Source organism: Companilactobacillus bobalius, from assembly GCF_009764355.1.
Map to the genome: position 1 here is coordinate 692,057 of NZ_LNUA01000032.1, position 57,671 is coordinate 749,727.

General features: G+C 34.8%; 51 protein-coding genes, 5 pseudogenes and 1 riboswitch (2 of these 57 running past the window's edge). Of the genes and pseudogenes, 10 read left to right on the forward strand and 46 right to left on the reverse strand.

All coding sequences use genetic code 11. The annotated features are described in order from the left end of the window. The 25 genes and pseudogenes from ATN92_RS10475 to ATN92_RS10585 form a co-directional block, all read right to left on the reverse strand. Positions 1-1,363, reverse strand: a pseudogene (locus tag ATN92_RS10475) (cation-translocating P-type ATPase); it reaches 1,328 nt to the left of the window's first position. Between the two features lie 246 nt (positions 1,364-1,609). Continuing rightward, positions 1,610-2,824, reverse strand: coding sequence for a GH25 family lysozyme (locus ATN92_RS10480; RefSeq protein WP_158106719.1), 1,215 nt, complete (start codon positions 2,822-2,824; stop codon positions 1,610-1,612). Between the two features lie 295 nt (positions 2,825-3,119). Further along, the gene (locus tag ATN92_RS10485) at positions 3,120-4,577 is read right to left on the reverse strand and encodes a glycoside hydrolase family 1 protein (protein WP_056952845.1); all 1,458 of its coding nucleotides are present in this window, start codon (positions 4,575-4,577) and stop codon (positions 3,120-3,122) included. 3 nt (positions 4,578-4,580) lie between these two features. Beyond that, complete coding sequence (locus tag ATN92_RS10490; protein ID WP_056952847.1) at positions 4,581-5,879, reverse strand: PTS sugar transporter subunit IIC; 1,299 nt, start codon at positions 5,877-5,879, stop codon at positions 4,581-4,583. Positions 5,880-6,024: 145 nt separating this feature from the next. Then, the gene (locus ATN92_RS10495) at positions 6,025-7,179 is read right to left on the reverse strand and encodes an ROK family transcriptional regulator (protein WP_056952849.1); all 1,155 of its coding nucleotides are present in this window, start codon (positions 7,177-7,179) and stop codon (positions 6,025-6,027) included. Positions 7,180-7,314: 135 nt separating this feature from the next. Beyond that, positions 7,315-9,606, reverse strand: coding sequence for an alpha-xylosidase (gene yicI, locus ATN92_RS10500; protein ID WP_158106720.1), 2,292 nt, complete (start codon positions 9,604-9,606; stop codon positions 7,315-7,317). A gap of 159 nt (positions 9,607-9,765) precedes the next feature. After that, positions 9,766-10,578 (reverse strand): annotated as a pseudogene (locus ATN92_RS10505) (HAD family hydrolase). An 81-nt stretch (positions 10,579-10,659) separates the two neighbouring features. Next, positions 10,660-11,265, reverse strand: coding sequence for a putative quinol monooxygenase (locus ATN92_RS10510; RefSeq protein ID WP_056952854.1), 606 nt, complete (start codon positions 11,263-11,265; stop codon positions 10,660-10,662). Between the two features lie 14 nt (positions 11,266-11,279). Beyond that, entirely contained in the window at positions 11,280-11,417 is a 138-nt protein-coding gene (locus ATN92_RS18880) for an LbetaH domain-containing protein (RefSeq protein WP_234032578.1), read from the reverse strand. After that, positions 11,418-11,867 (reverse strand): maltose acetyltransferase domain-containing protein, encoded by a 450-nt coding sequence (locus ATN92_RS18620; protein ID WP_234032579.1) that lies wholly within the window; start codon positions 11,865-11,867, stop codon positions 11,418-11,420. 3 nt (positions 11,868-11,870) lie between these two features. Next, the gene (locus tag ATN92_RS18625) at positions 11,871-12,431 is read right to left on the reverse strand and encodes an LbetaH domain-containing protein (protein ID WP_234032580.1); all 561 of its coding nucleotides are present in this window, start codon (positions 12,429-12,431) and stop codon (positions 11,871-11,873) included. 133 nt (positions 12,432-12,564) lie between these two features. Continuing rightward, on the reverse strand, positions 12,565-13,854 hold the full coding sequence (locus ATN92_RS10520; RefSeq protein WP_056952858.1) for a bifunctional folylpolyglutamate synthase/dihydrofolate synthase: 1,290 nt from the start codon (positions 13,852-13,854) through the stop codon (positions 12,565-12,567). Between the two features lie 2 nt (positions 13,855-13,856). Next, positions 13,857-14,396, reverse strand: a complete 540-nt coding sequence (locus ATN92_RS10525; protein ID WP_199250840.1) for a folate family ECF transporter S component — start codon at positions 14,394-14,396, stop codon at positions 13,857-13,859. A gap of 29 nt (positions 14,397-14,425) precedes the next feature. Continuing rightward, positions 14,426-14,520, reverse strand: a riboswitch (THF riboswitch). A gap of 268 nt (positions 14,521-14,788) precedes the next feature. Beyond that, the gene (locus tag ATN92_RS10530; protein WP_158106722.1) at positions 14,789-15,775 is read right to left on the reverse strand and encodes an aldose epimerase family protein; all 987 of its coding nucleotides are present in this window, start codon (positions 15,773-15,775) and stop codon (positions 14,789-14,791) included. A gap of 16 nt (positions 15,776-15,791) precedes the next feature. Beyond that, on the reverse strand, positions 15,792-16,463 hold the full coding sequence (pgmB, locus tag ATN92_RS10535) for a beta-phosphoglucomutase (RefSeq protein WP_056952864.1): 672 nt from the start codon (positions 16,461-16,463) through the stop codon (positions 15,792-15,794). A 66-nt stretch (positions 16,464-16,529) separates the two neighbouring features. Further along, a complete protein-coding gene (locus ATN92_RS10540; RefSeq protein ID WP_056952866.1) occupies positions 16,530-18,773 on the reverse strand; it encodes a glycoside hydrolase family 65 protein in 2,244 nt (747 codons plus the stop codon). Between the two features lie 30 nt (positions 18,774-18,803). Continuing rightward, positions 18,804-20,447: a glycoside hydrolase family 13 protein gene (locus ATN92_RS10545; protein WP_158106723.1), complete on the reverse strand. Its 1,644-nt coding sequence runs from the start codon at positions 20,445-20,447 to the stop codon at positions 18,804-18,806. 1 nt (position 20,448) lies between these two features. Beyond that, positions 20,449-22,074, reverse strand: coding sequence for a glycoside hydrolase family 13 protein (locus ATN92_RS10550; RefSeq protein WP_158106724.1), 1,626 nt, complete (start codon positions 22,072-22,074; stop codon positions 20,449-20,451). A gap of 13 nt (positions 22,075-22,087) precedes the next feature. After that, complete coding sequence (locus ATN92_RS10555; protein WP_056952872.1) at positions 22,088-23,842, reverse strand: glycoside hydrolase family 13 protein; 1,755 nt, start codon at positions 23,840-23,842, stop codon at positions 22,088-22,090. Positions 23,843-23,997: 155 nt separating this feature from the next. Next, positions 23,998-24,861 (reverse strand): sugar ABC transporter permease, encoded by an 864-nt coding sequence (locus ATN92_RS10560; protein WP_056952874.1) that lies wholly within the window; start codon positions 24,859-24,861, stop codon positions 23,998-24,000. 5 nt (positions 24,862-24,866) lie between these two features. Continuing rightward, entirely contained in the window at positions 24,867-26,216 is a 1,350-nt protein-coding gene (locus ATN92_RS10565) for a carbohydrate ABC transporter permease (RefSeq protein ID WP_056952876.1), read from the reverse strand. A 41-nt stretch (positions 26,217-26,257) separates the two neighbouring features. Further along, a complete protein-coding gene (locus ATN92_RS10570) occupies positions 26,258-27,493 on the reverse strand; it encodes an extracellular solute-binding protein (RefSeq protein WP_056952878.1) in 1,236 nt (411 codons plus the stop codon). 208 nt (positions 27,494-27,701) lie between these two features. Then, positions 27,702-28,994: an alpha-amylase family glycosyl hydrolase gene (locus ATN92_RS10575; RefSeq protein WP_056952880.1), complete on the reverse strand. Its 1,293-nt coding sequence runs from the start codon at positions 28,992-28,994 to the stop codon at positions 27,702-27,704. 17 nt (positions 28,995-29,011) lie between these two features. Beyond that, positions 29,012-30,667, reverse strand: a complete 1,656-nt coding sequence (locus tag ATN92_RS10580; RefSeq protein WP_234032581.1) for a glycoside hydrolase family 13 protein — start codon at positions 30,665-30,667, stop codon at positions 29,012-29,014. A gap of 94 nt (positions 30,668-30,761) precedes the next feature. Beyond that, entirely contained in the window at positions 30,762-31,709 is a 948-nt protein-coding gene (locus tag ATN92_RS10585) for a LacI family DNA-binding transcriptional regulator (protein ID WP_054641892.1), read from the reverse strand. A 205-nt stretch (positions 31,710-31,914) separates the two neighbouring features. On the opposite strand from ATN92_RS10585, the gene ATN92_RS10590 reads away from it, so the two are divergent. Next, on the forward strand, positions 31,915-33,204 hold the full coding sequence (locus ATN92_RS10590) for a glycosyltransferase (protein ID WP_056952884.1): 1,290 nt from the start codon (positions 31,915-31,917) through the stop codon (positions 33,202-33,204). Positions 33,205-33,243: 39 nt separating this feature from the next. On the opposite strand, the gene ATN92_RS10595 is transcribed toward ATN92_RS10590, so the two are convergent. Further along, positions 33,244-33,384, reverse strand: a complete 141-nt coding sequence (locus ATN92_RS10595; RefSeq protein ID WP_156638758.1) for a hypothetical protein — start codon at positions 33,382-33,384, stop codon at positions 33,244-33,246. Between the two features lie 286 nt (positions 33,385-33,670). Here ATN92_RS10595 and ATN92_RS10600 point away from each other — a divergent pair, with 286 nt between their 5' ends. Together ATN92_RS10600 and ATN92_RS10605 are read left to right on the forward strand one after the other, a co-directional pair. Then, positions 33,671-34,057: a DUF8453 domain-containing protein gene (locus tag ATN92_RS10600; protein ID WP_056952887.1), complete on the forward strand. Its 387-nt coding sequence runs from the start codon at positions 33,671-33,673 to the stop codon at positions 34,055-34,057. A gap of 133 nt (positions 34,058-34,190) precedes the next feature. Beyond that, a complete protein-coding gene (locus ATN92_RS10605; RefSeq protein ID WP_082604541.1) occupies positions 34,191-34,565 on the forward strand; it encodes a YxeA family protein in 375 nt (124 codons plus the stop codon). 77 nt (positions 34,566-34,642) lie between these two features. On the opposite strand, the gene ATN92_RS10610 is transcribed toward ATN92_RS10605, so the two are convergent. The 7 genes and pseudogenes from ATN92_RS10610 to ATN92_RS10645 form a co-directional block, all read right to left on the reverse strand. Next, positions 34,643-35,359: an ABC transporter permease gene (locus ATN92_RS10610; protein WP_056952891.1), complete on the reverse strand. Its 717-nt coding sequence runs from the start codon at positions 35,357-35,359 to the stop codon at positions 34,643-34,645. A 1-nt stretch (position 35,360) separates the two neighbouring features. After that, positions 35,361-36,095, reverse strand: coding sequence for a multidrug ABC transporter permease (locus tag ATN92_RS10615; RefSeq protein ID WP_158106725.1), 735 nt, complete (start codon positions 36,093-36,095; stop codon positions 35,361-35,363). Further along, positions 36,092-36,862, reverse strand: coding sequence for an ABC transporter ATP-binding protein (locus ATN92_RS10620; protein ID WP_056952895.1), 771 nt, complete (start codon positions 36,860-36,862; stop codon positions 36,092-36,094). The genes ATN92_RS10615 and ATN92_RS10620 overlap by 4 nt, the downstream gene beginning before the upstream one ends. Before the next feature lie 296 nt (positions 36,863-37,158). Then, positions 37,159-38,103, reverse strand: coding sequence for a beta-galactosidase (locus tag ATN92_RS10625; RefSeq protein WP_158106726.1), 945 nt, complete (start codon positions 38,101-38,103; stop codon positions 37,159-37,161). Between the two features lie 3 nt (positions 38,104-38,106). Then, positions 38,107-39,153 (reverse strand): annotated as a pseudogene (locus ATN92_RS10635) (beta-galactosidase). Next, positions 39,150-40,589: a glycoside hydrolase family 1 protein gene (locus ATN92_RS10640; RefSeq protein ID WP_234032582.1), complete on the reverse strand. Its 1,440-nt coding sequence runs from the start codon at positions 40,587-40,589 to the stop codon at positions 39,150-39,152. Before ATN92_RS10640 ends, ATN92_RS10635 begins: the two are co-directional and overlap by 4 nt. 95 nt (positions 40,590-40,684) lie before the next feature. Then, the gene (locus ATN92_RS10645; protein WP_234032583.1) at positions 40,685-41,458 is read right to left on the reverse strand and encodes an AraC family transcriptional regulator; all 774 of its coding nucleotides are present in this window, start codon (positions 41,456-41,458) and stop codon (positions 40,685-40,687) included. A gap of 143 nt (positions 41,459-41,601) precedes the next feature. Here ATN92_RS10645 and ATN92_RS10650 point away from each other — a divergent pair, with 143 nt between their 5' ends. Continuing rightward, a complete protein-coding gene (locus ATN92_RS10650) occupies positions 41,602-42,912 on the forward strand; it encodes a PTS sugar transporter subunit IIC (protein WP_056952904.1) in 1,311 nt (436 codons plus the stop codon). A 44-nt stretch (positions 42,913-42,956) separates the two neighbouring features. On the opposite strand, the gene ATN92_RS10655 is transcribed toward ATN92_RS10650, so the two are convergent. The 7 genes and pseudogenes from ATN92_RS10655 to ATN92_RS10685 form a co-directional block, all read right to left on the reverse strand. Next, a complete protein-coding gene (locus tag ATN92_RS10655) occupies positions 42,957-43,742 on the reverse strand; it encodes an ABC transporter permease (protein ID WP_056952906.1) in 786 nt (261 codons plus the stop codon). Between the two features lies 1 nt (position 43,743). Further along, complete coding sequence (locus tag ATN92_RS10660; protein ID WP_056952908.1) at positions 43,744-44,562, reverse strand: ABC transporter permease; 819 nt, start codon at positions 44,560-44,562, stop codon at positions 43,744-43,746. Beyond that, a complete protein-coding gene (locus ATN92_RS10665) occupies positions 44,555-45,562 on the reverse strand; it encodes an ABC transporter ATP-binding protein (protein WP_056952910.1) in 1,008 nt (335 codons plus the stop codon). Before ATN92_RS10665 ends, ATN92_RS10660 begins: the two co-directional genes overlap by 8 nt. Before the next feature lie 138 nt (positions 45,563-45,700). Continuing rightward, complete coding sequence (locus ATN92_RS10670) at positions 45,701-46,198, reverse strand: NUDIX domain-containing protein (protein WP_056952912.1); 498 nt, start codon at positions 46,196-46,198, stop codon at positions 45,701-45,703. 96 nt (positions 46,199-46,294) lie between these two features. Beyond that, positions 46,295-47,203: an alpha/beta hydrolase gene (locus ATN92_RS10675; RefSeq protein WP_056952914.1), complete on the reverse strand. Its 909-nt coding sequence runs from the start codon at positions 47,201-47,203 to the stop codon at positions 46,295-46,297. 77 nt (positions 47,204-47,280) lie between these two features. Continuing rightward, positions 47,281-48,024, reverse strand: a complete 744-nt coding sequence (gene pnuC, locus ATN92_RS10680) for a nicotinamide riboside transporter PnuC (RefSeq protein WP_056952915.1) — start codon at positions 48,022-48,024, stop codon at positions 47,281-47,283. 341 nt (positions 48,025-48,365) lie between these two features. Beyond that, a pseudogene (locus tag ATN92_RS10685) lies at positions 48,366-48,929 on the reverse strand (peroxiredoxin). A gap of 125 nt (positions 48,930-49,054) precedes the next feature. On the opposite strand from ATN92_RS10685, the pseudogene ATN92_RS10690 reads away from it, so the two are divergent. Together ATN92_RS10690 and ATN92_RS10695 are read left to right on the forward strand one after the other, a co-directional pair. Continuing rightward, positions 49,055-49,708 (forward strand): annotated as a pseudogene (locus ATN92_RS10690) (HD domain-containing protein). A 16-nt stretch (positions 49,709-49,724) separates the two neighbouring features. Continuing rightward, complete coding sequence (locus ATN92_RS10695) at positions 49,725-50,243, forward strand: phosphatidylglycerophosphatase A family protein (RefSeq protein ID WP_056952922.1); 519 nt, start codon at positions 49,725-49,727, stop codon at positions 50,241-50,243. A gap of 133 nt (positions 50,244-50,376) precedes the next feature. Here ATN92_RS10695 and ATN92_RS10700 read toward each other — a convergent pair whose 3' ends face one another. After that, the gene (locus ATN92_RS10700; RefSeq protein WP_056952924.1) at positions 50,377-50,802 is read right to left on the reverse strand and encodes a universal stress protein; all 426 of its coding nucleotides are present in this window, start codon (positions 50,800-50,802) and stop codon (positions 50,377-50,379) included. Positions 50,803-50,947: 145 nt separating this feature from the next. Here ATN92_RS10700 and ATN92_RS10705 point away from each other — a divergent pair, with 145 nt between their 5' ends. Then, positions 50,948-51,238, forward strand: a complete 291-nt coding sequence (locus tag ATN92_RS10705) for a hypothetical protein (RefSeq protein ID WP_056952926.1) — start codon at positions 50,948-50,950, stop codon at positions 51,236-51,238. A 556-nt stretch (positions 51,239-51,794) separates the two neighbouring features. Here the strand turns inward: ATN92_RS10705 and ATN92_RS10710 are convergent. Then, complete coding sequence (locus ATN92_RS10710; protein WP_158106730.1) at positions 51,795-52,841, reverse strand: ATP-binding cassette domain-containing protein; 1,047 nt, start codon at positions 52,839-52,841, stop codon at positions 51,795-51,797. Positions 52,842-52,898: 57 nt separating this feature from the next. Next, the gene (locus tag ATN92_RS10715) at positions 52,899-53,390 is read right to left on the reverse strand and encodes an ABC transporter transmembrane domain-containing protein (RefSeq protein WP_158106731.1); all 492 of its coding nucleotides are present in this window, start codon (positions 53,388-53,390) and stop codon (positions 52,899-52,901) included. A gap of 202 nt (positions 53,391-53,592) precedes the next feature. Between ATN92_RS10715 and ATN92_RS10720 the strand changes: the two genes are divergently transcribed. Together ATN92_RS10720 and ATN92_RS10725 are read left to right on the forward strand one after the other, a co-directional pair. Beyond that, positions 53,593-53,742 (forward strand): hypothetical protein, encoded by a 150-nt coding sequence (locus ATN92_RS10720; protein WP_156638759.1) that lies wholly within the window; start codon positions 53,593-53,595, stop codon positions 53,740-53,742. A gap of 37 nt (positions 53,743-53,779) precedes the next feature. After that, positions 53,780-54,115, forward strand: coding sequence for a hypothetical protein (locus tag ATN92_RS10725; RefSeq protein ID WP_143444150.1), 336 nt, complete (start codon positions 53,780-53,782; stop codon positions 54,113-54,115). On the opposite strand, the gene ATN92_RS10730 is transcribed toward ATN92_RS10725, so the two are convergent. Next, positions 54,112-54,711, reverse strand: coding sequence for a TraX family protein (locus ATN92_RS10730; RefSeq protein ID WP_158106781.1), 600 nt, complete (start codon positions 54,709-54,711; stop codon positions 54,112-54,114). The genes ATN92_RS10725 and ATN92_RS10730 overlap by 4 nt on opposite strands. Before the next feature lie 307 nt (positions 54,712-55,018). Here ATN92_RS10730 and ATN92_RS10735 point away from each other — a divergent pair, with 307 nt between their 5' ends. Continuing rightward, a complete protein-coding gene (locus ATN92_RS10735) occupies positions 55,019-55,567 on the forward strand; it encodes an ion transporter (protein WP_158106732.1) in 549 nt (182 codons plus the stop codon). A gap of 250 nt (positions 55,568-55,817) precedes the next feature. Here ATN92_RS10735 and ATN92_RS10740 read toward each other — a convergent pair whose 3' ends face one another. Both ATN92_RS10740 and ATN92_RS10745 read right to left on the reverse strand, forming a co-directional pair. Next, positions 55,818-56,567 (reverse strand): methyltransferase domain-containing protein, encoded by a 750-nt coding sequence (locus tag ATN92_RS10740; protein WP_056952937.1) that lies wholly within the window; start codon positions 56,565-56,567, stop codon positions 55,818-55,820. Between the two features lie 28 nt (positions 56,568-56,595). Then, on the reverse strand, positions 56,596-57,671 hold the 3' portion of the coding sequence (locus ATN92_RS10745; protein WP_158106733.1) for a glycoside hydrolase family 1 protein. 442 nt of this gene lie beyond the right edge of the window; only the last 1,076 of its 1,518 coding nucleotides appear in the window; its start codon lies beyond the right edge, outside the window; its stop codon occupies positions 56,596-56,598.

The window sequence follows — 57,671 nt, forward strand, 5'->3', positions numbered from 1 at the left end:
GTGCACCTTTTACGGCTACCAAATACTTATTATTTGGTAATCGATGAATCGTTGACATCAATTTACGTTCTGAATCAAATGGTACTTCTGCAACACGTGGTTCTTTAACCAACTCATCCTCTACTTGGTAATCGTGATCAAAACCAAATTGTATCAAAGCAGTTTCAGTTGGATCACCCACTAGAGTTCCGTCACTTTGAATCTTTGTATCATTACTAAAGGTCATAACTTGTAGAACTTTATCAGTACCTGAAATTGGTTCTGAAGCATCCTGTAATTTACCGTATTGATAAACTTTTTCCACGGTCATCTTATTCTGTGTTAATGTTCCCGTCTTATCTGAAGCAACAATTTCTGTACTACCCAATGTTTCTACAGCTGGTAACTTACGAACTAGAGCTTTTCTTTTGGCCATTCTTGTTGTTCCTAAGGCCAAAATAATTGTCACAATAGCGGGTAACCCTTCAGGAATAGCGGCAACAGCTAATGAAATTGCTACCAGTAACATATTAATAACCAGTTCATTCATTGGTAGACCATCGTGATTATTGAAGATACCCACTGCAAAAATAACTGCCGCAATAATCAAAATTAGCCATGTTAAAGTTTTCCCTAAAGAATTCAAATTATCCTGTAACGGTGTTCCAGTATCTTCAGCTTGATTGATCATTCCAGCAATCTGTCCAACTTGTGTGTCCATACCGATGCCAACAACAATTCCGACACCTCGTCCATATGTCACATTACTATTCATATAGGCCATGTTCTTACGATCACCCAAGGGAATATCCTCGTCTGTTAATACCTCAGCAGATTTCTCTACAGGAACTGATTCACCAGTTAAAGCTGACTCCACGGCCTTCTTGGAGGTCTTATGGAGTAAGTTTTGTATCCAAGTCGATTTCTCTCATAGTATTTCCTCCATAAATTAGATATCGACCAAGTTCTCACTACTAATGGTTTCCAATTTTCCATTTCGTTTTACGTGAGCTTCTGGGGTCGACATTTCTTTCAAAGCATCGATAGCTTCCTCAGCTTTTGATTCCTGAAAAACACCAAAAATGGCATTGATAATGACAACTGCTAAAATCAGAGCTGCATCTGCCCATTCTTTGGCTACTAATCCAGATATTAGAGCTGCTACCAATAAAACAATAATCATGAAGTCCTTAAACTGATCTAAGAAACGTTGAACAATATTCTTCCGTTTCCCTTGAGCTAGAGCATTAGGGCCGTTTTCTTTCAAAAGCTTTGCGGCCTGTTGGTCACTTAATCCATCCTCACTAGTTTTAAATTTACTTAGTAAGGATTCCTTACTTAAAGCATAGTATCGAGAAAATCTTTTATCTTCGACTTGTTTCATTAGTATCCCTTCCTTCTATAAAAAAAGAGACTTGCACGCTAAATATGCGCACAAGTCTCACTAATTAAGACAAAACCAGAGCTACGTCTTGTTGACGATTTTGTCACAGCAACCTGCAAGTTACTCCCTTGTTGTAATTTTATTATAAAGGAATCCAAAATTTAAAGCAAAGAACAAGTTAACTATTTTTTCTATAAAAAAAGACGTTGTGAAAACTCACAACATCTTGAATAAATTTAAATTTTATTAGGCAACTACATAAGCTGAACTAACCCATTCGTTAGTAGCAACTCGATAATATGTAACGCCATTAACAACTTTAGTTTGATCTGTCTTCCATGGTGTATTGTTACCTAGGACTTCGTTAGTAATGTCCTTCATTGTACCATCACTTTGTAAAGCTTGAAGCTTAACATATGATCCTGAAGGATTCTTTACCTTAATGACATTACTGCTAGATGAACTGTTTGAACTACTATTATTAGTAGTTGCAGATGATGAACTGTTTCCAGTTACATAACTTGCTGCAACCCATTCATTTGTAGCAACACGGTAATAAGTTACGCCATTAACTGATTTAGTTTGATCTGTCTTCCATGGTGTATTATTACCTAAAACTTCATTAGTGATTCTCTTCATCGTACCATCACTTTGAAGTGCCATTAGAGGAACGTAACTACTAGAAGAATTCTTTACAGTAATTACATCTGCACTTGCACCTGCACTATTTGAACCACTATCGGTTGAAGCTGAACTACTTGAGCTACTGTTATCTGTAGTCGTTGTTGTAGTTGTTGAGCTAGAACCAGTTGGTGATGTATAGCTGGCAAAGTAACTATCATATAATTCTGAAACATCAAAGTTTCCATAACTACCATTGAATGTGTATGAACTTGACCATTGCCATGCGTGTTGAGTTGTATACTCTTCTACACCTGTAGCATTATATGGATATGCGGCAATCCAACCTTGATTTACAGTCATAGTTGTACCAACCCATGAACCCATAGTGTAAATACATGAACGATATCCATATTTAGCAACTTCACTCATAAAGGCTGCATTATTAGCATCGTTTTGAGCTGTTGATAAATTCTGTTGTTCTGAACTTTCAACATCAGTTGCTAAAACGGCTCCACTTGGTAAACCATCAGCTTGAGCAATCTTGGCAGCATAGTCAGCTTCATCTTTGGCACCACTGACAGTACTGTATCTAGCATAATGATATCCATTAACATACAAGCCAGCAGACTTAGCGGCTGCAATATTACCGGCAGCTGTTGAGTCCTTAAATGATGTACCTTCACTAACCTTAGTGACAATCGCCTTGATACCATAATTATTATGCATATCAGTAAAATTAGAAACAGTCATCGCCCCATTGTTATTGGACACATCGACCATATCAGCACGTGCAGCTTGGACATTTGTTGCACCCACAAAAAACAAAACTATCGACATTACTGTAGTAAGAGCTCCAATTTACTCTCATCTAAACTGACACGTACGCTTCTCCCTTTCGTTGCCATCGCAACAAAACAAATTATAAAGCAGAAATCTTGACAATGACTGAAAGTTACAGTTTTGTTCACTGATAGTAATTAAACTGTAACAAAAAAGAGAAAAATAACTATTGAATTATTGACAATATTTTGTCGCATTAACTATTGGTTATGTTAAACATAACTTTTAATTAATACAAAAAATCAAATAACCAAAAAAATCTCTTAGATTTTTCAGTCTAGGAGATTTTCATTTAAGAATTTTTTTGTATAAAATCACGATACCAATAAAAACTCTTCTTTGGTATTCGCGTCAAATTTTTAGGACCATTATCATCACGATCAACGTATACAAATCCATAACGCTTTTTATACCCATTTAACCAACTCAATAAATCTGTGAAGGACCACGCACAATATCCTAATAAATCTACACCATCGGTCAAAGCACGTTGCATCTCAGTTATATGAGTTTGTAAATAATCAATCCGATATTGATCATTAACCTCATTATTACCTTCTAACTTATCGTGAGCTCCTAAACCATTTTCAGTAACCATTATTGGTAACTGATACTTTTCGTAAACTCGGCGTAAAGTTATCCTGAAACCAACTGAATCAATTTCCCATCCCCACTGTGTCTTATGCAAATAAGGATTTTCTACATTGTTAAACATTGCCATCTCTGGGGTTTGTGCTTGGGTATCTTTAGGTTGCATCAAATATGGATCAGTCTTAGAAAAATCTTTTTCATGTTGACTAGTTTTATCAGGATGTTCAATTTGATTTTGTTGGAACGTCCCCCCATGGTAGTAATTAATGCCTAAAAAGTCGGGCTTGGCAGATTTCAATAATTTCTTATCATCTAAAGTCACTTCTGGAGCAATTCCAAGATCTTTTAGATGGTTCATAACCAAAGCCGGATATGTTCCACGACAATAAACATCTAACCACCAGTTATTGTTAAAATCATCGGCATTATCCGCTGCTAAAACATCATTAGGATCCGCTGTAATTGGATAAGTCGGACCATAACCAAAACTAGGACCAATTTTACCTTGCGGAACCATTTGATGAAACAGATTAATTGCCTCAGCATTTGCGAGGTTAACGATATGATTGGCCGCATACATTCGTTTAACGTCACTAATATTAGGTGGATGTGAAGCCCATCGATATCCCATCGCTGTAAAAACATTCTGTTCATTAAAGGTTACCCAATATTTAACTCGATCCCCAAATGCTTTAAATACAGTTTGACAATATTTCTTAAATGCTTGAATGTTTTTTCTAGATTCCCATCCATTATATTTATCTTGCAAAGCTTGCGGAATGTCCCAATGATATAAAGTAACAATTGGTTCAATATGATATCTTATTAATTCATTTATTAAATTATCATAAAACTTTAAACCCTCTGAATTAATTTCACCATCACCATCGGGAATTATCCTTGACCATGCGATTGAAAAACGATAAGCCTTCAATCCCATCTCTGACATCAAACGGACATCTTCCTTATATCGATGATAATGATCAACTGCAATATCACCATTAGTTCCATTGAAAGTCTTACCGGGAATTTTGGAAAACGTATCCCAAATCGATGGCCCTTTACCGTCCTCATCAAATGCGCCCTCAATTTGATAAGCGGCTGAAGCTGCTCCCCACAAAAAATTCTTAGGAAATTTTTTTAATTTTTGATAATACATTAATTATGCTCCCTTTACAGAAGTATCAGTGTTCATTGAATCATCTGGAACCATATTTTCTTTTTCGGCTTCTTCAGCCTCTTCGACCTTTAATTCTTGACGATCTAAAACCTTAAAGAATGGATAGTAAGCAGCTACAGCAATAATCAATTCAATCAATTGCCAAACGGCAGCACGCCAATCTCCACCGGTCATAAGAAAACCACTAATAACAGTAGGTGTTGTCCAAGGAACTTGAGCAACAATCATTCCGATAACACCAAATTTCATAAGATAATATGTAATAAATTCTAGAACCATTGGTGTAACAATAAATGGAACCATCAACGTAGGATTTAAAACAACTGGTAAACCGAACATAATAGGTTCACTAATATTAAATACCGAAGGCATAAACCCTAAATTACGCATGGCCTTGTAACGTTTGCTCTTAGCAGTAAACATGCAAAGAACTAATCCTAAAATAGCACCTGTACCACCAATTGTTAGTCCAAAGTTCAAAAATCCATCAGCAGCAATATGTACTGGAGCATGACCTTTAGCTACAGCATTGATATTAGCTGTTAAGAAACTTAGAAACACTGGTGTATAGATACTTCCAATAACATTAGTACCATGAACACCGACAACCCATAATGCAACAACCAAGAAGATGGCCAATTCAATACCCCAAATGCTATCTAATCCAACAACAAGTGGTGAGAAAATCAATTGGATGACTGAATTAATATTGACATGTAATACAACTCTAACTAACCAAACAAGGAACAATGCAATTGAACCAGGAATCAATGATGAAAATGACTTGGCAACTGCAGGTGGAACTGAATCGGGTAATTCAATTGTCCAATTGCGGGCAACACAGAAACGAATAATTTCACTAGTAATAATACAAATAACAATAGCCGTAAAGATACCACCCGATCCAAGATCGGCTGGATCAATAGTCAACTTATTGTTCAACATTGCCAACAAGAATGCAACAGTAGGAATAACCGTCCCTGTCATTGTATCCAATTTATTGGCCTTAGCTGATTGATAACTAATTCCCATAGCCACGATTAAAGCTAAAATACCAAAAGTAACTGTAACGGCAGCATTCAAATAACCTGATATAGGCTTAATAAAGTCGGCCCACCAAGTAAATGGTAAGTTAGCGACAATCATAAAAATACTTCCAAAAATAGTGAATGGAATTGTAATAATCATTCCATCACGAAGAACAACCATATACTTCAGATTTCCAAATTTTGCTAAAGCTGGCAAAAATTTATTTTGGAATCCAGAAATAATACTTTTCATAAGTAACCCTCCTAGTTAGTTTTTTCATTAAAAGAACTAACTAGAATGTAACCGTTTTCTAAAGAAACGTCAAGTCCTTCTCAATAAATCTATTCGAAAAATTTGTAAATAAAAAAGACTAATATTTCAGTATCAGTCTTTTTCATCAATCACCAACCGTAGGTATAGTTCTATTTTTGAATTGTAAATTAGCATCTGGAAGTTCTAATATCTTTCTAGTTATCATCGAACATCCTCCTAATAAGCTATTACTGCCTACATTATCGGAGACCTCAATGTTAATTTCATGATCTATCACTTCTGACAATTTTTTTTCAACATACTTCATTGTTTCAGGAATGGCTTGTAATACTCGAGAGTTGATAACTACTTTTTCGGGATCAAATAACAAAAAGATATTTTGCAAAATTATAATTATACTAGTTTCAAAATTTTTCAGAACTTCTTGTACAATCTCATCACCCAAATCATACCAACGACGAATGTCAGCAATAACCACTGAAGTCTGTTTTAAATCCTGAATTTGCTTAAAAACAGCTTGATCGGAACCAACATCTTCTAATGGCAATGGACTTTTATTTCCCAAACCGTAATACTTGGCAAAACCGATTTCCCCAGCCCGACTGTTTCTTCCTGAATAAAGTTGACCATTAATAATTGAGCCAACTCCAATTTGATCAGACAAACTAAGCGCTACGGCATCCTGAATTGAAGTACCTGAAAAATCTTTTATTGCTAAAGCTGCTAGATTAGCTTCATTTTCTAGTAATACTGGTACGTTAAATCTACTTTGTAAAATTTGAACCAAATCATACTGGACCAAATCACGATTCATGGCTTTGACGATACGATTATCCTTAACTACTCCATATACCGCTACAGAAATCCCCATTAAATCAGCATTATCAATTGTAGATAATTTGATAGCTTGATACAACGCCAACAGTTGTTTAGAAGCATCTTTGCCATCAATAGGAAATTCTTGATAATTCACAATACTTCCGTCTAGCCAATTTGTCATACAACTAATCGTAGTCTGATTAATTTTTGTATTTATAGTATACCCAGCTTGAGCATTAAAATTGGTCAAAACCGGCTTGCGCCCACCACTACGAGTACTGTTTCCCTGACCAATATCATATACTAAATTATCATTGGCTAACTTAGTAAAAATGTTATAGACCGTAGATTTAGTCAGACCCAATTTCTTTGCTACATCAGCTCGAGAAGTTGGTGTCCGATTAAATACTTCACGCAATACATTCAGTTCATTTATCCTTCTAATAGTTAATCTATTCATAAATATTCCTTCTCAACGGCTTTAATATAAACAATTTAATAATCCTAGTTACATACTACATATGTATAGACCAGTCAGCAACTATTAGTAATAAAAAGACAGATTCATCCTTTAAACGAATCTGCCAATATAATTTTATTCCAAATTAAACAAAGCCTGATTATCAATTAAATCTTTTGGTATAATCTTTTCATTCTCATGTAAATATACCTTTACTTTGCCTTTAACGCCAATAGTTGACACTTTAATTTGTTGACCATCTCTTTGAACTCTAATGGAAGCTGTCTCTAATCCTTTAGAACTGACAATATTAGTTGAAACTGTTCCATTCTTAATTTGATATAAGTGAATATCGACGTCTTTTGCATAATCGTATTCAGCATGAATAGCTTTTTCATTACGCACCAAAATAGTATTTTCACGTACCAACACTGGCAAACTTAATTCATCAAATATTTCATTTAGCCATTCTCCTGATTTAGGCGATTGATAAACTTTATTATTCAACAAACTAGTCCATTTACCACCTGGTAAATAGAAATGTGCCTTTCCTTGGTCATTAAAAATGGGTGCAACTAAAATTTGGGAACCAAACATATATTGCGTAGCTAAGTCCGAAACGTTAGGATCATCCCCAAATTCCAAAAACATCGGTCTCATCAAGGGATTACCAAATTTGGCATCATAAGCAGCCTGTGTATAAAGATATGGCATCAACGATAATTTCAAGTTTACATAGCGTTTGGTGTTCTCAACAGCCTCTTGATCAAAGTTCCATGGCACACGATAAACATTACTGCCGTGGTATCGACTATGAGATGATAATAACCCAAATTGAGTCCAGCGTTTATATAGATCCGGTGTTGGTCTATCATCCCCGTCTTCAAACTCTCCAATATCATGGCTCCAGAATCCAAAACCAGATACTAAGAATGATAAGCCACCACGTAATGTATCTCGCATCGAATTGTAGTTAGATAGACAATCTCCACCCCAATGAACGGGATATGATTGTGAACCTGCTGTCGCTGAACGAGCAAAAACAACAGCCTCTTTCTTGCCCTTAACTTCAGCAATGATATCATAAACAGCCTGATTATACTGTAAAGTATAGTAATTATGTTCTTGTTGTGGATTGGATCCATCGTAAAATTTGACGTCATCAACAGGTATACGCTCACCAAAATCCGTTTTGAAACAATCTACGCCGATATCCAATAATTTTTTTAATTTATCTTGATACCATTTTTTAGCGGCTGGATTAGTGAAATCAACGAATCCATTACCAGCTTGCCACAAATCCCATTGCCAGACATCGCCATTTTGACGTTTGATCAAGTAGCCCTTTTCCTTAGCCTCTTTAAATAAAGGCGACTTCTGAGCAATATAAGGATTTAACCATACACATACTTTTATGCCACGCTCATGAATTTTTCTTAGCAAACCCTCAGGATCTGGGAATTGTTCCTTATCCCAAGCTAAAGTACACCACTCAAATCCTTTCTGCCAGAAACAATCAAAGTGAAAGACATCTAAAGGAATATTGTGCTTCTTCATTCCATCAATAAATTTAAGAACGGTTTTTTCACTATAATCCGTTGTAAATGAAGTACTCAACCAGAGACCAAACGCCCATGCTGGTGGCAGATTAATTTTTCCAGTTAATTGAGTATAACGATGCAATACTTCCTTAGGTGTTGGCCCATAAATCACATAATATTGTAGAGACTGACCTTCAGTACTAAATTGCACGCGATCAACATTTTCTGATGCTACTTCAAATGAAACTCTTTGAGGTTCATCCCCAAAAATACCATAGCCTTTACTGCTCAAGTAAAACGGAATATTTTTATAAGCTTGTTCACTACCAGTTCCACCATCTTGGTTCCAAGTATCTATCGACTGACCATTCTTAACGAAATTGCCAAATCTTTCTCCTAAACCATAAATTTTTTCTTCAATATCCATTGATAGCTGTTCACGCATGAAACTTTGTTTCTTATCACGATTGTATATGACCCCTTGAGCCTTTTGGACTGATTCAGTGATCAAATGACTATCGGCAGTAAATTTCATCAGAAAATCATCTTTTAACGGTAATGAGACCTTTAAATCACCGCTTTCTAGAGAGGCCATTTTATCCTTCACTTGAATGTCTACTTTGGGATTTAAATTATTGATTTTGAAACTAGGACCATGATCTTCAGAATCAAAATGTTCTAATTTTACGCCAATAACATTTTCTATAGGGGAATTCAGAGTTATAGTTGTTGCTCCTAAATTGAGTTGGTCACCCCTACTTAGAACTCTTTTAAAGGGTGCAAAAACTTTTAGATTATTCCTATTTATTTTTTCATCATAATTTTCCATTGGTGAATCAATCTGATACTCTTCACGATTCATCCAATAACCATTTGTAAATTTCACTATTTACAGCCTCCTATCAAGACAATTTTAGTTAGTTTTTTTAAACAAAAAACTAACGATAACGCTTACATTATACACATGTATAACTCATTAATTCAATTCCTTAATCAAAAAAACTCACAAAATACAATATTTGTGAGTTTTGATATTTAAAATTTTTTAGAATTCATCTTTAAAGAATTTTTCCAAGAATACAGCAATACCATCTTTAGCATTTGTTTCTGTCACATAATTGGCCTGTTCTTTGATTGTACTTACACCATTACCCATGGCAACCGAATACTTAGCTTGTTGCATCATTCCTAAATCATTCATTCCATCACCAAAGACAAAAGTATGATCTGCATCAATACGTTGTTCCCACTGAACTTGTTGAATAGCAGTGGCCTTATCGGTCTTTAAAGGAATCATTTCAATATTGTCAGGACCTGATGATGATAGACGCAACTTCTTGCTGTCAGCTAATTTAGCTTTAGCTTGATTCAATTCATCCATATCCCCACGACTTAATTTATCACTAATTCCATCTAAATCATCTTGATAGAATGACTTCTTAATATCTTTAATTATTTTATAACCAAAGGCCTCATCAAAGTTACCAGCATTCTGTGCAATGAAGTGCGGAATTTTTTCAGTGAAGTAAGCTGTCTCAGGTGTAAACAACATCATTGGCAACTTATTGACTTGCGTTATTTGATAAGCCAATTCAACCGTTTTACTGCCTAGCAAAGTCACTTCACGACCATTAATACCATCGAAAACAGCCCCATTGGAAGTAATCAAGCCAACTTCAGGATTCTAATTTATTAATTCCATGGATAATTTAAACAGCATTTAACCCGTAGCAATATAAAATTTAACATCATGCTTTTGCAAACGCTCAATTGTGGCTTTGGTACGAACTGAAATATGTTTATGGTCACTTGATAAGAGCGTTCCATCTAAATCCATAAATACTAAATATTTTGACATTTTAAAGTCCTCGTCTGCTTTATAAATAATTACATATTCTATTGTAGCAGACTATTGAAAACGTTTACCTGATTTTGCTGATTATTCTAATTTTAAATCGTCTTGACTAACCATTGTATCAATATTCAATTCATGAATTGAATATTCAGCCGAAATTTTTGATAACTGTTGACTAATATTTACCTTCTCCATAGTTGATTTATTCTGAAAAATATCAATTATCACCCAATGATCAGAATCAATATTACTTACAAAGCTGGCTATGGTATTTTGAGAGATGCTCTTTAAAACTTCTAACTTGCTATAATCTGTAGTTATCTCAAGTAACCGAGCAAAATACGGATTTTCATCTTTAATCTCTAACACTTGATCATTCGCATGAAGTGTCTCTAAGTTCAATTTGTGAATCTTCTTAGATTGAACCACCTTTTGAGCAAATTTGGCATAACGTTGAAATTGTGGTGAAGCGGCATGAATTTGATAACTTGCTTCATCTTGATACATTTCAAAAATATAATTAACACTACCAGCCTCATCTTCGTGTGTAGCACACATCATCAAAGTACCTGCTTCATTTCTGTGAGAAGTTATTAGATTATTCATCCCTTCTGCTAGAAAATCCTGTCTGTTCTTAGGATCAATGGTTAATTTGTACAAACTGAAAATTGGTTTCTTTAGTAATTTCACAATTATCTACCTCACTATTTTTTTAAGCTGGGTAATTTCTTGATTACTTTAGCAGGAACGCCACCCACAACACAATTATCAGGTATATCACTTACAACTACAGCTCCAGCACCAACAATCACGTTATTGCCAATATGAACGCCACCGATCAATCAATACCTAACGCCGATCCAAACATCATTACCAACTGAAATGGGTTCTGTGTGGGTAATCAAATAATGGCTACCATCCTCATGAACACCAAAACGATGATTGGCATCAATTGAATGTTCACCACAGTAAAATTTAGTATCCGGAGCCACAATGACACGATCACCCAAAGTAATTAAATTGGAATCTTGAAAGTAACAGTTACCATTGATAAAATTATCGTCGCCAAAAATGATATGTGAACCATAGATAGCACCGAATTGACCATTAATTGTTAAATTAGTTCCAACGTGTTTGAACAATGATTTCATTGTCTCATTTCTTTCTTTGACATCAGTTTGAGTATTGATCTCTTGAATCATTTTTTTACCACGTACAATCATCTGCTGTAATTCGGAATCTCGATAATCATACTCTTGTCCTGCTAATAATTTTTCATGTTCTGTCATCATAAGTTATCCCCTAACATCTCTTATTTTTTTAGCTGGTGACCCAACTACAACACTATTTGGAGCCACATCCTTAGTCACTACTGAAGCTGCTCCAACAATTGAGTTCTCTCCAATCGTCACTCCAGGAAGTACTGTGACACCAGTTCCCAACCAAACGTTCCTTTCAATATGAATTGACTTGGTAATCAAAGTTCTTCTTTCTGCAGGAGCCTCACCATGATTCACTGTAATTAGACTCACTCTCGGACCCAACTTAGCACCCTCATCAATCCAGATACCACCTAAATCCATGAAGAAACAATCTTTATTGATAAAGACATTCCCTTTAACAAAAGTATGACAGCCTAAATCAGCATTGAACGGTGCTTTAATATCACTAGTACTAGGAACTTGATAACCAAACAAGCGACTGAACAGTTCCTTACCGTCATCAATTGTCTGATTTTGATAATTAATCTCATTAATTATCTGTGTATTCTTCTCTACCGTTTGATCAACCAATTTAAAATCAGCCTCGTTATAATCCAGAACTCCACCCTTTAAAGCTTTATCTAACGCATCCATTTTCTTACCTCTTTATCCTTAGGATAAGGGTAGGACGGGTATTCGTCTAATACTTATCTTGTATTTAGACAAATTCATTTTTTGAATAACAAAAAAGATTGAGACATAATTTGAATAATTACATCTCAATCTCTTATTTGATTTGTGAACGTACTTCTGATGAAAAATATAGCGAACCTGCGATTAAAAGTAACTCATTAGATTTCAAATTATCTTTTAACTCTCGATAAGCTTTACGCCAATCTGCACTTAACTTTATCCGTGGTTGCCAAGCTTTGAAATCTTCTAATCTCAAGGCTCTTTTATCATCAAAAGTGGTCAAAGTAATTTCAACATTAGGTATCTGTAATAACTCTTCCAGCATTGTTCCAATATCCTTGGTAACAATGGCCGAAAATAGTATTCTTACATGATAATCCTGATAGTCACTCAAAAGATTCTCTTTTAACCGTTTAATAGCGTGAGGATTATGGGCCCCATCCATAATTACTAATGGTTTTGAACTAATAATCTCCATTCGAGCCGGCCATCTGGTTTGCAATAAACTGTGCATAATTTGTTCTTTATCAAATGATAAATCATGCTTCTGCATATAGAGATAATACATCTCTAATGCCACAGCTGCATTTTCAACTTGTTGATGACCTATAAGTGGCGTTTCTAAGTTTTTCAATTTTATATCATGATTACGAAAATCAAATTTTTCAAACTGCTGTTCAACAAATCCCCGATAATCCGTTTGATAATCCCGTTCCCAAACATACACCGTTGAATTCTTCTTAAGTGCTTGAGTCTTAATGACTTTCAGAGCAGCTTCAGAAACATTTCCAACGACCAATGGCGTATTTTCTTTGATGATACCGGCCTTCTGATAAGCAATTTTCTCAATTGTATCCCCTAAAAAAGCAGTATGATCTAATCCAATCGTCGTAATGGCGATCAATTCTGGTTCAATAACATTTGTACTATCTAGCAGGCCACCCATACCCACTTCAATAATCGCTAAATCCACTCGTCCTTTAAAATAGTAAAATGCTAACCCAGTAAGAATTTCAAATTCAGTTATACCATAAAATTTCTTTTGATTATCCATTTGTTCAACTAACGGTTTAATCTGATTACCCAGTTTAACTAAATCAGAATTGCCAATTTCTTGTCCGTTGATCTCCACTTGTTCAGCAAAATCCTTTATGAATGGCGAATTAAAAGTACCCACCCTTAGGCCATCAGCACGTAATAAATTAGCCAAATAGCGTGTTGTCGATCCTTTTCCATTAGTACCTGCAACATGAATCGTTGGATAGGTTCGTTCAGGATTACCGAGTAGACGTAATAATTCAGTAATACGTTCTAATCCTGGACAACTGCCAAAATAACCTCGTGAAATAATCCATTCAATAACTTCTGAACCTGTTGTAAACATTTTTACCCCTTTGCCATGTAACGACTAGCAAGCATTTTTAGTGGCAGTGCCTTGCCAAAGAACATGATTGAGCCTGTTTGAATAAAGAGCATAGCAACTGCTTTGATAATTCTAGGAATCCAAAGTCCCATATTAAAGAATGGTACATGATACATGATCGATAACCATAGTGGTGTTAAGAATAAACTAATAATAATAGTATTTAGTAAAACGCAGATGAAAGTATTTTTTAAAGTAATTTCTTTTTTGTAGAAGAAAAGTCCGTATAACACACCTGAAATAAGCGCATTTAATGTAAAACAAATGAAGAATCTGGCTTTACCAAAAAGCGTTGTTCCGACAACGTCAGCTACTACTGATGAAATTCCGGCCCAGAGTGGACCAAAAAACATTCCTAAAATGGCTTGTGGTATAAATTCAAATGAAATACGTAGAAATTGTGTTTGAATACTTAAAAAATTAGTTAAGACAATCATCATTGCCACTAAAAGACCCATTGTTGAAATTGCATAAATACTGTTTTTCTTGTTCATTTTGAGCATCTCCTCTTAGAGCTGCTACATATCTTTTATGCAGCGAATGCGAGAATAAAACCGCGAATTTACTTCTTCGTTCAAAAGCACATTCCGTCTTTTTGACACTTAACGCTTTATTCTCTACTCTGTTATCCTTTTATTTTTAAATCGTGGTATTACTATTATTTTCCTCCTTATTCATTTAACTTTTTTAATATAACGTCCAATAGCGAACACGGTCAATAGATTTTATGTATATAGTTCGTATAACACGTATCCATAAATATAAAAAAAATCGGTACAAAAATTCTAATTTCAGAATTTTCATATCGATTATTTTTCACTAAAATTTAAAATGTTAAATTCGTTAACATATTCATTTGAACTAAATGACACGGCAATATTAATGAATACAGTCTCTAATCTAATTTTCGGTATTTATACTTATTAGTATAGGCTACTTTTTTATCCTTACTTAAAACAATATCTCCAAAGCCTGGATGATGAATAGCATCTGGCAACGTCTGTAATTCCATTGCCAAACAACTATAATCATATTTTGCTGCCTTTTGAGCATCTTCAGGATTAGCGGTAAAAATAACCATACCATTACGATCCGTATACAAATCAACGAACCGTTTATCAGATTTGATTGTAGCAGCATGTCCATCAACGACAAAGGTATCGTCGTATTCATGCTTATCTAATAAGGACAATTGATCCAATCCTTTACCAATAGTCTTAAATTGCTTGAAATCATAAGGTCCTTCAGTTGGCAAATATTGTCCTGTAGGAATCTTACCATCATCAACTTCTAGGAATTTATCAGAATTTATTTGTAACTGTTGCTGACTGATATTTTCGTCATCAACATCGAAATAGACGTGACAAGTTGGATTGAACAAAGTATCGTGATCCGTATTTGCTCCATAAGTAACGTAAACTTCATCATCATCAGTCAACATATAAATAACATTGACCTCAAGTTTTCCGGGAAAGCCATCCTCGCCTCTTACAGTATGACTAAACATCACGGCCTTATTAGAAATTTGTCGGCTGGAGAAGTTTTGATACTGAAGTCCATGACTACCGCCATGTAAAAAGTTTTCACCTTCGTTTTGTTCCATTTGATAACTCGCATCATTAATCTTAAAGGTGGCATCTTTAATTCTTCCGGCTACACGTCCAATTGTTTTACCAACTTGATAAGGTGTTTTAATGTAGTCCTCCAAATTATCAAAATGCTCAATCAATGAATGTTTTTTACCATCCTCAACGACTTCAAAATTTTGCCAAGTCGCAGCATAGCTCATAATACTAATACTTGTTTGATTTTTATTAGTAATTTTATAGAGGTAAACCGGTTCAGAATCAATTTCCCCAAAAATTGTTTTTGAAACGCCCATTTTATTACCCCTCTTTTTAGTTCATTGCCTTCTTAATATTTGCTAATGTTACTTGTGACGTATCAGTGAAGTTAATATCGGCTTCATTTAAGATTCCCGGATCACCAATACCAACAGATGTTTCATGAGCACCATTAACCGATTTAATACCTGAAACAGCATCTTCAAGTCCGATACATTCTTCAGGCTTCAAGTTCAATACTTCGGCACCACGAACATAAATTTCTGGATCTGGCTTTCCATTCTTCAAAGTACTTGGATCAACTCTGGCATCAAAGTATTTTTCCAAATCCAAAGCTTGCAATACCTTAGGCGAATTCTTAGAAGACGAGGCTAATGAAATTAAGTAATTATTAGCACTTAAATCTTCAATAAATTCTTTCATACCAGGGAGAATATCCTTATCAGTCAATCCCTTTAAAAGATTCAAATAATTATCATTTTTTTCAGTAGCATACTTAACTTTTTCATCTTCAGTGTAATCGTTTTCTTTACCACCAGACTTTAAAATCAAGTTAAGTGAATCCATTCTACCAACACCCTTTAGTTGGTTAGCTAAATCCTCAGTCCATGTAACGCCCAATTTATCTGCTAATTGATGCCATGCTTTTGCATGATAGACTGATGTATTAGCGATTACACCATCTAAATCGAAGATGAAACCTTTAATTTGTTCAAATTTTACCATATCGCGTTATTAACTCCTTTGATAAAAAGATGTCTGAAATAACTTCCAGGCATCTTAAGTTTACAATTATTTTAGCATTAGTGGTTTATCGTTGACTTGAATTTGAAGTGGATCACCAGATACCAACTTGAATTCTGATCCATTTTCCTTGACGGCTACTTCGATGACACGACCTCTGAATACTTGTCTGAATGAGTAACTATTCCATTTCTTAGGTAAAAATGGCTTATAACTCAAAGTACCATCATCGTGAACACGCATGCCCGCAAATCCTTGAACCATGGCTAACCAGCCACCTGTCATTGAAGTAATATGCAAACCATCTGCAGTATCATTATTATAATTGTCTAAGTCTAGTCTAGCTGTTCTCTCATATAATGCAACCGCTTTCTGGTCATAATGTAAATCTGCGGCCAAAACAGAGTGAATTGCTGGTGAAAGACTTGATTCATGAACTGTTAATGGTTCATAGAAATCAAAGTTACGTTTCTTCTCGCGTTCTGAGAAATCATCAATAAAGTCCCAAATACCTTGAAGAACATCACCTTGCTTGATATATGGTGAACGTAGGATTTTGTCCCATGACCAATGTTGGTTGATTGGTAATTGATCACTTGGAATTGAGCTGACTGGTTCAATATCTTTGTCCAAGAAACCATCATGTTGAACAAAAATTCCAAGATCTTCATCATATGGCAAATACATTTTGTCTACAATATCTTGCCATTGATCCATTTCTTCTTTAGAAACATTCAACTTTTCAAATTGATCTTTACTTACTTCACCAAGGATTTGAAGTGTATACTTCAGAGTCCAGCGAGCCAAGAAATTTGTGTACCAGTTGTTGTCAACGTTATTTTCATATTCATCTGGTCCAGTAACACCATGAATCATATATTGTTCGTTACGTTTGCTGTAATGAACACGGTCAGCCCAGAAACGTGACATTTCAGTCAACATCTTGCTACCTTCATGAAGAACAAATGACTTATCACCTGTATAACGAGTGTAGTTATAAATAGCAAAAGCAATATCGCCGTTACGGTGGATTTCTTCAAAAGTGATTTCCCACTCGTTGTGACATTCAATACCGTTGAAAGTAACCATTGGATATAACGCACCTTTTAGTCCTTGTCTCTGGGCATTGATATAGGCACCCTTTAATTGGTTATAACGATACATTAATAGATTACGTGATACTTCTGGTTGAGAAACTCCTAGATAAACTGGAATACAGAATGCTTCGGTATCCCAATATGTAGCCCCACCATATTTTTCACCAGTGAAACCTTTTGGTCCAATGTTCAAACGTGAATCTTCACCAGAATATGTTGTGAATAGTCCAAAGAGATTGAAACGCATACCTTGTTGGGCATCAGTGTCCCCATCAATCTTAATATCAGATTGATTCCAACGATTATTCCAAACATTTTCATGTGCACTTAACAAGTCTTCATAGGAAACACCACTAACTTTAGCAGCAATACCCTCCATAGCATCTCTTAAGTCATCAATTGTTTCGTAATCACGTGATGTAACTACAGCAACACGTTTCTCAATTGTACCAACTTCATGAGCCTTCAAATCAGCTACGAAAGTCTTACTAGTTTCCAATTTATCGACTGTTTGATCGACTTCTTTAAGTCCAGTTACATAACCAACTTGCATACCTGATGTGAATCTTGGTGTACCAAAATCATTTGGCTTTGTTTTAGCAATGATACTGTTATCAGTAATTTCCAAAACTTCCCAGAAGTGTTCATCATAGTTAGCATCTTCATTCTTTACGTTAGCATCCAATGAAGAAATAACTTTAACTTCAACAGAATCATCTGACAAGTTTTCAAAGCTGACCTTTTGAACAGATAGTTCTTTTTGAGCAACACTTAAAAATCTTTCAAAATTGAATTTGACTTTAACGCCATCTTTTTCAACGATAAATGAACGCTTCAAAACGGCATTTTTCATATCAAGATCAAGTGTAAAGTCACTGATTTTATCAGTGTATAAATCCAATTTAGAACCGTTGATTAAAAAGTTCATCTTAATGAAATTAACGGCATTGATAACTTTACCAAAGTATTCTGGGTAGCCATTCTTCCACCAGCCAACACGAGTCTTATCAGGATACCATACACCAGCTAGATAGCTACCAGGAAGACTGTCGCCTGAGTAATCTTCTTCAAAATTACCACGCATTCCCATGTAACCATTACCTAAACTAGTTAAACTTTCTTGTAATCGTTTATTTTCCTTATCCAATTTGTGTGTGACTACATTCCAAGGAGCCACTTCAAATATTCTTTTCATAATCAAACCCACCATATATAAATTTATCTTTTAATTAATTTTTTCCATTACTACAACATCGTATGGCTGTAAGGTCATATTCTTGTTCAATTCAATTTCTTCATTATTAGTATTAGTTAACTTAACTTGCCATTTATTTTTGACGATCTTATTTGGCATCGTAACTTCATGTTCGTTTTGACTGAGATTACTGATGACAAGATATTCTTGTTTATCATCCTGTCTTATGTAGGAAAAGATGTCTGGATCATTATCAAGAATCAATTCAAATGTTCCATCGACAAACACTGGTTGACTCTTCCTTAAAGCAATCAATTGTTTGTAGAAGTTCAAAACTGAATCTGCATCGTTAGCTTCATCGGCCTGATTGATCGTATGATAGTTCTCATTGATTGCTAACCAAGGCTTGCTATCTGAGAAACCAGCATTGGCTTTATTAACCCATTGCATTGGTGTCCGAGCATTGTCACGTGACCAATGAGAAATGATCTTCATCGCTTCTTTTGGTGTATGTCCCTCGGCAATCTTTTGATCAACACGATCCTTTGTATCATCGTCATCCATTTGTTCAGGTTTGGTAAATGGGAAATTTGTCATCCCCAATTCCTGACCCTGATAAATAAATGGTGTTCCTCTCAACAACATGTAGGTTGCAGCGATGGCCTTAGCTGAATGTTTAGTTTCATTTCCCAAAACGGTATTGAATCTTGGATTATCGTGATTTTCAACATATAGAGCATTCCAACCACCATCAGCTAAGTCACGTTGCCATCTGGCTAGAACTTTCTTGAAGCCTAAAGGATTAATACGTTGTTCACCAGGTTTTCCTTCTTGAACATTCTGCTCAAGTTCAAAAATCATATTGATATAGCCTGAACGGTTAGGATCAGTCCAATTAATCGCTTTACGACTTGTAACCCCACTGGCTTCGCCACCCGTCATAACGTTGTATTCATTGAAAATGTCACGTAATTCGGTCATGTATTTATCAATGCCTTTGACATTCATAAATGGTGCCCATGGATTATCTTTGATCTTGAAATCCCATGGTTCTTTTTGTATATGACTAATGGCATCCATTCTAAAACCATCAATACCTAAGTCAAGCCACCAACGAATCATCTTATAAATATCTTCACGTACTTTCGGATTCTTCCAATTCAAATCTGGTTGTTGAGCTGCAAAAACATGGAAATATGCTTGTTCAGTCTTAGGATCATAGGTCCAAGCTGAATGACCAGAGAAACTCTTCCAATCATTTGGCATTTTACCCGGCGTTGCATCGGCCCACAAGTAATAGTCACGATATGGATTATCCTTGCTCTTTTGCGATTCAATAAACCATGGATGCTGATCCGAGGTGTGATTAACAACTAAGTCGAGAATAACCTTAATGCCCATTTCATGAGCCTTAGTTAATAATTCTTTAAAATCATCCATCGTTCCAAATTCAGGTTCGATACTTTCATAATCAGAAATATCATAACCATTATCGACATTAGGTGACTTATAAATTGGATTGACCCAAATAAAATTAACACCCAAGTCCTTTAAATAAGGAAGTTTTTCAATGATTCCGCGGATATCACCGATACCGTCATTGTTGGAATCCTTAAAACTACGAGGATAGACCTGGTAGCCTACGGCATTTTTCCACCATGTTTGATCTGCCATTTTAGACCACTACTTTCACTGCAAATGATTCCCAAGGCTTTAATTCTAAGTCAGAAACATCGGTAATCTTATGATCGTAATTTTGAATAATTGTTTCACCAACATTAACATCTGCTAACTGTAGCTTATGTCTGTTATTAGAGAAGTTGTTGACAATCAACCATGTTTCACCTTGATACTCTCTTTCAAAGGCAAAAATTTCATCTTGTGTATCGAGTAATTTGAAATCACCCCATATCATGATTGGATTGTCTTTTCTCAACTGAATCAATTTCTTGTAAGTATAGAAGAGTGAATTCTTATCAGCTAAAGCAGCTTTAACATTGATTGACTTGTAATTAGGATTTACTCCTAACCATGGAGTTCCTGTTGTAAAGCCGGCATGTTCTGTTTCATCCCATTGAATTGGAGTTCTAGCATTATCGCGTCCCTTAGTATTGATAGACTTGATAATGTCTTCTTTCTTATAACCTTCATCAATTCTTTGAAGATACATGTTGCGACTCTCAATATCAGAAATTTCAGAAAAGTCTTTGATTGGCTTATTCGTCATACCAATTTCTTCGCCTTGGTAGATGTAAGGAGTTCCTTTCAGCATGTGTAAGAGGATGGCGAACATCTTACCGCTCTCAACACGATATTCCTTATCATTACCCCAACGAGAAATAATTCTTGGTAAATCATGATTATTCCAGAATAAAGAATTCCAACCTTGATCATCCAATTCTGTTTGCCATCTAGCTAAAACTTGTTTTAGTTCACCGACTTGTAATGGACGAAGGTCCCATTTATCTTTGCCAGGTTGTTGATCCAATCCAACTTGTTCAAATTGGAAAACCATTGATAATTCATGACGTTTAGGATCAGAATAAAGTTTAGCAATCTCCGGAGTAGCACCCCATGTTTCACCAACTGTCAGCATATCTTTACCGCCGAAAGTTGCTTTATTCATTTCTTGTAAATAATCATGAAGCTTAGGACCATTACCAGTGATCATCTTATCTGGTTGCTTACCGATTAAATCGATAACATCGATTCTGACCGCGCCAATACCTTTATCAATCCAGAAGTTCATCATTTTATATACGGCTTGACGAACTTTTTCATTTTCCCAATTCAAATCAGGTTGTTTCTTACTGAAGAGATGAAGATAATATTGACCGGTTTTCTCATCGAATTGCCAAGCTGGACCACTGAAGGTTGATTGAAGATCATTTGGTACGTCCCCATCTTTAGGATCACGCCAAATGTAGTAATCACGATAAGGATTATCTTTACTCTTCTTTGATTCGATGAACCATTTATGCTCATCAGAAGAATGATTAACGACTAAGTCCATAACAATACGGATGTTTCTCTTTTTAGCCTGATTGATCAATTCATCCATATCTGCCATCGTACCGAATTCTTGCATGATATTTTGATAATCAGAAATATCGTAACCGTTATCATCATTAGGTGAACGGTAAACTGGTGAAAGCCAAATTGCACCGATGCCCAAATCTTTTAAATAATCTAATTTACTGATGATTCCCTTAAGATCACCAACTCCATCACCATTTGAATCCTTAAAACTGCGGGGATAAACTTGATATACTGTTGTCTCTTGCCACCAATGTTTTTGCAAATTAAGCACCTCTCTATTTAACTAATGCAAATCCTTTAGGATCAACCGTTAATTCATGATTATTTTCTGTAACTAAGTTACTCAAAACTACACTCTGACTAGTTGTTACTTGTTTAGGAGCATCGCCTGCATTCAAAATAACTTTAACTTCAGTACCATTTAATTTACGACTCAAGATCAATAATCCATCATCACAAATCTTCTCCCAAACCATTTCTCCTTCAGAAAGAACCTTTTGATTATCTTTTCTAAAAGCAATCAAATGTTTAAAGAAATCATATAGATTCAAGTCTTGTTGAGATTTATCCCAAACCATACACTTACGACATTCAGGATCATTGCCGCCATCCATACCAACTTCATCACCATAATAGATACATGGCACACCTGGTTGTAAATATGTGAAAGCTAGTACTTGTTTCATTAAATCTTTATCATCATTCGTTTCAGTCAATAATCGAGCTGTATCATGTGAATCTAAAACATTGAATTGAATCTGATCTGTTTGATCACGATAGAGCATCAATTGGTCATTGATATCTGAAACCATTTTTTCAATTGGAATTTGTTTCTTAATTAAGTATTTAGAAATCGAATCAGTATAAGCATAATTCATTACAGCACTGAATTGATCTCCCTGGAGCCAACCTTGTGAGGAGTGCCAAACTTCCCCTAAAATATAGAAGTCTTTCTTAACACTGTCGCAAGTTCTTCTAAAGTCACGCCAGAATTCATGGTCAACTTCATTTGCTACATCTAATCTCCAAGCATCAATATCGAACTCTTCAATCCAATACTTAGCAATCTTCAGCAAATGCTCTTTAACTTCTGGATTGGCAGTATTCAATTTTGGCATATGTGGTGTGAAGGCAAAGGTATCGTAAGAAATATTCTTGGCCTGTTCGAAACCAACGTCCTTATATGATACTGGGAATTTGTTGATATGGAACCAGTTAGCATATTTAGAATCTTTACCATTCTTAACAACATCCAACCATTGTGATGAATTGTCCCCCATATGATTGAAAACTGCATCCAACATAACTTTAATACCACGTTTATGGCATTCTTGAACTAATTTTTTAAAAGTAGCTTTGTCGCCAAAGGCTGGATCTATTTCCATATAATCAATTGTGTCATATTTGTGATTAGACTTAGCTTTGAAGATAGGACAGAAATAGATTCCATTGACGCCCAAATCGGTTAAATGATCTAGGTGGTCGATAACACCTTGTAGATCTCCACCAAAGAAATCTGTAGCACTTGGAGTTTTAGAACCCCATGGCAAAGTATTTTCAGGATCATTAGACTTATCGCCGTTAGCAAATCTTTCTGGGAAAATCTGATACCAGACGGTCTTTTTGACCCACTCTGGTGCCTTGAAACGATCCACTTCGTGGAAATATGGCAATCTAAAGTAATTATCAGGACTATCGTAGACGCTCTTTTCAAATGAGAACACACCATGATCGCCATAGAATATGGTTATACCATCGTTACCAGTAACCTTAAATGCATAGGAAATACGTTTGAATGGCTCTGTAACCTCAATAGTCCAAAAGTCATACAAGTCCGTCGTCAAATAGCGTTTCATTGGCGTTGGTTGATCTTGCCAATGATCTGTATCTAGCGTATACGGATCACCATGAAGTAACCCTACCTCTTTGACGTCTCCGCGAGCGGTCCTTAATCTAATATGCATTAAATTATCTTTGTATAGATATGCAAATTCGCTGTCTGGGCGATGATAAATTGCTGGTGTATTCATTGAAATAACCTCTCATTTTTAAAAAATTTGAATAAAAAAAGCTCTGCATTAAATAAATTCAAGACATTCACGTATTGAGTTAATTAAATGCAGAGCCAGATAAACTATACGAATTTAGTAATTCAAGTTTCCAGAATCAAAGTTCTAAAGCTAAATTACTTAACAGCACCTGATGTGACACCTTCGACATAGTACTTCTGCATATAGATGAAGAGTAATGTAATAGGAATCGCAATCAGAACACATCCTGCGGTGAATGTCATAAATAGTGAATTAGCAGTTGTCTGAGTCATCATTGAATATAACCCGATGGCAACAGTGTAATTCTTAACATCATCACCCATGATAATCTTAGCAAAGATGAAGTCCATCCATGGACCCATGAATGCTGTCAATGCTGTATAAACAATGATGGGCTTAGATAATGGTAATGTAATTTTAGTAAAGATTTGCCATTTGTTGGCACCATCGATCATAGCTGATTCATCCAAGGCCATTGGAATTGTATCGAAGAATCCCTTGGCAACATAGAATGCTAGAGCAGCTCCGGCTGAATAAACTAGGATCAAAGCTAGTAAACTACCAGCTAGGTTTAGAGCCTTAAGAATGTAGTAAATAGCAATCATACTCATGAAAGCTGGGAACATGTTTAGAACTAAAGCAACCTTTAGAAATGGTCTACGTAACTTGAATCTTAAACGAGACAAGGCGTATGACATTGAAATTGTGATGAAGGTTGACAAAACACATGTACATACGGAAACGATTAATGTATTAACAAACCAACGGACAAATGGATAGTTGCCTGAAGCATCAGTAATCAGCTTTGTATAATTTGATAATGTGAAATGCTTTGGAATAATATATGGAACGAAAGCTCCACCTTCTTGTCTGAAACTGTTCAATACAATCCACACGATTGGGAATAACCACACAACAGACATAATTGTCAGGATAGCATAGACTAGTATTTTAGTACGTTTCTTTTGAGCTTTATAATTAATTTCTCTTTTTGCCATTTCTATTATCCCTCCTTATATGAATTAGTATGTGTGTATGCCCATAAACTAAATACGGCAGATAGAATGAAGATCAAAATACCAATAACAGAAGCTAAATTATAATCCATTGTATTTACAGTCAAATTATATAGCCAAGTTACAAGCAAATCGGTTGATCCGGCACCATAGTAATTTGAGTTTGTAGGTCCACCACCAGTTAATAGGTAAATAACATTGAAGTTATTGATATTACCAATTAATTGTTGGATCAAAGATGGCATCATAACGAAAAGAATTTGTGGGAATGTAATAGATCTAAAGATTTGGAACTTATTAGCACCATCCATAACGGCAGCTTCAATCTGTTCTTGATCAAGGTTTTGAATAATACCAGTTGTAATTAACATAGTGGCTGGAATACCAATCCAGAGGTTAACTACGATGATAGAGAACTTAGCCATTGTTGGATCTGTTAGGAATGGAATAGATTTACTAATCCAACCCCAACTCTTCAAGATAGAATTAATAGGACCAGCATCGTTTAAAAGATTACGCATAATCAATAGTGAAATGAACTGTGGAACAGCCATTGTCAAAATAAAGATTGTACGCCACATTTTCTTGAGTTTAATTCCTTTTGTATTGATCAATAGAGCTAGAATAACTCCAAAGAAGAAACATGATACTGTGGCTATTACAGCCCAAACTAGAGTCCATCCCAATACTGGGAAGAATGTTGAGGCTATATCACCAGTAATAACATTAGAAAAGTTATGAAAGCCTACCCAAGTAAATAAATTCTTTGGTGGTAAATTATTATGATCGTAATTTGTAAAAGCAATTGAAATCATATATAACAGTGGCAAAACTGTGAAGAACAATACACCCATTAGAGGAATTGTCATAAGAGTCTGATGGAATCTTTCATTCAAAAGACTCTTTAAATCATCTTTAGTAGATGGAAGTGGTTTACCAGCTGCTTTAAGTTCATAAATATTTCTTGCACTCTTCAAGTTAACGATATAAAGAATTACTAGAACTATACAAATCAAAATTGCTGCAATACCAAACAAGAGGATAAGCATGGAGTTATCACCTTTTTGTAACACATCCATACCTAACTTGGAGTTATATACCAAGCCTTGTTTTTTTGTACCTAATGTCTGCAACATTGCTAAAGCATGAATACCATTGCGAATTAGCCAGAATAAAAATCCAACTTCAGCAACTAAAAATATTAACCCTTTAAGAATTTGTTTATTTGCAAAGTTTGAAAAGCCCATAATGATAAATGAAAGCTTTTCTGGCAATCCGCCCTTCATAAACAATTCTCTAAATGTTATATGTTGTTCCGTGGAATGTTTCTTAAACATATAATCGCACCCTTACTTTTTTTTTAGAGAAAATTGTTCTTTTAATTTGACTTCTTTGCGGAAACTGAAACAACTTTATCTAATTTCTTTTGATAATCTGATGACTTAATCTTGCCCTTGTATGTATCGTTGATGATTGAGTCCATTTGTGGCCAGAAGTTTGTGATTTCTGGAACCTTAGGCATAACAACTGAATGATCTGAAGCTGACATTGTCATAACTGACTTAGCTGTTTCATCATCTTTAACTGCTTGTGTTTGTTGAGCCTTAGTATTTGAAGGAACAACACCATTCTTGTTGAATTCAACCTTTTGTGTAGCTTCATTACTTAAGTAGTTAGCAAGTTTCATAGCAGCAACTGGTGATTTAGTTTGTTGGTTAACACCGTAAACTTTAACACCCAAGAATGCCTTCATTTGAACGTCGCCACTACCGAAGTTTACTGTTGGATATGGAGCAACGGCCATGTTCTTACCTAGAGCCTTCTTAACATCGTTCTTTGACCATGGGCCTGAAAGGAATGCATCTGTCTTACCTGATTGTAGATTTGATAGAGCAGCAGCGTTTGTTTGTACAACACCTGAGTTACTCTTTTGTTTTGCAATCCAGTCTAGAACTTGAATACCCTTTTCATTATTGAAGTTTGTTCCCTTAACTGTTTCACCATTCTTACCGTAAAGGTTATCGCCATTACTCATGAATAGTGGTGTGAAGATATAGTTAGCACCGGCTTCAGCGAAGTTTGTACCTAATTTACCTTTAGATGTTAATGTATCCCAACTCTTAACATCTTCTGCTGAAAGTTTTGACTTGTTGTAGTAAAGAACTTGTGATTCAACACCATATGGGAATCCATATACTTTGTTCTTCCATGTAACACCGTCAACAGCTGATTGAACGTTGTTAGCTTTAACAGTCTTTGTATACTTCTTTGATACTGGGTAAAGCAATCCGGCATCTGCCATTTGACCAATTTGATCATGAGGCATCATGAAGACATCAGCAGCTTTTTCAGGATCCTTTGAAACATCCTTTAGAGCATCAGCTGATGATCCAGCCTTAACGGTAACGTGAATCTTAGGGTTGGCCTTTTCGAACTTCTTAACTTGTCCCTTGATAGCGGAAACATGTTCGGTATCGATCCAAACCTTAATATTTTGAGTACTACTACTATCGCTAGATGAACTGCTGCTCTTGCTGCCGCAACCAGCTAAAACTAGCATTGACATACTTAGAACAACTCCACCTAAAAGAATCTTTTTCCAATTCTTCTTCATGCTTTTCTCCTCCTAAAAAATATCTAATCACTTAACAACTTCTATATTACCCATTTTTTCACAGGTTGCAATCGCTTTCACAATGTTACCGCTAACAGAAACAATTTCAGTTATAATGTTTACTAAAATAAAGACAATCATCTTAAAAAATGGCTAAAAAAAGAGCTACTCAACGTTTATGAGTAGCTCTTTTGCTAAAAATTGTTAATTATATAGCTTTTCCTTCAATGATAATTGGATCATAGTCAATCGTTAAAATACCATTTTGGACATTTACTAGTGAATTATCGATCAAATTAGTATATTGATCACTTCTTACATTAACCTTGGCACGTCCTGGTTGGCCTTTCAATGTGAACAAACCGACTCTAATCTTGTTGCCCTTAGTATAAGTTACTTTGACAACATCATTATCCAAAGCCTCGATTTCATAGTTACCAGCATATTGAATCTCATCTTGACTCAATTCATGCATTCTAACCATCAGAGCACTAAGATCCATCTTTTGATCTTTCCAATCAATCTTATCTTTATCGAATAGACTTGGAGTATGCTTCATACCAGCCTCTTGACCAGCATAGATCAAAGTTGAACCTTTTTGGAATTCGGAGAAAGCAGTCCAGTTGAACATATCATTTTCATTAATGAACATCTTATGAGCTCTAACTTGATCATGATTCTCCAAGCAACGCATCTTAATGTAATTCTTTGGATAAATATATTCTTGTTGATCCAAGGCTTCAATATAACATTCCAATGGAACCTTGTCATTGACATACTTACGCCAAATCTCATCAACATCATAATCATAAGTCATATCAAAGGCTTGATACATTTCACTATCTGATTCAGCGCAGAAGCCTCTATCTCTCAAGTATTTAATGTACCCACCACCAGAAGTTTCAGCTAACCAAACCATATCTGGATTGACCTTTGCAACTTCCTTACGAGCTTCTTTCCAGAAATCAAGTGGAACTTGTGGTGCTACATCACATCTGAAGCCATCAACTAAGTCAGCATACTTCTTCAAAGTTTCAATTTGATACTTCCATAGATCTTTATGAGAGTAATCTAATTCCGCAACATCAGTCCAATCAGGGTTCTTATTCATCAAATTGCCCATGCTATCACGTAAGAACCAGCCTGGATGTTCTTTCAAAAGTACAGAATCACGTGAAGTATGATTGTAAACAATATCAATCATTAACTTCATACCCATGTCATGAACTTTCTTAGAAAAATGAACAAAATCATCCCATGAACCAGTCTTAGGGTCAATTGAACGATAATCTTTGATTGAATAAGGTGAACCTAATTTACCCTTACGATCCTTCTTACCAATTGGATAGATTGGTAAAAGCCAAATGTAATCAGTTCCCAATTCTTTAATACGTTGTAAGTCATCCTCTAATGCTTTGAGGGTTCCTTTTTTAGTATGATTTCTTACGAAGACACTATAAATTTGAGCTCTTCTTAGTTTAACATCAGTATTATCTGCCATAATTTACACCCCTACTATTATTTTGATTCCAAAGCACAACTTCCCCACGGATCAAGTGTTAGTTCGTTATTAGTCAACTTAACTTCATTAGTTAACACTTTTTTCCATTTTGCCTCTGGTAAAGTAAATTTCTTCACTTTATTAGAAAAGTTGGTTACAACAATGCCCTTGTTATCTCTTGTTTGACGCAAGTATGCATAAATCTCTGGATCAGTGATCAATAATTGGTAATCACCGTTAGTAAAACAATTGTGCTTCTTAACACTTAATAAACTCTTGTAAAATGCCGCTAAACTCTTGGAATCTTCTAACTCAGCTGACACATTAGTTGCATCCGTCTGACCCCAATTCCATGGCTCTTTAGTTGAGAAACCACGATATTGGGAATCGTCCCATTGCATAGGACCACGAGCCGTCATTTCATCCTGATTATTTAACAGCTTTAGAATCTCTTCGTCTGCAAATGACTTCTCACGCAGCGTTTTAATTAAATCTACAGCTCTCTGATCGTCAAAATCAGATACTTGTTGATACTTCAATCCGTGCATTCCAATTTCTTCACCATAGTAAATAATTGGCATACCGCGTTGCAAGTACATCAAAGTTGCTAATAACTTGCTGACGTCTTCATTATCAACTGGTAAATTCAAGCGATCACGTAAACGACTAATATCATGATTACCCCAAGTTAACGTTGGCAGACTAATATCTGCTAACACACTTTCCCATGTCACATAAGTTTTTTTCAAACGGTCAAGCGACAAACGTCTTGTTTGGAAAAAACCTGGGACATCTGGATTACTGTCATCATAAACTTCACCATAATTGCCTGAATTGACCACTACATCACAACCATCTTCATCTGGTCTAGTATATTCGGCTGCATTTAAAGCATTAGCTGAAGATGCTTCGCCAAACAAGAAAGTATCCGATTTGAAGTCTTTGATCTCTCTGACAAATGTAGCTAAGTAATCTTTAACCTTTGGCAATTTAGCGTAGAAAGTGTCATCTGCTGGGAATTGTTCACCTTGGATTAAAGAATTTTGTTCCAAATTTGCTTTAGCTATATGGATAAAGGCGTCTAATCTGAAACCATCAACACCCTTTTCAATCCAAAACTTAGCAATATCCGCAATTGACTTACGTACTTCTGGATTCTTCCAATTTAAATCAGGCATTTTTTTATCAAATAAGTGGAAATAGTATTCATCTGGATCATTAGGATTCTTTTCCCAGACACTACCGCCAAAAAATGAGCCCCAGTTGTTAGGTTCATGTCTATCTACTTGTTTGTGCCAAATATAGTAATCCTTGAAAATACTATTAGGATTGTTAATGGCATCCTTAAACCACGGATGTTGATCCGAAGTATGGTTGATTGGTAAGTCTAGAATTATATGTAATCCTAGATGATGTGCCTTTTTCATCATTTCTGTAAAATCATCCATATCCCCGAGAATTGGATCAATTGCAAAATAATTTGAGACATCATAACCGTTATCAATTTGTGGTGACACAAAGATTGGATTTAGCCAAATAGTATTAAAGCCTAAATTCTTAATATAGTCTAAATGCGAAATTACTCCTTGAATATCTCCGATACCATCATCGTTGGTGTCCTGAAAACTTTTGGGGTAAATTTGATATACAATTGCTTTATCATACCAGTTCAAAATACATGGCCCCCCTTTTGTAAACCCTTACATACCAGTATAAAAAAGTAAGCCCCACAACCGCAAGGCTTTGTTTGATGTTATCGGTAACAGTTTAGTCTCTCAAAGTACCACCTAAACTGAGTTTGGGTTCAAAGACTAGAGAGCCTTGTGATTCGCCACTTTGAATTTTATCCAAAAGTGTCTCACCACAAGCACTACCCATTTGAATAATTGATTGCTTAATTGTTGTTATCTTTGGTGAAGCAACCTGATTCAAAAAGACGCCATCAAAACCGGTTACACCAAAATCATCAGGAACTTTCCCTCCACAACGAACAATAGCGCGCTCTACTCCAAGTGCTAGACGATCAGAAGCACAGATAAACGCTGTATTTTTAGGAATCTTATCCCAATTTTGTCTTATAAAATCTTCAGACAGATGACTGTGATTACCAAATCGATGTAATTCAGGAACCATTCTTTTTTCTTGAACTTGTTGTAAATAACCCGCTTCACGTGAATACTCGAAGGATTCTTTACTATCGATACCGACGTAAATCAGCTTTTCATATCCCTTTTTTAAGGCTAATTGTGATAACAAGTAAGTACCTGCTTTATTATTTGTATCAATAAAGTCAAATCCATAACGATTCTCGCCAAATAGAACCACTGGTTTTTTTAGATCTTTGATCCAGTCAACATCACTAATACGCATCCCCGTAATGATGTATCCATCACAATTACCAATATCAAAGTTCCGACGTGTAACTAATTGCAAGGAATATTGATGCAGGTCTAAAGTCTTAGCGATACCAATCATCAGATTCATATAATAAGGTTCCGTTGTATCAATATCTTCTAAAATACATAGCTTAATAATTCGTGTACTATTATTGGCCAAAGCTTTGGCAATTACATTAGGATGATAATCTAACTCCCGCATCGCTTCATAGACCAATTGCTTTAATTCATCAGTAACCTTATCTGGATGATTGATTACTCGTGAAACCGTCATTTTTGAAACATTGGCTTTCTTTGCTACATCTAATAAAGTGGTCATGAATTCCCCTCCATACATCACAAGTTAATTATATAACACTTTAAAAGCCCTTTCAGGAGCTTTTTTATAAAATTAAATAAATAGTATTTTTAACCATTAATATTTGACTAATTGTATTTAAAACTATTTAAATGAGCAACATGTTTGAACATCTTCTATAATTGAGCAAAAATCTAATCGAATATTAATTGAGAAGATGATAAAAATGATTATTTATTTAATAGCCATCACCGTTTTCATGATTCAGTGTTTCATTATGTTTTACATCTACATTACCCAACACAAAAGATTTAAAAAGGAAATGAAGAACCCTTACGGATCAGAACAAGATTTAAACCAATTTTTCTATTTTATGTTACTGCCCTGCTTAAATGAGGGAAAGGTCATCAAAAATTCTTTGACCTATCTAAATAATCTAAAAGGTCGTAAACAAATTATTGTTATTGATGATGCTTCAACTGACGACACTGTGGCCCAAGCCAAAGGTACAACCGGCCCCATTAGTATTGTACAAAGAAAATTACCTAACGCACAAACTGGTAAAGGCGATGCCTTAAACAGTGCTATTCCTACAGTACAAAAAATTATTAAAGACAAAAAACTTGATCCACAAAAATGTATTATTGGTGTCCTTGATGCCGACAGCGTACTTAGCGCCAACAGTATTTATAAATTGAATGAATCGTTTGAGGATTTACATACTGATGCTGTTCAAATAAGAATCAAAATGAAAAGTCCTAAAAAAATATTACAAACCTTTCAAGATATCGAATTTTTTGTTGTTAATCATCTGATCCAGTTAACTAGAACCCATCTTAAAGCCGTGGCTCTATGCGGCAATGGGCAATTCTTCAGAGTCTCAACAGTTCTTGACAGTCTAGGCGAAAAACCTTGGGGCAATGCTTTACTTGAGGATTATGAATTAACTCTACGAATGGAATTACACGGACTAGTGATTAAATATGTCGATGAAGCTTATGTCGAGCAAGAAGCTCTAACAAAAGTTAAAAAATTAGTTAGACAACGTGCTAGATGGGCTCAAGGTGGATTTAATTGTTGGAAATACGCAAAAAAAATTACTACCTCTAAAGTCATTTCAGTTGGACAGAAATTTGATACTTATTTCTTCTTTATTCAACCCATTTTAAATATTCTGGCCGATTTCAGTATCATTTATCTAACCATCAATTTTGTTACACGATATGTGCAGAATCCTGAATTCATCTTCATAGCTTTCATTATCATGACCTTCATTAGCTTGTTTTTTGGAACGGTCTTTACAATTATCTACCACAAGGAACTAAAGTTACATGACAAATCACATTTGGTTATTCAAAAAGAAGATATGATCAATGAAAAATTGCATTTCAGAAAAATAATTCTATCAATTGGTCTAATTTCTTATATCTACGTTATTCTTTTTTTCAGTTTGATTATTTCTTGTTATCACTTACTAGTTGGACATACTGGCTGGGATAAAACTCAACGCAATTAAAAATCAGCTAATTCAAAATCGAATTAGCTGATTTTTTATTTATTTTTTAATTTTATATGTAATTTCTATTACAATGAAAATAATCAAACTTACAACTATTGCTCCAATAAAAGGATTTATTAAAAAATTAGGAAAATATAAATCTTTAGGGATTTGATTTACAAATATATTAAATTTCATAATCCTCACCTCTTATTAGCTATAATTATCTCATCATCATTTTTATATAGCAAAAAAGTCGCCTTATAGACGACTTTCTGGTTACGGAGTAAACGTACTGGTGTATGTACCTTTTTGAATTATTTTTGATTGATAGATACGCAATGTATGTATCTATCGAAAGTAATTATCTAATCTATTTACCCAAATGTAAACTAACAAATAGCTCTATAACTAAACTGTTAGTTTGATGTGACGGAATTGTAAGATAAACATGATTATGAAATAATAAATTTGAGGTGAAATCATGAATTCAGCAACGCAAGTTTTATTAGTTATTGCCAGTTTCATTCTGGCCCTATCCGTTCTGGTTGGTTTAATTTTAATTTCAACCAGTCTCTTCCAAATCAAGGGATTGATCAGGACTAAAAACAAATTACTACTCCAAAGGAGTCGCCCTTACGTGATTTGTCGTCGTATCAGAAAACAAACTATTGAAATCCGTAATGTCGGTAACAGTCCTGCTAGAATCGACGAAATTGAAAGTGATACAGTCGACTTTTCATACCTTAATCAAAAAGATATTTTTTCCGGTCAATTCTTTAATTATCCAATTGCTGAAAATCAGGATGCAAGTATTTTTGTGAAGTATCACGACCAAATCAATCATTTTGAGGAAAAATTTACTGTCTGAATCTAACATTTTCAGTATGGACAAATCATTGTTATGAAAACTTTCCTATTATTCATCTTACAGACCTTACAAAACCGTTAGGACTATTGTTTTAGTATCTATGATATTATTCCTAGTGAATTCGGAGGGATAGATGATGAATAAAAAAGTTGGCATTAGTTTAGTAATTGCATTAATCGTTTTAATACCATTTATGGTTTATCAATTCTGGTACGTTCCTAACTTCACTGGAGATGATTATTATACTTACGTTGGTGATTCATACAAAGAAATTATCGAAAAAGATGATTCTGGTGCCGACTATAAGGAATATTACTATAAGCAAAAAGCTTACGACAAGGATGGCAACGAAAAGTTATTAAAGTTCAATAGCACCATCGGTCGTCCTATCAAAGCTGATAACTATTTAAAAGTCGTTTATAACCGTAAATACGACAAAGTTCTTTCTTGGGAAAAGGTACAGAAGAAAGAGGTCCCTCGTAAGACAGTTGAACAAATACTAAAGTAAATTTAAAAAGTGCATCTCAAAGCGTAGAACTAATTCGTCTACATTTCGAGATGCACTTTTTTGATATATTCTATTTTTTACCACAGTTGAATCGGATGTCGTAATATCTTTTTTATTTGAATTTTATAGCAAATAATTCCCAATACTAACCAAAGAAAATCTACTAAAATATCCAAATAAACGTCGCCTCTCCCTATAACAACATAACGAATTGTCTGTGAAAAAGGAAAAACATAACTGATTACCCGCAGCCATTGCGGATAACGATCAACTAAGACTAAAGTTCCTGCTACAATCGTCGCCAAAGAACTTACAATATTTACATAAAAATATGGATTCCCCTTTTGCCAAGCACCTATTGCTGCTACAAAACCAACTACCACTCCAGAAATAACTATTAGGGGCGTCATAAACATGGCTCTAACTAGTAATTCAAATGGTACTTTAAAGAAGAATAAAATTATTAGGTTAATTATGACCAATACTAATCCAGCCAAAACAGATGTTAATATCTTAGTGCCCCAATAATTAATAGAATACGGTCGATTAACTACCATTTCTTTATCAATTTTTAAATTTCGATCCATTACAAATAATTGTGCCATGCTTGACATTGATAAAGTTCCACCCGAGAGTACCACTGTAGCAACTGCTACAGACCAGCTAAAACTATTAGTATATTGTGCATCAATTAATACTAATAAACACAGATTAATTAAAGGTATCAAAATAAAATGGACAAATCTTGTTTTCCAATTTTGCAAATAAGAGAGTGACGAAAATTGAATTTTCATTTTACATCAACCTCACATTTCCGGTTCGCTTAGACAGTATTAACAAATATTTTGTTAAAATCCAGGTTACTACGCCCCATAACACACAGCTTAAAATAAATCCAAGAAAATTAAATTCTGATGTCGAATTAAGCAAGGCATGTATGGGCGAAGCAATTGGAATTATCCATTGAAATGGTATTAGAATTGGTTTCAATATTGGAGCTGAAGAAAATAATCCTGACAAAAGTAACAACGGAATTGTAATCAATTCTTCGTACACAATGGCATTAGTAGTTAGAAGAAAAAGTCCTGCAATCAAGAAATCCATTAACGAAGCGGCCAACCACAACGTACCTACTAATAGGACTAATCGCATAGACACATTCGAATGCGACACACCTAATAAGACTGCAAGGAGATACGAAACCGGAAAAGACAGCAGTCCAAAACTTGATGCCTTAAAAGGAAGGTATAAAAAAGATGGATGATGATATTGAATTATTTCTTGAAAAGCTTCAAGCAACCCCTGGAACCTTTGAAACCCTATACATCCGGCAGACGTCGTAGCAGATGACCACAATCCGAATATGCCACTTCTTATCCACAGACTAGTATCATTCAATTGCTTAGTCGCATAAGCTACTATGAACTGTAATAAGAAAAGCGATATCGTACTTGAAATTGTCAACCAAAGAAAATATTGATTTGATGCATAGATTTTCAAATGAAAACAAAATAATCTAAGAAATCTCATTGTTCAGACCTCCTAAGTTGCGGAGCAATTGCCAAATATGATTCCTCCAAAGTCGCAGGACGATCAATATGGTGCACATCAGATTGTTTAATAATCTCTGCCACAGTCCCCGAAGTAAATATTTTACCAGCACCAATTAATAATATTCTGTCAGCTAACGATTCAATTTCACTCATAGTATGACTAGTTAACAAAATTGCAGCACCCTGATCTGCCAATTGTTTGATTATCTTACGAATCTCAGTTGAAATTTCTACATCTAATCCACTAGTAGGTTCATCTAAAAGCAATAGTGGCGGATTTCCAAGTAAGGCTCTAGCTATATGCAACCTTTGCTTCATCCCTTTTGAAAAAAATTGTACCTTTTTATTTGCCACATCAGTTAATTCAACTAAATCTAATACTCTTAATGCTTCTTGTCGTTGTTGCCGACGTGGAACTCTAGCCAAATCAGCAAAGAATAATAAATTATCCAATGCCGTAGCTCTTCCGTAAAAACCTAATTCTCCGCCTAAGACGACACCTACTTTGGGCTTAATTTTATTTTTATATCTGTTTTTTCCATTAATTACAACTTCACCGCTAGTAGGTAATAGATAACCACCAATCATAGAAACAGTAGTCGTTTTACCAGCACCATTGGGGCCCAATAAAGAAACGATTTCACCAGCATGAACATCAAAACTAATATCATCTACCGCGTCAAATTCTTTTCCATTTGATTCAAAAACTTTACGTAATTTTTTTACTGAGAGAACTGAAGACACTTATATCACCCGTTTACTATTTTTTCAAATGTATGGGTGACTCTTATTATTCTTTATCACCAAATACATTCTTTGAATATAATTTACTCTTCACCGCAATCATTGACATACATATATCCTCCTAATTGACATAACGCCTTTGTATATCGTCACATCTCTACTTATGGTCTAATTATATGATTAAAATTCAGTAAAACAACATCTTAATTAAAATAAAACTAATTGTTTTAATCTTTTTCACATTATGGAAATATAAAAAATTCCACAGCTATTTTTCAAGTTGTGGAATTTTCATTTTATTTATTTTCCAAAATCAATACATCATAAGGCTTCAAATCAATTTCCTTAGTTGTCATCGTTTGTGTTAACAAATCTTTACTATTGGGATAAGGATTTCTAATTTGTTTAGCCTTACCATCAGTATTAATAACAAAAGTATAGCGGGCTGTCTTACCCGTTCTAGTGATAATCTCAACGCCAGTTTTTGTCTCATCTGCTTTGATCTGAGCCTGTTGCAAAATGTCCTTCATAAAAAAGTCCATAGCCTGATCATTCAATCTACTGCCCGCATAGTAAGCAAAACCTTTTCCAAAATGATTCTTCGTTAAAACAGAATTTTTTTGATAGAAGACTTCATCACTATAATGAGCTAGTGACTCTGCTGTTTGTGGTTGAACCAAATCACAAACTAAGCTACCTTTTCCAATAACTTTGCCGTCGAATACCAAATCATGCGTCTGATCAAATGGTAAAGCATCAGTTTCTTCATACTTTAATCCTAAAACATTCTTTAAAAGTCCAGGATAACCACCGAGATAAACATTATCGTCTTTATCAGCTAAACCAGACATGTAATCAGTGACAAAAATACCACCATCTTGAACAAACTTTTCAATCTTAGTAGTCATTTTTGGCGAATTGATATACATACTTGGCGCAACAACGACTTGATACTTTTCCAAATCTGTTTCTTTGGAAATTATATCAACGCCAATCTTACGATCGTAAAAGGCTCTATAGTAGTCATAAACTTCTTGAACATAATCTAAATTAGTCGTTGGCCCCATGCAATCTTCTAGCCCCCAGTAACTATTCCAATCAAAAATTATTCCAACCTTCGATTGATTACGTGAATTTTCCAAATCTTCAGGTAATTGACTCAATTCGTTACCTAGCTTCTTTAATTCACCAAAAACACGTGTATGGGTTGATTCAGCGTGTGAAATCATAGCACTATGCAATTTTTATGAACCATTACGAGCCTGTTTCAACCATAAAAATTGAACGGTTTTGGCTCCATGAGCCATTGCTTGATAACTGAGCATCCGCATCTGATTGGGTGCTTTCAGAGAATTAAATGGCTGCCAATTCTGTTGACTAGGTGTCTGTTCCATTAACATAAATGGTTGATCTTTGACCCCACGCATTAAGTTCTTAGTCATAGCAGTTTAACCATAGGACGTAGTTCTTATATTTCTAAAATTCAAAGAAGCAACCAAAATTTCTTTAGCCCATTTGAAGTAGTCCAAATCTTTTTGTGAACCCATTAAAATGGTTGTTACCGGACGTCGGTCATATTTTCTAATGATGTCTCGTTCCATCTTAAAATTATTCAAAAGACTGTCGGATTGAAATCTACGATAAGCCATATCTAATCCTGACATTACTGGTTTCCCATTATCGTATGTATCACCAATCCTCATTGGAGGTACAATTTCATCCCACTTATGATAAGTATGACTCCAGACATTCGTTCCCCAAGCTTGATTGATTTTATCCAAATCATTATCATACTCATATTTCAACCATTCTCTAAAAGCCTTCGTACAATTCTCACAGTAACAATAACCATTGTATTCATTCGAAATATGCCAGTGCGTAATATTCTTAACTGAAGCATAACGTTGCGCTACTTTTTCAACCAATTGACTGGCCAAACGTTGAAATTCAGGACTATTAGGACAAGCGTTCTCACGTTTTCCACCAACTTGACGTCTTCCATAATCATCTACACGATTGATTTCCGGATACTTTTTAGTCATCCAAAATGGTAATGCCGCTGTAGAAGTTGCCATAACAATTTTTATATTGTTCTTTTCTAATAGTGCAACAATTTTATCTAATTTATCAAAGTTAAAGACGTCTTCCTCTGGTTCTAACAAAGACCACGAGAAAACATTAATTGTCGCTGAATTAACACGTGCTTGTTTCAATTTGTCCCAGTCGTCTTGCCAAGTATTTTCAGGCCATTGCTCAGGATTATAGTCACCACCGTACAAAATTGACATCATCTTACCTCTAACTTTCCACCATTGGTTTCGATTATTCTTTGATACCAGTTAAAGCTCTTTTTCTTAATTCTCAACAATGATTTAGGAGAATAGTCATCTCGATCGATATAGACGAATCCATAACGCTTATCGTAACCATTTATCCAACTCAACAAATCAGTAAATGACCAAGCACAGAAACCAAACACTGGTACTCCGTCAGAAATAGCTTTTCCAACTTGTACCAAGTGATCATTTAAATAGTCAATTCGATATTGATCATCTACTTGACCACCTTCTAATTTATCGAAAGCCCCTAAACCGTTCTCAGTAATAATGAGTGGTAAACGGTATTTCTCATAAACCTGTCTCAAAGCAATTCTAAAACCAATTGGATCAATTTCCCAGCCCCAATTGGTTTTATCTAGATAGGGATTTTCAACCGATTGAAATAACTGTGATTCAGGAGTATTACTTTGTGCATCTCCGGCCATCAAATAAGGATCAATTTTATCAAAATTCTTTCCTGTAATAACCTTTTCAGTATCAGGTGCCTTGACCGTCCCTCCGTGATAATAATTAATTCCAAGAAAATCAGGTTTACCTGTTTGCAAAACTTTTTTATCCTCAATAGTCACGTCTGGTGCTATATGCATCTGCTTTAACAAGCGCATAATTCTTTCTAGATATTCGCCCCGACAATAAACATCTAACCACCAATCATTGTTAAATTGATTAGCATCAACGGCAGCCAAGACATCTGCAGGGGAACTGGTCAATGGATAAACTTCCCCATAGCCAAAACTAGGGCCAATCTTACCTTGAGGGACCACCTGATGGAATGTTTGAATAGCTTTAGCATTTGCTAAATTGACAATATGATTAGCCTGGAACATTCTTTTAGAGTCTGAAACATTGGGTGGATGAGAAGCCCAACGATAGCCTAATGACGTGAATACATTCTGTTCATTAAAAGTAATCCAATATTTAACTTTGGTTCCAAATTTATCAAAAAGTATTCGACAATATTCCACAAAAGCATCGATTGTATGACGGCTTTCCCAACCACCGTATTTAGTTTGGAGGACTTCTGGAAGATCCCAATGATACAACGTTAAGATAGGTTCAATCTGATGTTTTTGAAGTTCATCAATCACCTTTTCGTAAAAATCTAATCCTTCTTGATTAACTTCACCTTCACCATTGGGTAAAATACGACTCCAAGAAACACTAAAACGATAGGCCTTAAGTCCCATTTCTGCCATCAGAACAATATCTTCTTTATAATGATGATAAAAATCAACTGCAATTTGACCATTAGTATTATGCTTAGTTTTACCCGGAATTTTCGAGAATTCATCCCAAATTGATGGACCTTTGCCATCAGTATTATAGGCACCTTCGACTTGATAAGCTGCCGAAGCCGCACCCCACAAGAAATGTTCAGGAAATTTCATAGTCATTTCTCCTTTTGTTTAATTATGAATCAATTTACCACAGATATTGTGCTTAGTAATTAAGGAGAATAGTACAAAAGTATCAGATATTGAAACTACTTATATAATCCACGAAACTTTCCCGGAGTAACCTTCTCACCACGTTTAAACATTGAGATAAAATAGCTATTAGTATTAAAACCAACTTTCTGTCCAATCTCGTCAATTGAAAGTTCTGGTTCATTCAATAACAATTCTTTAGCCTTTTTGATACGATAATCAATTAAAATTTGATGTGGCGAACTGCCATAATTAGTTCTGAAAGCTTCCAAAATATATTGCAAGCTATAATTAGTTAGTTTAACAAAATCATCATTATTTAAATCCTGTTGATATGAATTACGAATCAATTGTAAAATCGGATCTATGATTTTCTTATTCAACTGATAGTTATGAGGATTAACAACACAATATTTTTTTATCAAAAGCATGAATTCATAGACCAATGTCGATGATTCATAAATATCCAAACGATTATTTTCTTTAAATTCTTTGTGATGGACTTCAATAAAATCTCTTAATTTATCTTCTGGAGATTCAATATAGAGATAGTCTTGGAATCCTAACACTTTGGTTATTTCTGAAATTAATAAACCACCAAATGAGAAATAATCTGTAATCCAGAGACCGCTTTTAGAATGATACGAATGAGGAATATCTTGATTTATCAAAATACCCTGATTTTCTTTCAATTCTATTGTTCTACCTTCAATATTTACTATTCCTGTACCCGAATATGTTTGTAACCAATGAACATAATTATATCCTTTCGGTCTAGACACATTCTCTTGTCGCCATTTATAACCAATACTATCTACATATAATGGCAATGATCTGTCCTTTGCTTTGAAACTGTATCTCACTTAGTCCATCTTCAATATGTTATATTTAGCTGGCATTATCTTTAATTACAATATCATTTCCATATGCTAGATTAAAGGTAATCAAACGGAAAGGAAATGAGATTTTACTTATGAAAGCGATTACAAATTGGTTTCGAAATAGTTTTAGTCCAGCATTAGCAAAATTCAGTAATATGAAATATATGTTGGCATTACGTGATGGGATGATTATCACTGTTCCATTTACGATTTTTGGTAGTATTTTTATGATTTTAGCAAATTTACCAATTCCAGGATGGACACAATTAGTTGCGCCCTATCAAGCAAAATTACAATCAGCCGTTAGCATTACTTTTGGTATCTTAGCCGTCATTGTGGCTATTGGTATGAGTCATGAGATGGCTAAGTTAAATAAAGTTGATACATTATCTGGTACAGCTATTGGTGTTTCAGCATTTCTACTTTGTATGTTGAATGATAAATTTCAAATTGATCCTTCAACCTTAGGATCAGATGGTATGTTTACTGCAATTATTGTTTCAATTATCTCTAGTGAAATTGTAGCTTTCTTCATTAGAAAACACATTGTCATTACTTTGCCAGATTCTGTTCCACCAGCAGTTGCCAGTTCATTTGTGGCTTTAATTCCGGCATGTGCTTCTTTAGGATTTTTCTGGATTATCAGAGTTCTCTTCAATATTAAAATCAATGCCGTTATTCAAGCAATCTTCTCCCCACTAGTTGGAGGTTTAAATAGTTTCTGGGGTGTTGAATTTGCGTTATTCTTAACCTTAATTCTTTGGACTGTCGGTATTCATGGAAACAACGTCTTAGGTGCTGTAGCCTCACCTATCTATACTTACTTCCTAATGGCAAATATTAAGGACGTTTCTAAAGGCATTGCTCCCACACACATTACTGCAGACGGATTCCTTGATTTTGGTATGAACATTGGTGGTACTGGTGCCATCCTTGCCTTAGTTATCTGTTGTTTATTGTTTGCTAAAAGTAAACGTTACAAACAACTTGCTAGACTAGGTGCTATCCCTTCAGTCTTTGAAATTAGTGAACCTATTATGTTTGGTTTTCCCGTTGTTTTAAACCCAACATTATCAATTCCATTTATTTTGATTCCAATGGTTTTGCAAGGTATCACATACTTCTTAATGAAAGCTCATATTATTGGTATGGTTATCGCCCAAGTTCCATGGACAACACCAATTTTTATCAACGGTTACTTAATTACTGGTGGTGACTGGCGTGCTCCAGTATGGCAATTAATTGAGTTAGTTATTGCTATTGCGGTTTACCTTCCATTCTTTAAAGTTCTTGATAGAGCAGCTTATAAACAAGAACATGTTGAAGCTATGGAAACTGAAGAAAAAGTCAGTGATGATACTTTGTCAGTTAAAAGTATCAGTGGTCAAACACAAAACGCATAAAGAAAAGAACTTCCAATCGTTTAATAGCGAAAGGAAGTTCTTTTTTATGATCCCGCACTTTCATAAGATGAAATTCCTTTGTCCCAAATCTTAATAGAGATGAACAAGAAGACAACTGAGATAACCACTAATCCACCTAAATTGAACAGCACATTCTTTCCAGTTAAGAAGTAACTAGCCGGATAAAAAGCTGTGAAAGCAAATGGAATAACAAATGAAATGATCCAACGAATCAAATGGTTGAAGATACTGACAGGATACTTAGCAAAATCATTAAACATGTAAAACAAGTAAGTGATAGTATTACTCTTCTTCATCCAAAAAGCCGCAGCCGATGTACCAATCTTTAGAGCTGTATAAATAGCCGTAGCAAATGGAATTGAAACGACAAATAGGATTACTTTTAACAAGGTCCAATGAACTGTGGCCGATGACATGACTAGTAAAATAACGCCAACTAATAATTCTCCAAAAGCATCAACTTGAAAAGTTTCAACCAAAACGTGAAATAACGGATTGATAGGACGTGTTAAATACTTATCAAATTCACCTTTTCTAACTAATTTTTGACCAACAATCCAGAGATTATCAAAGAAAAGATGATCTAATCCTTTAGGAATCAAGGCGAATCCGTAGATAAAAACAATCTGTTGTAAACTCCAACCAGCCAACTTTGGTACCTGACTGAAAATAACTTGTAAAAAGATCAAATTCAAAATTTGATTGAGTAAAACTCCTAATACACCAACGATGAAGTCAGCTTTATATTCCATCGTTTGCTTTAAATATTGTGAAATAAAGATTTTTTCTAAATGTAGGACTCTTCTCATATTAACCTCCCTGGATACTCAAGTGTTTGATAGCAAAATGCCAAACAATTTTTGCTAAAAAAATAAAGAATATCAACCAAAAGATTTGTAAGAGCAATACAGAAACAGTTTGCTGTGCACTATACTTTCCAAGATACAGCATTACTGGCGTGTACAACAGCGATGAAAATGGCAATAGCTTCAGAACATTTTGTAGTACTGGTGGGAAAAATGCCAAAGGTACCAGTGATCCTGACATAAAGATTACCAAGGCATTTTTCAAAACATTTGAACCCCACAGATTCCGAAAGAAGAACACGGTGAAACTGAAACAAATATTAAAATAAAAATTAATTAGATAAGCAATTGTTGCACTGAAAAAGTACAATAAAAGATTAACCAAATTAAGAACTGGTGTCCCTTCACCAACGATTTGATAAATTAAAATTCCACCAAACAGTGGCACTGCTAATACACCAACATCGATAAGTTTGCTACCAATTTCTTCATAAAAGTAATTAGCCGTAAAACTGATTGGCTTGAGGATACGCATTGCAATGGAACCGTCCTTAACCTCGTCTCCAACACTGCTAGAACCATCACTTGAGGTGAGAATTCCGGTAAAGAAGCTCAAAAAGATATATAAAACCATCTCTGGAAAAGTGAATCCATTTAAACTTGAATTCGTGCTCGATTGGAAGACAGCCTTCCATAGAAAGTAAGTTACAAATGCTCCTAAAGTATTACCTAATGCAAACAAAATAAAGTTAGCACGATAAACGATTGCCTCTTCGATACCTGCTGATACAAAGGGACGATATTTTCTCAAGAAGTTAGTCATGTTCGGCCGCCTCCTTTCGGAAAATCCTCCTAACGATGTCTTCTATATCTGCATCTTTAACACTGATATCTTGAACGTCAACTTGTGACAAGGTCAATCTGATAACATCAGGAACTGATACTTTACTACTATCAAATTTAACTCGAACATTCTTTTCATTCTGCGAATACTCAATAGCTGAACCAAATTGAGAAAAGTTTAGACGGTTCGCATCCTCCGCATTGACCAATTCAAACTCAATTTCTCTAATGTGTCCAAAACGATTCTTCAATTGCTTGATTGTTCCATCAAAAACTTCTTGTCCATGATCAATCATGAAGACACGATTGCATAATAATTCGATGTCGCCTAAATCATGTGTCGTCAAAATGATTGTGGTTTGTTCTTCTTGATTGATTTGTTCAATAGCATGTCTGATCTTATCCTTAACTGATACATCCAAACCAATTGTTGGTTCATCCAAGAACAAAACTTTAGGATTATGTAATAACGAGGCCGCAATATCAGCTCGCATACGTTGTCCTAATGATAAAGTTCTTACTGGACTAGTGATGAAGTCATTCAAATCCAAAACTTCATTCAAAAAATCCATTCGTTTATAAAAATCTTTATCAGGCACATTATAGATTTCCTTTAAAACTGAATATGTTTCACGTAATGGCAAGTCCCACCACAATTGAGTTCTTTGACCAAAGACAACTCCGATATCCTTAACGTAATTTTGACGATCTTCTTGAGGGATTTTGTCGTTGATCCGGCAATATCCACTAGTCGGCGTTAAGATTCCTGTTAACATCTTAATGGTTGTTGATTTACCTGCACCGTTAGCACCAATAAAGCCCAAAATTTCTCCCTTAGGTACCTCGAAGCTCAAATCTTTGACGGCTTCAAAAGTTTCGTATTTTGGCTTAATCAATGATTTAAAGGCTCCTACTAGTCCTGGTGACTTAATAGTTTTTCGAAAATCCTTTGTTAAATTAGATACTTCAATCATCGACATCTAAATCCCCCCTTTTAAATATAGTAAGCGTTTACTGTCTTTGAAAAATGGTACTACTATTAAAAACACCTTTCATAGTCAATTCAATTTTGCAAAAAAAAATCGTTACCGATAACAAGATCAATAACGAATCATTTTTTAGAAACCAAATTTCTGATGATTGATCAAATGCTGTATTTCAACCTTAGGATAACAAGTTTTGACAATCCCTTTTGGATGCAAAGTATCTTCTATTTGGTCAACTCTTGCCCATTGCAAATCAGAATTAGGTGGCAAATCAAAATTCCGGTAATTCAAATGTTGTAACTGATGATATATTTCATCGTTGACTTCTTGACGATAGATCAAATTCAATTGTTGATAATCGATTTTCTTCAATTTCCAGAAGTTTTCCAAGATTCCTGCAAATTCCAGTTTCAAATCAGTTAACCCCAGCTCTTCATACGCTTCACGCTCGGCAGCAGATTGACTTTCTTCATTGAATTTAACGGCTCCACCAGGTAGGATATACAAGTCCTGCTTCGTATTTTCTCGTCTAACAAAGACTTTACCTTTATGTAATAAGATTAATACCGCTCGAACATCAAATTTTTGTTTTTGATTCAAAAAATAACGTAAATCACCTTGTTCTTGCATTCAATCACCTACCCTCATTTAATAATGTCATCATATACCAAAAATGTGAATAAAAACACAAATAGCCAGTAACCCATTTCGAGTTACTGACTATTTTTAGTTGAAATATTTATTAGCAAAGTCCGTTGTTTTATCGATGTAAAGTTGTCCAGCCTTGCTTAATGAATTAGCATGACTCGCACCTTTAACAATCCAAAGTTTTTTGGGACCCTTAGTGTAATCATAATTTAAATAAGCATTTTTCGTCGGTACAAAGTCATCCTTTGAACCATGAATAACGAATAACGGCACCTTATTCTTCTTCAAGCTATTTTTGGTACTAGCTTGATAGAAGTTATACCCTGCTAAGAAATCTGCAAAGAGACTAGCTGTGGGCACAATTGGGAAGCTTGGTAAATGAAACATATCTTTTAATTGATAAGATAATTCACCAGAAATAGTAGAATAACCGCAATCAGCTATGGCAAATCGAACATTCTTGGGATGTTCTCCCAAAGTATACATGACTGTAGCAGCACCCATACTGATACCGTACAATCCAATCTGTGAATCAGAGCCAAACTTCTGATTAAGTCGTTTGATCCAATTCATCACATCGGTTCGATCCTTCCAACCATATCCTGCATAGTTACCCTGACTCATACCAAAGGAACGATTATCCGGTGCCAAAACGTTATATCCAGCGTTGTGAAACATTCTGACATACGATCCCATATATTTACTAGCACTACCAAATCCATGGACAACAACCACTGTTTTGGCGGTTTCCTTCTCAGCTGGTAAATAACGAGCCTTCAATTTTAGATGGTCCTTGGTTGTCTGTTCCCAAATCTGTGGTTTCTGTCTCAAAAACCATTGGCTATTCTTACTCAAGTGACCTTTTATCTGACTACTATAACCACTCTTACTGAATGCATAATTAAACATATATCCACCAGCCGCTACATCAGTAAGTAATGTAACGCCTATAACGACTGATAAAGTAATTTTAACAAATTTTTTCACAGTTTCATTTACCCTTCTAGATTACTATGTTCAACAATAATAATCTAATTGGTAATTTGAATGCAACAAAAAACAGATTAATTGTTAGCTACTTCTTCACTCTTAGCTCTGTTTTCAGTAGCATCTTTATGGAACCAATGAATATGTGAGTCAAAGAAAGCAATCATATCATTCATGAAGTACATGATGTATGTCAAGAATAGAACGGGACTAGCGTCACCTTGTGTAGCAGTAACACCCCAAAGTACGATTGACATAATACCTTGAACTGTCCAGAAGTAATATTGTTCACGGAATCGTAATGTACATAGAAGTGCACCTGTGAATCCAATGGCAGCAGCTACAGAATCAATTACAGGACGTGGACTAATGAATAGATGTGTATCCATCAAATAAAGTAATCCCCATGAAGCAAAGAAGAATAGTGCTGTCCAAAGCCACTTGATAGCGGTTAGACCATGGATATGCTTTTCAGCATCTTTAGCCCATTGTGGACTAACTAGAACAGGAATATCTAGCAAAATAATGTAACTTAATTGAAGAACAACATCAGAGAAGTTCTTAGCATTAATAGCTACAAAGATATAAATAAGTGCTGAAACTAATCCTAAAACACCATTTAAAGGTTTTGCATTAGTAATGGCAACTGTACATGTGAAACCTAAAACGGCCGCAAACCATGTCCAAACAGCAATTGCATTAATAGAATGTGAAAGTGTTGATGCAGTGATGGCCCCCAAGCCAAACATTAATAGCATGTAACTCTTGAAACTCCAGTGTTTCATTTGTTCAACATACCATTTTGGATTAAATATACTCATTTATCCTTCTCCTCTTGGACCATTGCCAAAATATATGATTGTGGCATTTATATTTTGAAATGATCAATTTTTATTTATCCCTTAAACCGTATTTCTAAAAAATATCAATTTAACCGACAGCTAAAATCATACCACCAATTGGACTAAATTTGGCAAATGGTTTCTTGAGCATATTGACGACATATCGGTGTAAAGCGCTTAACTCACTTGCTAAATTAGGAATTTATCATTTGATACAAGATATAGATTTTTCTAATTTCATATCACTATATATAGTTATAACGGAGTAATAAAATAAAAAAGACATCCAAAATATTGAATGTCTTCCTAAAATAACAAATTTAAATTTTACCAACTAAATCTCCACTTGGTTTAATTGTACCTTCCCCAGGATGCCAATTTGCCGGACAAACATCATCACCATGTTCTTCAACAAATTGTGCCGCCTGTAGAGTTCGTAAAATTTCTTTAGGATTTCTACCTACACCCATAGCGTTAACAGTGTACGACTTGATAATTCCTTTTGGATCAGCGATAAAGACACCACGATAATCTTGACCACTGGTCTCATCGATCATATTGAAGAAATCTGTTAATTCGTGCTTTTGATCTGACAACATTGGATATCGAATCTTACCAATAGTCTTTGTCGTTTCAGCCCAAGACATATGCGAGTACTGACTATCAACAGAAACTGAATAGATTTCTGCTCCTGCAGCTTTAAACTCTTCATATAAATCCTGTAACTCACTTAACTCTGTGGGACAAACAAATATCAAATCCTAAGGATAGAAAAGGAAGATTGACCATTTTCCTAACAAATCGTTTTTAGTAACAGTTTTTAATTCTCCAGCCTGATATGCATTAACATTGAATTCAGGTAATTCCTTATTAATATAATTCACGATAAAATCCTCCTAGCCAAAGAACATGTTTAAACATGTATATAATAACAAATATTGACTATTATTTTAAATACAAACCCTTTTGTGTGACAATATAGTTATTCATTTGAAGAAGGATTGATTTAATGACAGACGAAGAAAAACTAAACGCCATTCGTGAGTATTCATTTAATAAGATGAAACAGGACACGACTGGGCATAATTTTGATCATATTCAAAGAGTTATCAAGACTGCTAAACGAATTCTAAAGGAAGAACCGGCTGATCATTTGATTACATTGGCTGCGGCCTACCTGCATGACGTAGCTGACGATAAACTGGTCTCTGATCCAGTTAAATTGGCTTTCAAGAATCGGTCCGAATCGAAGCCACCGCTTGCATTATGTTCATTATCATCCGTAGAAGCATTATCATTTTCTAGATTAGCAGCATAATGAACACTGGACAATCCGCCTAAGCTCTCATTAGCAGGGCAAATTGTGCAGGATTCGGACCGACTAGATGCTATCGGTGCCATTGGTATCGTGAGAGCTGTCTATTATGGAGGAAATAATTCCGAAACCATCTATGATCCGGCTATCAAACCACGTGAAAAAATGACAAAAGCCGAATATCGTAATTTAAACGATGAAACTATTATCAATCACTTTTATGAGAAACTGTTGAAATTAACTGCTATGATGAACACACCTACTGCTAAAAAAATTGCCCAGGGACGTCATCAATATATGCTCGATTTTCTAGACGAATTCAAAGCCGAGTGGGACGCAAATAAATAATAAGGAGATTCTAATTTTGGTATCATTTGAAGAACAAGACAAAGAATATTTTGATCATATCATCAGAAACTTAAGCGACCGTGGTGTCCAATTGGATGATATTGCGGAAATCGTTATTTTCTTGGAAAAGGATTATATTCCTGGTTTAAACACTGAAATAGCTATTCATGCTATTAAAAAAGTTCTACATAAACGTGAAGCACAAAACGCTATCATGACTGGAATCGAATTAGATGTACTAGCTGAAAAGGGTCTTCTATCCGGACCTATGCAACGTATCATGCGTACCGACGAATCAACTTACGGTATCGATGAAAATATGGCTATCACTTTGGCTAGTTTGTATGGCTCTGTTTCCGTTACTAATTATGGTTACGTTGATAAATTAAAACACGGAATTTTAGCTAAGTTGAACGACAAATCTACTGGAAAAATTAATGTCTTTTTGGATGATTTAGTCGGTGCTATCGCTGCTGGTGCCTGTGGCTGGTTAGCACACAATGAATCGGCTGTTCAAGAGATGTTAAATCAGTAAACGATTCTCATTTAATACAAAAATACAGCACTTATTTAGGAATATAACGCGCATGATTTTGAATCTCAATGCAACAAATATTTCCCGAATGAGTGCTGTTTTAATTACCTATAACATCATCAGTCTTAGTACCCTAATCAACCATTAAGACATTGGTTTTAGAATGTTCTGAAACATAACGTGTTACTGATCCGACAAAAGCACGCTCCAATGCATTCAAGCCAGTTTTACCCATAACGATTAAGTCAATTGTTTTATCCTTAGGAAAATGAGCTAGTTCCGAACGAGGTTCGCCATTTAAAAGTTCTACCTGACAGACTAAACCTGCTTTCTTCACAAGATCTTCAGCCTTTTGTAGATCGAACTTAGCGCCTTCTTCTAGATCATGAGTTAATCCAGGAGCGTATGAAACACCTACATTCACTGGCAAATTAGCTGTGTTAACGACCGAAACTAAAAATAATTTCGAATTAAATTGTTTAGTTAAGGCAATTGCAGCACTCAAGGCATCGTACGAATTTTTACTTCCATCAATAGCTACAAGAATTCGATTAAACATGATTTTAGCACCTCCTAGCAAGATATCTTGATATCTTTAGCTAGATTTTACCAAGTTCAGGAATAATTGACATTTTTGACCTATTTACATATTGGATATTTGTTATAATCAAAACAAATAATGGTAAATTTAGGGGATTATTGTTATGAAAACTAACCAACGACTGGAGATTATCAAACAAGAATGTAGACTGCGACAAGATTTGAAAAGTATTCAATTCACTCATTACTTTTCTAATCAGTTCATGGAAAAGTACACACAGTTCTTTTGTATTGAAGATTTCTTTAAGGAATTAGGCATAACCAACCGTATTTCTCTATATACAGTATCCCAAGAATCTTGGGAACAACAAGTTCAAATGACAACAACCTTCTCCTCATGGCAAGAAATGCTAAATAAGGCTGGCGAAGAGTATTCATCGCAAAAATTTTACTGATTATAAGTATAATATCTATTATTTTATTTATTTTTTATATAAACGTACTTTTATCTATAAGTTGTAATATAATAAGTTTGTTGGAAGAAACCCAAAATATGCAATAATATTATATTCTCAATAGTACAATCCTTCTATAGAATAATTCTTCTAACTTAACGGCACTGCTCCTCGGCGGTGCCTTTTTTTGAGCTCTAAAATAGCTTGTCTTTCTTTTTTTGGATACACTATAAAAAAAGATTAGGAGTAATAATTGAAAAAACATCTAAAAAAGATAATTAGGTTAAACATCTTTTTCACTTCAGCAATGATTATCTGTGATTTTTTTATCGTTAACCAGCATACGAATGATAGTAGCTTTGCTGTGCATCAAGTGTCCGCATCCAATCAGATGAAAATTAAACATAAGCATAATAATGTTCATTCGGATGAAGAACAAGAATTTAGTAATACATAATCTTGTAAAATAATTTTTTCTAGTAAGGCAAAAACAGCCTCTATTAAGAGATTCAAGTAAAGGATGACATATCTTGAATACTTAATAGAGGCTGTTCTTTTAATTTTGTAGTACCAAACCAGTGCTACTTAATTCATAAACTTTATCATAGAGCTTTTTAACTTCAGCCGGAATATGATGATCTACCTCAATTACGGTTAAAGATTTATTATTCAGAATTGACTCATGAATTGAAGTTGCTGTTTCAGGATCTAGTGATGCCGTTCCTTCATCAATCAACAATAATTGACGATTAAAGTACAGTGCGCGAGCAATTTCGATTCTCTTTAGTTGCCCTCCCGAAAAATTATGTCCATTTTCATTAATCTTCATTTGTAACGACTTTTCATTGGCAAATTCTTCCAATCCCGATTGCTTTAAAGCAGCAATAACCTTTTGATCATCCGCAGTACTATCTCCCAAAGTAATATTATCCTTGAGACTATCTTCAAATATAATTGGCGTCTGCCCTACAATTCCGAAATTATTGTAAGAATCGATTTGCGAGTAAGAATGATTATTGAATAAAAATTTTCCAGTGGTTGGTTGCAGTTCTTGAAGAATCATTCGAATTAAAGTTGACTTACCAATACCTGATTTACCACCTATCAAAATTTTTTCATCATGGGTTACTGAAAATGATACATCATGAAAAATTTGTTTTTGATCATAATTAAAGCTGACGTCGTTTACTGACAATTCATTCATTGCGATTGTTTTATCAGTTGGTGTAATAACTTTAGCCAACTTCAACTGTTCAATTTTTGTACGGATATTCTTTGTACTACTGATAGTATTCCAACTAGTGATAATCTGGTTAAATCCATTTAGAATCCACGATGATGAATATTGAATTGCCACGAATTGAGCTAAGGTTATTTTCCCAGTAATAGTAAAGTAAATTCCCAAGCCAATAGGCAAATATGAAAAGGTGGAGAAAAGCATCCCAATAACATTATTAGATAAAGCAATCTGATTTTTCAAACTGGCATTAGAAGATTCCATTTCAGAAATAGAACGATTCATTCGTTTTGAAAAACCACTAGTTGCATTATAACGGCGTAATAGTAAAGCTCCATGTAGCAAACGGGATGTTGAAAGTATCATAAAAAAAATATTAAAAACCCAAGTATCAGTTCTTATTTGAAAATTTTTATTAAAGGATTATTTACAATTAACAAGGGAGAACACAAAAATGGTTAAGATAATGGTGATATAAACATTACTGTAGAGTGCATATACCAGGGTTCCTATGGTCATCGCAATTGAACCCAGTAAGGCAAAAATCTGTCGCCAATAATTATCTTCTAACAGCTTTAAATCATTTAAAAAGAAAGATAAGTTCCCCGATTCAAAATCTTCCTGTTCCTCTGTGACATTAGCCATCTTACTTGTCAGGAAATTTTTCTTCAGTTTACGATTTATCAAATAAATATTTTTATTCACAACTACGCTCTTGGTATATCCCAAGATTGCAAAAACAGCATAACCAAAAATAATCAAGGCCACTGATGGTATGATCAGACTCACCGATTTTTTGCTAATCAAGTAGAAAATATAAGAATAAGTGATTGTATTGAATGGTATTTCTAACCCCGCTAACAAACTAAATATAATGGCTAAACAAAAATATGAACGATTAACATACTTTTTCATTAGATTTTTCCCCTTCAAATAAAAATATTTCTAATAATTGTATCACTAACGAAACTAACATTAAATTATGATTCAATTTATAAATTGCATCCTTTTAAGTTAAAAATAATTAAAATCAATTTAATATTCAAGTATTATTATCTTTGAATAGCATGATGTATACGAATCGGTTATAATTTAGCAAAATATTTCGGGAGATTATATGAAAAAACGATTATTACTCATTTTAATAGCTCTATCAATCTCAACGTTCACAAATCTAGCTACACCAGTAATGGCAGCTTCAAATGGTACTGACCACTATGACGAACTTCGCGCAGAAAAATTTTTCAATAAAATCAAAAAAATTTAATGAAAAACTCAATAAATGTCTAACTGATAAAACCAAATTGGCGATTCACAAATTCAAAGCTGATTCCAAATCCACTATTAAAAAATCTGGAAATCTAAAAATCTATTGGTCAACTTTCATTAAACGTATTAATTACTTAAAAAATGATCAAATCGAAGTCTATGTTACTGATGAATTCAAAACTCTTTCACATAAAAAAAGAGCCCAAATCATTGAATCAGTTCAACAATTGGCACTCTCATATTTGGATGATTTTAAAGCCGTAACTCCTTCTAAGTATTCAGAAGGTCTCGCAGTTACTGTTTTCTGTGGTGGAAATCAGTTCGGACGATCACTCTTTTTAGATAATAAGGATTTTAAATGGAACGATTAACGACACAACAGACTAGCTAATAAGTGTATAAACCACAGATGCAATGGATAGAACAAATAAAATACATATTTTAGTTGTTTATCGTACTTACCTAATTTTCCACTGTAAAAACTTAATAGTGGCACAATCAGAATAAAGAAGGTATCGCTAGCATTCATGGCAACACTGTCAAACAACATCAATGGATAAGACGTTCCTATCGACAGTGCCATTTTTATTACAATAACTGCCATAACCAACATCAAAGCTAAATAACTTAAATTTCTTTGTTTAATATTCTGATGTGTTATTTGCGTTATCAGCATAAATGGGAAAATAATAAAGCTACCTTCCAAAATAGGAATAATCCCTATCACAACCAAAATAACAGAAACGACTCTCAATAGTCGCTTCCTTTTTTGTTCCTGATGGTTATCCCAAAGACAAACAATAATTGCACCGACTAAGAGTGTTAGAAAAATGTTGTCTCCCGTAATGGACATTGCATAATCTTTTCGTAAAACAAATAGATTCATAAGGTAGTTTCCTAAGACCATCAGAATACCCCAAATACCTAAGCGAAACAGATAATCTCTGCGGCAATGCCTTTTTGCAATTGAATTTCTTGTCTACGTATCTTTTGCATCCGCCACTACTCTAGTGATAATATGAAAAATATCTGCTAAGTAGGGTGAAATAAAATAACTAATATGGTCTAAAACCATTAACCCCATTAGTAAAAACTTGAATGTATCTCGATTCAGCGCCTTGTGTGTAATACTGGGTGTGAATTGTCGCATATATAATCTCCTTGAATTGATAATTTTCATTATCCAAAAATTTATTTTCCCTGTAAATACACCTAACACAACCGTTAGTGCTATATTACAAATTAGTAAGACTAAACGGAGATGAACCGAGATCATGAAAAAGTTTCATAAATTTTTACATTCAAATGGATATTATTTTGTCATTGTTCTAGCAGGACTATTTTCACTTGTTATTTTAGTATTGAGCTATATCCCTCATTTTAATATCTCACGCTCACCCTATATTGAAATCGACATCGCAACACTTTTGATCTTCTGTTTCGATTACTTTGGACGTCTCTATTTAGCTAAAGACAAAGGAGATTTCTTTCGACATAATATTCTCGACCTCTTAGCAATTCTGCCTTTCAATACTATATTCAACGCCTTTCGAGTCTTCCGTGTAGTCAATGTACTTCGTTTTGCTAAAGTGTTTACATTGATTCGCTTTATCGGAACGGCCGGTAAGATGCAAAAGAACGCAAAAAAATTCTTACGGATCAATGGTTTTATTTACCTGATTATCATCTGTGGAATCGTCTTAGTCACAGCAGCTATTTCCTATTCTTTAGCTGAAATTGTATTAAAGAGTGGATATTTTCGAAGGGCCATTGTAACTGCTTCTACAGTCGAAACATTAGCCATCAATGTCAAAACATTATAAGGTGCTTTAGCATTCTTCCCCTTCATATCAACGATTAAGATAAGGACGATAACAACAGCTAGTACAATCACTAATTACTTTACTCAGGAGACTTCCGAAAAAAGTGATGATAAACTGGATCAAATTTTAGTTAAATTAGACAAGATAGAAAAGGAAAATCATGAATTACATCATGAAATTGATGAACTAAAGAAACAAAAAAAATAGAGGAATGAATTTTCTTATCAAAAATTCATTCCTCTTCTTTATATTATTGTTTCTTCGCAACAATCAGAAACCGATCTTCATAAGTGTCAATCTGTCCAGTTTGCTCAATGATATTTTGTAATTCATAGAGTTTCGACAAGTTATCCTTTACATCAAAATTAGGAAACTCCCATGGAACAACTGTCGCATAGTAAACGACGGCCCCAACATCAAAAAACGACATTTTAGAAAAACTAACATCTGATTTCAATACTTTTAAACCTGCCTTTTGACAGGCGATCGCATTATTAACCAAGGTATTGTCAGGATAAGCCGGCTGATAATCATCCCTAAAGAAACGAGATAAAGAAAAATTATTGGTGGCTCCAATTTGTTCAGTTATAAACATCCCTGACTTTTTCAAAATACGACTGATCTCTGGTACTGGCATGGCACCATGACAATTAGTCACAATATCAAACCTTTCATCTGGGACCAAATTAAGATTCTCAGCAGGATCTTCATAAAGTGTCACACCACTGGGAACAACCTTTTGCTTGAGAAATTCAATATTCGAATCCCAACCTTCAGTTACATATGTCCTTTGAGCATCATGTTGAAAACTGGTCATCAGTTCACCGCCACCAGTATCCATGTCTAACCAAATGTCGGTCGGTTGCAAGTATTTCTGGACAATTTTGGAATAATCCCAAGGCAGTGATTCATTTTGCCATCGACCATCCAAATGCTCAAAGTTCCAACCTTGCATTGCCCGATTACCTTCTTCAAGCCAAGTCTCTTCTACTGTTTTCATGATCAACACCACCTTTTTATCAGTTTATTTAACTAACAGCTGACTCATTCACATGCGTTAACGGTTCATCAAAAAATGACATTGGAATCTTATTTCCAAAGGACAATAATTTCTTATACCAATAATAGCTATCTTTTCTATAACGCTTGTAAGTTCCATTACCTTCATCGTCTAGATCCACGTAAATTAAACCGTAACGCTTAGAAATCTGATTGGATGATGCTGAGATCATATCGGTAGTGCCCCAAACACAGTAACCAATTAGGTCAATTCCATCTTCAACCAAAGAAATCAACATTTGTTGAATATGGTCCCGCAAGTAGCAAATACGATAGTCGTCGTGAATTTTTTTGTCATTTGGCAAAACATCATCATCTTTGCTTCCATTTTCAACGATAAATAATGGTTTCTGATACCTGTCATAAAGCTTGATCAACGAGAGCCTCAAACCAATTGGATCAATTTGCCAACCCCATTCACTTTCGGGTAGGTACTTATTATAGACCCCATTAATTCGATTAGCCTTAGTTACTTGTAAACCGGTTGTGTCATAGGCTGTGCAGACCGATGAGTAGTAACTGAATGCAATAAAATCAGCTGTATTCTCTTTAATAAGATCTGTATCGTCCGCTTCTTCTTCAATTTTAATATCTTCTTCCTTTAATTTCTTCAGAAGATACTTAGGATATTTACCTCTAATTTGAATATCACTGAAAGCATAAACGTTTCTCATGATTTCAGTGGCTCTTAAAACATTTCTTGGATCACTATTATATGGATAAACCATTGTACTAGTGATCATGCAACCAATCTTTAAATCAGGATACGTCTCGTGGCAATACTTAATGATTCTGGCTGAAGCCACAAATTGATTGTGCATCGCTTGATAAATAACATTTTTGAAATTCTTATTAGGAAACCGATCTTCAATTAATCCCGCTGATGAAAATGGATGACGAATGATGCTGTCAATTTCATTAATAGGAATCCAATATTTCACATAATCATGTAAATAATCAATGACCGTCTTGGCAAATTTATCAAAGAAATCAATCACCCGACGATCGTACCAGGCATCGTAATTCAAAACTAAATTCAAAGGAA

Coding starts and splice junctions, on each gene's coding strand:
- ATN92_RS10615 (WP_158106725.1), bottom strand. CDS start 36,095: ATGAGATTTCTTAGATTATTTTGTTTTCATTTGAAAATCTATGCATCA.
- ATN92_RS18620 (WP_234032579.1), bottom strand. CDS start 11,867: ATGATGACAGAACATGAAAAATTATTAGCAGGACAAGAGTATGATTAT.
- ATN92_RS10485 (WP_056952845.1), bottom strand. CDS start 4,577: ATGTATTATCAAAAATTAAAAAAATTTCCTAAGAATTTTTTGTGGGGA.
- pnuC (WP_056952915.1), bottom strand. CDS start 48,024: ATGAGTATATTTAATCCAAAATGGTATGTTGAACAAATGAAACACTGG.
- ATN92_RS10595 (WP_156638758.1), bottom strand. CDS start 33,384: ATGAAATTTAATATATTTGTAAATCAAATCCCTAAAGATTTATATTTT.
- ATN92_RS10570 (WP_056952878.1), bottom strand. CDS start 27,493: ATGAAGAAGAATTGGAAAAAGATTCTTTTAGGTGGAGTTGTTCTAAGT.
- ATN92_RS10495 (WP_056952849.1), bottom strand. CDS start 7,179: ATGAATAGATTAACTATTAGAAGGATAAATGAACTGAATGTATTGCGT.
- ATN92_RS10650 (WP_056952904.1), top strand. CDS start 41,602: ATGAAAGCGATTACAAATTGGTTTCGAAATAGTTTTAGTCCAGCATTA.
- ATN92_RS10520 (WP_056952858.1), bottom strand. CDS start 13,854: ATGTTTACAACAGGTTCAGAAGTTATTGAATGGATTATTTCACGAGGT.
- ATN92_RS10600 (WP_056952887.1), top strand. CDS start 33,671: ATGAATTCAGCAACGCAAGTTTTATTAGTTATTGCCAGTTTCATTCTG.
- ATN92_RS10585 (WP_054641892.1), bottom strand. CDS start 31,709: ATGACCACTTTATTAGATGTAGCAAAGAAAGCCAATGTTTCAAAAATG.
- ATN92_RS10490 (WP_056952847.1), bottom strand. CDS start 5,879: ATGAAAAGTATTATTTCTGGATTCCAAAATAAATTTTTGCCAGCTTTA.
- ATN92_RS10480 (WP_158106719.1), bottom strand. CDS start 2,824: ATGTCGATAGTTTTGTTTTTTGTGGGTGCAACAAATGTCCAAGCTGCA.
- ATN92_RS10525 (WP_199250840.1), bottom strand. CDS start 14,396: ATGCTCAAAATGAACAAGAAAAACAGTATTTATGCAATTTCAACAATG.
- ATN92_RS10705 (WP_056952926.1), top strand. CDS start 50,948: ATGAAAACTAACCAACGACTGGAGATTATCAAACAAGAATGTAGACTG.
- ATN92_RS10710 (WP_158106730.1), bottom strand. CDS start 52,841: ATGATACTTTCAACATCCCGTTTGCTACATGGAGCTTTACTATTACGC.
- ATN92_RS10720 (WP_156638759.1), top strand. CDS start 53,593: ATGAAAAAACGATTATTACTCATTTTAATAGCTCTATCAATCTCAACG.
- ATN92_RS10545 (WP_158106723.1), bottom strand. CDS start 20,447: ATGGCAGATCAAACATGGTGGAAAAATGCCGTAGGCTACCAGGTCTAT.
- ATN92_RS10540 (WP_056952866.1), bottom strand. CDS start 18,773: ATGAAAAGAATATTTGAAGTGGCTCCTTGGAATGTAGTCACACACAAA.
- ATN92_RS10740 (WP_056952937.1), bottom strand. CDS start 56,567: ATGAAAACAGTAGAAGAGACTTGGCTTGAAGAAGGTAATCGGGCAATG.
- ATN92_RS10560 (WP_056952874.1), bottom strand. CDS start 24,861: ATGGCAAAAAGAGAAATTAATTATAAAGCTCAAAAGAAACGTACTAAA.
- ATN92_RS10715 (WP_158106731.1), bottom strand. CDS start 53,390: ATGAAAAAGTATGTTAATCGTTCATATTTTTGTTTAGCCATTATATTT.
- ATN92_RS10670 (WP_056952912.1), bottom strand. CDS start 46,198: ATGCAAGAACAAGGTGATTTACGTTATTTTTTGAATCAAAAACAAAAA.
- ATN92_RS10655 (WP_056952906.1), bottom strand. CDS start 43,742: ATGAGAAGAGTCCTACATTTAGAAAAAATCTTTATTTCACAATATTTA.
- ATN92_RS10665 (WP_056952910.1), bottom strand. CDS start 45,562: ATGTCGATGATTGAAGTATCTAATTTAACAAAGGATTTTCGAAAAACT.
- ATN92_RS10555 (WP_056952872.1), bottom strand. CDS start 23,842: ATGAATACACCAGCAATTTATCATCGCCCAGACAGCGAATTTGCATAT.
- ATN92_RS18625 (WP_234032580.1), bottom strand. CDS start 12,431: ATGGATGCGTTAGATAAAGCTTTAAAGGGTGGAGTTCTGGATTATAAC.
- ATN92_RS10590 (WP_056952884.1), top strand. CDS start 31,915: ATGATTATTTATTTAATAGCCATCACCGTTTTCATGATTCAGTGTTTC.
- ATN92_RS10565 (WP_056952876.1), bottom strand. CDS start 26,216: ATGTTTAAGAAACATTCCACGGAACAACATATAACATTTAGAGAATTG.
- ATN92_RS10605 (WP_082604541.1), top strand. CDS start 34,191: ATGATGAATAAAAAAGTTGGCATTAGTTTAGTAATTGCATTAATCGTT.
- ATN92_RS10610 (WP_056952891.1), bottom strand. CDS start 35,359: ATGAAAATTCAATTTTCGTCACTCTCTTATTTGCAAAATTGGAAAACA.
- ATN92_RS10700 (WP_056952924.1), bottom strand. CDS start 50,802: ATGTTTAATCGAATTCTTGTAGCTATTGATGGAAGTAAAAATTCGTAC.
- ATN92_RS10660 (WP_056952908.1), bottom strand. CDS start 44,562: ATGACTAACTTCTTGAGAAAATATCGTCCCTTTGTATCAGCAGGTATC.
- ATN92_RS10640 (WP_234032582.1), bottom strand. CDS start 40,589: ATGAAATTTCCTGAACATTTCTTGTGGGGTGCGGCTTCGGCAGCTTAT.
- ATN92_RS10575 (WP_056952880.1), bottom strand. CDS start 28,994: ATGGCAGATAATACTGATGTTAAACTAAGAAGAGCTCAAATTTATAGT.
- ATN92_RS10735 (WP_158106732.1), top strand. CDS start 55,019: ATGAAAAAGTTTCATAAATTTTTACATTCAAATGGATATTATTTTGTC.
- pgmB (WP_056952864.1), bottom strand. CDS start 16,463: ATGGTAAAATTTGAACAAATTAAAGGTTTCATCTTCGATTTAGATGGT.
- ATN92_RS10530 (WP_158106722.1), bottom strand. CDS start 15,775: ATGGGCGTTTCAAAAACAATTTTTGGGGAAATTGATTCTGAACCGGTT.